This window comes from Pseudomonas sp. AP19, assembly GCF_001728855.1.
Taxonomy (GTDB): Bacteria; Pseudomonadota; Gammaproteobacteria; order Pseudomonadales; family Pseudomonadaceae; genus Aquipseudomonas; species Aquipseudomonas fluorescens.
This window is the reverse complement of the sequence record NZ_LXJP01000014.1, coordinates 57,672-114,025: the sequence shown is the minus strand read 5'-3', so window position 1 is coordinate 114,025 and position 56,354 is coordinate 57,672. Positions and strand designations below refer to the sequence as shown.

Here is a 56,354-nt window from a genome sequence, read left to right as displayed (position 1 = left end):
AGTTACGACCTGTCTACCAATTCAATTTCATACTTTGTTTACACGCCATACGGCTATCGCCCTCATACCATCGATCAGCGCTCGTGGGTTGGGTTTAACGGCCACCCCATGGACAGCGTTACCGGTAATTATCCTCTGGGGAACGGAGCGAGAGTCTACAATCCCGCGAAACAAAGCTTTGACGCTCCTGACCCTATCAGTCCGTTTGGTGCAGGTGGATCAAATCGATATCGGTATTGCAGCAACGACCCGGTCAATAAAAGTGACCCCTCTGGGTTCGCGGAGGTCTTGAACCAATACTCTGTCATTACCCACGCGCCAGCGATCGAAAACCCGGTTGTAGCCGCTGTGGGGATCGGCGTAATCGGTATCGCACTGGCACCCTTTACCGGCGGTGCTTCAATAGGGTGGACGGTAGCAGCGGTAGGTTTAGCTACTGTGTCCGCGGGCTTTGGTATCGCCTCTGCGGCACTACGAGAAAGTGACCCTGACCTCTCAGAAGCATTAGGTTGGGCTGCACTCGGGACCGGTCTGCTCGAAGCAGGCGCAGGCGCCGGGCTAGCTTTGCGCGCTGCAAGAGCAGGGGCAAAGGGGGCAGCCAGGGAAACCAGTCTCGCGTATCAACACAGCAGCATAGCCAAAGGCCAGATGGGCGTTGAAACGCTGACCGTTAAGACACGGAGTCTTGGTTTTCACAATGGACCCGCTTCATATGAGCTTTACAGCGGAGGTCCGAACGCTACTAAAGCGTATATTTACAGCCACGGAGCGTCGCGTGCCGAGAAGTTCCGATTCGCTCTTCCATCAGGAGTGGACCTTCATTTTTTAGCACCTAAAGGCGCGTCAATTGCGACAGATGATAGCCGATTGCTACAGCATCTTTCGGGAAGGCTGAATGGAAACTATATAAGCAAAGCACACAATTCACTTAACCCCAAATTAGCACCCGACTATATCTTGACCGAGTTCAAGCCTAAAGACATGGTAACCAACAATATTCTCAAAACGCCGCAAGACCTGGACAAAGTAATGAAACAATTAGCAGCGGCCCATAATATCGATATTATTCGCCCAAAGGGTCAGATACCGCTCAGCGAATTGATCACGTCACTTCAAGCGCAGAACTACAAAAAAATATACGGCTCGTTTTGCCGGGGTCCTATTCGGGATTTCGTTGGCGTCGCAGAAATCAAAAGAATAAGACATTCAAAATGGCGCATGTTCGTACTGGACATGGACGCCTCATTGGCTAATCGAGTTTAACCAAGGAACATCTCCTACTCACGATGGAGATCTCGCTAACACCGCGCTCCCGATGCACTCGGGAGCCGGCATCGGCCTGATACACGCCGCCACCAAGTTGAAAGTGCACCCCCTAAGGAAGGTCTGAAGTACCCACCGTTTTTTGATCCCCTCTTTGCGTGAGGTTCAAAAAGCGCTGATTCGGTCGAATCATTAGACCTTTCCACTTCTTAATTCATGATTTTCCTCTAAGTCGCGCTGTTTCAGGGCGATTAGCCCGCATTACAGGCGCACCTCTCCAGTATTCAACAATCGTTTTCGCACCATCCACAAGTTCGACAAGGCGAACAACGTCGTCTGCTGAGCACTGCTTTTCGTCAGACCACGAAAGCGCACTTTCGTATAGCCAAACTGGCGCTTGATCACCCGAAACGGATGCTCAACCTTGGCTCTGACTTGCGCTTTCGCATACTCAAACCCGCGTAGCACACTGCCGATCACTATGTCTTTGCCATGCTCTTTGTACGAGCTTGGCCGTGCAGCAAGTGGACGGCAAGCTGTCCAACTCGGCGTTTTTGGACAATGCGCCGGCTGAAGTGATCGAGAAGGAACCCGCCAAGTTGGCCGAGGCTGAGCGGGCGTTGGGTAAGCTGGCCGAGCACATGTGTGGATCTCCAGTCTGTAAGCTGGAAACCATGTAAAAAAGAGACCTTCTCAGGTCTCTTTTTTATGGGCGCTTTTTGATCAATATGGCAACTATCAACTTGCCACGAGCGAGCAGCAGGTTGAGGGCGGGCTTATTGCGATACAGGCGGAACATTTACCTGGCCCGTACCCGGATCACCCACTTTCCCATTCGTCCTGACCCCCTTAGAAACCCATTTGCCCGAAGTAACAGTAAACTGGACATTTGATCCCGCTGGAAGATTCAGCGGAGAAGAAAGGGTCGTATTCTGGACGCTAATATTAGTCGCCTTTGAACCATTATTTTCAATAAAGAGGTTTTTACCTTCTCTGAGTGAAGCCCCAGCCACTCCAATAGTGAGCGGATCGGCAAAGTCGCCATCACTGACCCGAAACGCAGACGCGCCTGCTGACTCTACAATAATAGTCCCGGCGGCTTTACCATTCATCGTATTCTCCGAAGGAGACTCCTCAGCCGCCCACGCATTCATCGCCAGCAAGATCGACCCAACTAAAATGACAGAAAAGTGCTTATTCATTGTGTATTACCTTAAGTAGATTGAGACACAACCTGTGTTTTTCAATAAAAAATTAACACACTGAAAAATCAATAATCTACTGTCAGAAATAACAGGTCAGCTAACCATTAAAGAATAACTCTTCACGTTATAATTCCGTTTTTACGCGCATTCTGGTTACTCTCCCAAAGCTAGATATTCCTGTTTTCAGTCAGGAATGTGTGACAATACCCACCACTTTGAGCCCACACCAGAATCAACATGACCGCCCCCAGCACACCCAAACCACCGCGCAAGAAGCCTAAAACCGCAGCCCCGGCCAAGCCCGTCGCGCCGCGCAAAGAGGCTACCTTGCACCCGCGCAACCGCCACACAGGCCGTTACGACTTCCCGGCGCTGATCAAGACCACGCCGGAACTGGCGAAATTCGTAATCATCAACCCTTATGGCAAAGAGAGTATCGACTTCGCCAGCCCGGACGCGGTGCGGGTGTTTAACCGGGCACTGCTTAAATCGTTCTATGGCATCCAGCATTGGGATATCCCGCAGGATTACCTCTGCCCGCCAGTGCCGGGGCGGGCCGACTATGTGCACTTCCTCGCCGACCTGCTGGCCAGCGTTAACGACGGCAAGATTCCACGCGGCTCTATCGTCAAGGTGCTGGACATCGGCATGGGCGCCAACTGCGTCTACCCGCTGATTGGCTATATGGAATATCGCTGGAATTTCCTCGGTTCCGAGGTCGATCCTATCGCTGTGGCCGCCGCCAAGGCTATCGTGCAGTCCAATGACCTGAGCAAGGTCATCCAACTGCGCCAGCAACCCAACCCCAAGCAGATCCTGCTGGGCTTGCTGGAGCCGGGTGAGCGCTTTGACCTGACCATGTGCAACCCGCCCTTCCACGCGTCCATGGACGAAGCCACCAAGGGCAGCGAGCGTAAATGGCGCGCCCTGGGTAAAGCTGATCCCAAGCGCAAGCTGCCGGTGCTGAACTTCGGCGGGCAATCGGCGGAGTTGTGGTGTGAAGGCGGCGAAGCGCGTTTTGTCACGCAACTGATCGCTGAGAGCGCGCATTTTGCCCACAAGGTGTTGTGGTTCAGCACACTGGTGTCAAAAGCGTCGAATTTGCCCGCGATTGAGACAGCGCTCAAAAAAGCCGGCGTGCTGGAAAGCCAGGTGGTGGAAATGTCCCAGGGCCAAAAGCAAAGCCGTTTCGTGGCCTGGACTTTCCAGACCAAGAACGAGCAGCAGATCTGGCGCCAACGCTGGGTTCGCGACTGACCCACGGTTAAACCGCAGGCAACAAAAAACCGTGCCCGGATCGCTCCGAAGCACGGTTTTTTTTGCTGCGTCTTACTTGTTAACAGCGTCGGTCAGGCCTTTGGCCACAACCAGCTTGATAACTTTCTTGGCAGCGATTTCGATGGCGGCGCCAGTCGAAGGGTTACGGCCAGTACGGGCTGGACGCTCGGTCACTTTCAGTTTGCCAACGCCTGGCAGAGTGATTTCGCCGCCGTTTTCCAGCTGATCAGCAACAACTTGGCTCAGTTGGTCCAGCAGAGCGCGCACGGTAGTTTTCGGTGCGTCTACTGCTTCAGCCAGGTCAGCGATCAGTTGGTCTTTAGTAATAGCCATTGTGGTGTTCCTTCCCTATCAAATTCATATGGATTGCAGAGTGCAGTGTCAGCCGTCGAGCCCGACCGTCATGGTCTGGCACCCCCGGCTATAACCACGGAGATCGGGGTTATAGATGCTTGAAACGGGGATTGGTTCGACCTGACAGATGCTGAATGCACGCTTAACGCCGAGACTTGGCGTAAGACGGGGCAAAACTAGCACAGAGACGGGGAAATATCCGCCTCAACATACCCATTTGGTCAGCTTTATCGCTCTAAACCGTGAAAAAAAGGCATATAGCCCGTCGGAGAGCGACCAAAGCACCCTTGGACACGTGTCTTGGCCAATGGGTGCGGTACACTGGGCGACTTTTCGGGGAGGCCAACCGCTCCCCTTCAACCAGCCGAGAAGCCTATGCCGATCCGTCATTGCATTGTTCACCTGATCGACAAAAAACCCGACGGCACACCCGCAGTTCTGCATGCCCGCGATTCGGAGTTGTCCGAATCCGCCGCCATCGAGAACATGCTTGCCGACCTCAACGAGAGCTACAACGCCAAACAAGGCAAGGCCTGGGGCTTCTTCCATGCCGAGTCCGGCGCGCACCCGTTCAGCGGCTGGTTGAAGGAGTATTTCGACGGCGGCCAGGACTTCACCACCTTCAGCCGCACGGCGGTCGAGCACCTGCAAAAGCTGATGGAGGAGTCCAACCTTTCCACCGGCGGCCACGTGCTGTTTGCCCACTATCAACAAGGCATGACCGACTACCTGGCCATCGCCCTGCTGCACCACAGCGAAGGCGTGGCGGTGACTGACGAGCTGGACGTGACCCCGTCGCGCCACCTGGACCTGGGCCAATTGCACCTGGCAGCGCGGATCAACGTGTCCGAGTGGCAAAACAACAAGCAGTCCAAGCAATACATCTCCTTTATCAAGGGCAAGAACGGCAAGAAGGTCTCGGAGTATTTCCGCGACTTTATCGGTTGCCAGGAAGGCGTCGACGGCCCGGGCGAAACCCGCACCCTGCTCAAGGCGTTCAGCGACTTCGTCGAAAGCGAAGACCTGCCGGATGAATCGGCCCGTGAGAAAACCAAGACCCTGGTGGACTACGCCAGCAGCCAGGCCAAGCTTGGCGAACCGATGGGCCTGGAAGAGCTGTCGGGTTTGATCGATGAAGATCGGCCCAAGGCGTTCTACGACCATATCCGCAACAAGGACTACGGCCTGTCGCCGGAGATCCCGGCCGACAAACGCACTCTCAACCAGTTCCGTCGTTTCACCGGGCGTGCCGAGGGGCTGTCGATCAGCTTTGAAGCGCACCTGCTGGGCGACAAGATCGAATACGACGAGGCCGCCGGCACCCTGATCATCAAGGGTCTGCCGACCCAATTGACCGACCAGCTCAAGCGCCGTAACTGATGCTTGGCGGGGTTTTCAAGAAAGTCCTGCTGGTATTGCTGGTCGTGGTGTTCTTCCAGAACTGGGGCAAGGTCGAGCGGCTGTTCAACCCCTCGCAGGTGGTGTCCGAGCAGGTGCGCGCCTCAGCGCGCGTGGTGCTCTACGCCACCGAGTGGTGTGGCTACTGCAAGCAGACCCGGCGCTTTCTGGATCAGAAAGGCATTCCGTACCAGGCGCTGGATATCGAGAAGGACGCCCAGGCGCGCAAGGCCTATGAGGCCTTGGGCGGCGGCGGTATCCCATTTGTGGACGTGAATGGCACGCTGATTCGCGACTACAACCCGGATGCGATTATGGCCGCGCTGAAGTCACCCAATTTGTAAAACACTGCAGATCAAATGTGGGCGCGAGCTGCTCGCGAAGGCGGTGGATCAGTCAATAGATGTGGCGACTGACACTCCGCTTTCGCGAGCAAGCCCGCTCCCACATTCAGCTCAACGCCAGCTTGAATTAGAAGTTGGCTTCCAGCGACACCATCGCCGTGCGCTCCTCACCCACGTTGTAATACGCCGTGCTCGGCGCCAGGCCGTTTACCGGTGCCGAGTTGAACGACACGGTGCGCGCCGAGCTCAAGTATTCCTTGTCGAACACGTTAAGCATCGAGAAGCGCAGGGCCGCGGACTTGATGACTTTCTTGTCGACCGGCAAGTAGATACCGGCGTTGAGGTCAAACACGGTACGGCCGGAGATTTTTTCGTCGTTGGTCAAATCGCCGTAGAAACTGCCGACGTATTTGCCCGCAACGTTGCCGTAAAAACGCGAGTCGTCATAGCCGAACACCAGGTTGAACATGTTTTCCGGCACGTTGGCCAGTTGCTTGCCCGCTGTCGGCAGCAACACATTCTTGCTGAGCAGATTGTCTTTCTGCTCAGACTGGGTGTAGGTGTAGGAGGCGTAGTAGTTGAAGTTGTGCGGCAACAGGCCGCTCCATTCCAACTCCAGGCCTTTGTTGTCGACCTTGCCGACGTTGATCACCGCGTAGTCACCGTTCAAGTCGGTGGTCGACAACTGGCGATCCTTGAAGCTGATGTAGAACAAGGTCGCGCTCAGCGCCAGGGTGTCTTCGGTGTAGCGCCAGCCCAGTTCCTGGTTCCAGCTCAACTCAGGCTTCAGGCTGACCGAGTCGCCCTTGTTGTACAGCACATAGTTTGGCGGCGTGCGCATGTTGCGGGTGACGTTGTAGAACGCCTGGTTGCTTTCGTCGACCTGGTACTTGGCGCTGAAGTTCGGCAGGAACTGGTGGTAGCGGGTGTTACGTTTTTCCGGCGTGTCGTACAGGCTGCCCAGATTGTTGCCGTCGCGCTCGACGTACTGGTAGGCGACGCCACCGACAAAACTCAGGTCCGGCGTGGCTTGCCAGCTGTCCTGAACCCAGAGCTTCTGAGCCGGGGTGATGGTGTAGTAATGACGCCCCTGTACGGTTGCGCCGTTCTTGTCGACCACCTGGCCGCCGCTGTTGTAGTCACCCCACACATCATCGGGTGCACCTTCGCCATTGATCCCGATAAAGGGCTGGGTCTGGCGCTGACGAGCACGTTCATACCAATAGCCGTAGTCCAGGCTGTGTGCTTCGTTGATGTCCCATTTCATTTTGGCGGTGACGCCAGGGCGCCAGGTTTCGGTCCACGAAGGGCGATAGTAGTTGAGCGATTTCAGGTTGCTCAGGTCGTAGTTGCCCGCCTTGTCGGACTTGGGCCCCAGGTTCGACGCGGTCTGGCCGCTGAAACTGCCGCCGTTGGCCCAGTAATAATAAGGCGTGACCGTCAACGACAGGTTGTCCTGCAGCTGCCAGCGCTGAGTGAGCGTGGCGTTGACGCTTTCGAACGGGTTGCGGTTGAGCTTGTAGGACGACGACAGCAGACCCGACTTGTAAACCGGGGTTTCCGAGTAGTCCTTGCGGCGCCCTTCTGTCTCGAATTGCGACTTGCTCAGGGTGTTGTAGTTGTAGTTTTCCTGGTTGTTGTACTTGATCGTGGCCAGTGTGGAGTTGCCGCTGCCGTCTTCAAACAGGCTGCTCCACTCGACCTTGTCGCTGCGCAGCGTGCCTTTGCCGCGCCACTTGTCACCTTCCAGGTGAGACGCCGAGACCCAGGTCTTGAGGCCACCAAAATCGCCGGTATTGACCCGCACGAATGTCTTGCGCAAATCGTTGGCGCCGACGATCTGTTTGGCGAACACCCCGGACTCCTTGGTCGGCCGCAGAGTGATCATGCCGATGTTGCCGCCGCTGGAGCCGATGTGCGGGCCGTCCGCTTCCGAAGAGCCTTGGGTGGCGAATACTTCGGCGAGGTTTTCCGGGTCGCCCAACTGGTTTGAATAGACGCTGTAGTTGCCCGAGTCGTTGATCGGCACGCCATCGACGGAAACCCCGATCTGGTCGGAGTTCATGCCCCGCATGGTGAAGTTGGTGCCGCTGGTGCCGCTGGCGTCATCACTGGAAACGTTGATGCCCGGCGTGTATTTGAGTTTGTCGATGGCGTTGGCGGTCCCCGACATTTCGTCCATGGCTTCCTTGGTCACCGTCGACCGCGCCTTGGCACTTTCTTCGCGAATCATGTGGCCGTTGCCCAGGCTCTGTTTACCGGCGACGTCCACCGAACCGACATCCTGCGTGGTGTCTGCCAGAACCAGTGGCGCAAAACTTCCTAGGCCCGAAGCGAACAGCAGGGCAGAGAGTGTGTTGATCTTCACGAGTAGATCCCTTACGTGCATCTATCTGTTGTTATGGAGGGAGGTGCTGGCGGTCAAAACCGGGTGAACGGCGACGCCAATCTTCCTGACCACCTGCTCAGGAATCCGGGGATCATCCTTGCCGCGTGTAACGGTTTGGTGACAGGTTTGGGCCATTGCGATGAAGGTTAAATGAAAGGTCTGCAGGCAGCGTGGTACCTGGCCTATAGCTGCCTGGAAGAAATTTTAGCGGGGCGTTTTTTTGTAAATGGCGGTGGTGAACCCACCGATCGTGTCTAGCGCAACACGATCATGCGCCCTAAAACAGTGTGTTGTTCAAAGCCCAGAACCGCCTGCAAGGCACTCAAAACCGCCACCGGGTCCTTGCTCGGAAAACTGCCGCTGATACGCTTGGCGGCCATCTCATCGTTGAGCAGAAGGATTCGCCCAGGGTAGTAACGGCGAAGGTCCTGAACCACGTCGGCCAACGGTGCTTTGTAGTAATTGAGCCAACCGTCACGCCAGGCCAGACGCGATTCGCTGTCGACCGCGTGCAGCACATCGGCCACACCCTCGACGTAGGCCACCTGCTGGCCGGCCGTCAGGATTTGCTGCTGAGCTTGCCTGGACGGCGTTACGCCGACCCGGCCGGACAGCACCGTCACCTCGGCCCCGGCCGGTTGCAGGCGCACTTCGAACTGCGTGCCCAAGACCCGCGCCTCGCCGCTGCCTGCCTCGACCACAAAAGGCTGACCCGTGTGAGTCACGCTGAAAAAACCCGCGCCACGGCGCAACCGGATGTGCCGCTCGCCATGGCTGAAGTCCACGGCAATGGCGCTGTCGGCATCCAGGGTCACTCGGGTTTGATCGGCCAGGGTCACGGTCTTGACCTCGCCTGGCGCGGTCACGTAGTCGGCGCCGAAGTCATCAACCCAGCGCGATGGCTGCCAACCCGCGCCCAGGGACAGCATCACCAGCAAACACGCGGCCATGGCCAAGGCACCGGCGCCGCGCACAACACGCACGCGTTTTGAGCGGTTCATTGAATGGAGGTAGCCCTGCAACGCCACGGCATCTTCGTCCGCGAGTGCGCGCGCGGGCACCTCGCTCAACTCCCACAGCACCTGGGCCCGGGCATAGGCGTGGATGTGGGCGGGATCGGCCCGCAACCAGCGGCTGAACGTGGCCTGGTCGCCACTGCTGGGCTCGTCGTGCAACAGGCTCAGCCAGTCGAGTGCGGCCTGCTCCTGGGCGGGCGTAGGGGTAACGTTCACGGTGCTTTCCCTGGCGTGCGTGGCTGCGGTGGTTCGCGAAGGCTAGCCTTGCAGGCTTCGAGGGCACGCATCATATGTTTTTCCACGGCGCTTTGGGACAGCCCCATGGCCTTGGCAATTTCCGAGTATTTGCGGCCGTGGATGCGGTTAAGCAGGAAAATCTGCCGGGTGCGCTCCGGCAAGCTGCGCAAGGCAGCTTCGACGTGGCGCAGGTCATTGCCCGCTTCGAGGGCTGCCTGGGGTTCGCAGCCCTGGTTGCCCTGTTGTTCCGGCAACCAGCCTTCGCTGCTGCGCACGCGCGCGCCCTCACTGCGCAAATGGTCGATGGCGATGTTGCCCGCGCAGCGCAACAGGTAGGTGCTGAGCTCTTCGACCTGCACCAGCGGTCGACGCCAAAAGCGCAGGAACAGGTCTTGCACCAGGTCGGCCGCCGTGGCACGGCAACCCACGCGTCGGCTGACCAGCGCCTCCATTTGCGAGCGCTGGGATAAAAACACCTGCAGGAAATGCGCCCGCCCACCGGCCGCATCGGTAGGCGGGCGGTCCTGGGATTCGGGTGGCGTGCTGATCATCATGGCAGGCTCAGCACAGGGCGAAGGCAGCAACCGGGCTGGCCAGCAGGCCGACACCCGCCAGGCTCAAGGCCAGCCTTGGTCGATACGGCAACAGCAACACCAGCAACAGTGCGCTGAGCATCAACACGGCGCACCACTCCACTAAACCTTGAGCCCAACCCGAGGTGGCCACCGCCGGCCACGTCGACAGCACCAGCAGCAACCCACCGCCCATACGTAACGTCAGGCGTCGCGGTCGCGAAGGCTTGCTGTGCAGCAGTTCGCCATGATGCCGATCGGTGGACAGGCACAGCGCGGCAAACCCGGCGTAGCACATCAGCAATGCGAGCAGCATTCAGTTCGCCTCCTGCGTGAGCGTCAATCCGCGTGCCCGTTCGACCTTGAGCTGCGGCGCGCTGCGGTGGTGCATCTTCCAGGCGGCCCACGCGAGGAACACGCCGCTGCCCAGGCAGGTCAGGTCGAAGCCGGCCATGGCCCAGTCGCCGCTGGCCAGTGACACGCCCAAGTGCTGCGCGGTGGTCAGTGCGTTCAGCAGTGGAACCGCCGCTAACAGCAGCGCGCCGAGACTCAATTGCTCAACCCAAGCCTGGCGGCCTCGACGCAGCACGGCGTGCAACAGGCTCAGGCCCCAGGCAATAAAGAAGCTATTTATTTCCCAATCGGAGCGCTCGGCGAAGCTCACCGGCAACAAGCGGTTGGCCCAGAAAAACCCTGCGACAGCGAGCACCAGCCCGGACATGCTGGCGATATTCAGCACCTCCACCAGCCGCAGTTCAAACGGCATCACCGCGCTTTTAGCGTGCTTGAGCTGACGCTTGCCGAGCCATATGACCAAGCCGGTGCCGATCATCGCCGTGCCCGCCAGGCCGCAGATGAAGTACAGCCAGCGCAGCACCGGGCCAGCGAAATGGCCCATGTGCAGGCCATAGAAACTGCCGCTGATTGCCGCCGGCAGGGACTGCTCGCCACTCACCCGCAACAGCTGGCCAGTGGTGCCATTGAAAGACAGGGTGCTGCCGAAATCCTGCACCACACTGTCGGTACCAGCGCGGACCACATTGACCGAGGCATTCACATCACTCGGGTTATTCACCACCAAACGACCGACATGGCCGCCCGCCCATTGCGTGCGGGCCTGCTCATACATCGGCCACAACGGCAGCAATTTGCCCGGCTGGCCAAGCGCTGGCGCATTGTTGATCGCGGGGAACACTTCATTGAAAAACCCGCGACTGTCGCTGCCGTAGAAGGCAGTGATAGGCGCTGGCATCACCATGTTCATAAATATCACCAGGCTGCTGTAGGTGATCATCAAGTGAAACGGCAACACCAGCACGCCTACCGCGTTATGCCCGTCCAGCCACGAACGCTGGCCTTTGCGTGGGCGGAAGGTGAAGAAGTCCTTGAAGATTTTCTTGTGGGTGATGATGCCGGTGATCAACGCGACGAACATCACCATCGCGGCAATGGTCGACAGCCAACGCCCCCACGGGTAAGGCATTTGCAGTTGGAAGTGGAATCGATAGAAGAAGTCGCCGCCCATGCTTTCGCGGGCCTGGACGGGTTGGCCGGTGACAGGGTCGAGGACCTTGCGGATAAAGTTGCCGCGCTTGCCGGGGTCGAGTGTGTCTTGCCACATCACCGACAGACCCGGATCGCGGCTGTCCGGCAAGGTGATAAACCAGCGTGCGGCAGTCGGCGCATGTTGCTGCAAATAGGTGTGTGCGGCAGCGAGACTGCGCGCATCGTCCAGCGGGTGGGCGTGCACTTCGGGCTGCATCCAGTGGGTAATTTCGTCCTTGAAATAGGACAAGGTGCCGGTCAGGAAAATCGCAAACAGCAGCCAGCCAAAAATCAATCCCGCCCATGTGTGCAACCAGGCCATGGCCTGGCGAAAGCCCTCTTTCATGTGCGCGCCATCCACACACCCACGCCTGCCAGGGTGGCAAACAGTGCACTGGGAAGCATCACCCCACACCAGGCGCGCCACGCCGTACGGCAGGCGAAACACCAGAGCACCGCCAGCAGGTAAAACACAAACGAACTCATCATCCCGGTGATTACGGCGTCGGCACGCGACGTTGGCATCCACAGCGCCAGGCAGATGCTGGCCAGGGACGCCAGCAAATAGCCGCCCACCACCGCTGCCAGCACGCGCGAGGTGACAGCCAGTCGGTAGGTAACAGGAAGTGAGCGTTTGCTTTTCATGCCGGAGGCGCCAAGTTCATCAGTGCGCAATATTAATGATAAATATTCTCATAAGCAAAAGAGAACGGATGATTGATCTGCGCTGGCCGATTGCCGAACCTTGTCATGCGCCCTACAATGCGAACAATTCTTGTTCTCTAAAGCATGCCCATGCTTGTGGAGTGATTGCGTTGCAGCCGTCCAATACCGTCGAAGTTTTGTACAACGACCATCACCACTGGCTCACCGGCTGGTTGCGACGCAAGCTCGGCTGCCCGGAAAGCGCAGCCGACCTGGCGCAGGACACGTTCATCCGCGTGCTCAGCGCACGGGAAACCCCAACGCTGATCGAACCTCGTGCCTTCCTCACCACCGTTGCCAAGCGCGTGTTGTTCAGCTTCTACCGCCGCCAGGACCTGGAACGCGCCTACCTTGAGGCATTGGCGCAGAGCCCTGAACACGTGGCGCCCTCGGAAGAAGAACGCGCCATCATCCTGCAAACCCTGCTGGAGCTGGACCAATTGCTCGACGGCCTGCCTACCCTGGTCAAACGTGCGTTCCTGCTGGCCCAGCTCGACGGCTTGAGCTACGCACAAATCGGCGCCGAGCTGGGCATTTCCATCGCCACGGTCAAACGCCACCTGAATAAAGCGGCGATGCGCTGCTACTTCGCCCTATGAACTTTTCGACTCAGGTCGCCGAGCAGGCGGTGCATTGGTTGCTGGAAATGCAGCAAGGCGCGCTCAACCCGCGCCAGCAAGCGGCCTGGCAACAATGGCTGAACGCCCACAGCGAACATCAACGCGCGTGGGAGCATATTCAGCGCGTCAACCAGCGCCTGCGCGGCATGCCCTCGCCGCTGGCGCATGCCGCGTTGAGCGCGCCCCAATCCCGCAGCCGGCGCCAGGCCCTCAAGCTGCTGCTGGTCCTCGGTGCCGGCTCGGCCACCGCCTGGGGCCTGCGCCAGCAGCATATTTTGCCGCCATTGACCGCTGACTACCGCAGCCCCGTCGGCCAGCGGCGCAACGTGCAATTGGCCGATGGCAGCCGGTTGCAGCTCAACACCGGCAGCGCGGTGGATGTGCATTTTGATCGCAGCCAACGCTTGATCCGCCTGCTTGAGGGCGAAATGCTGCTGACAGCCCGCGCCGGCAATACGCCGCTGCATGTACTCACCGGTCAGGGCTTGCTCAGCAGCCAGGCCGCACGGCTGAATGTGCGCCAGTTCAACGATCATACCCAACTGACGGTTTTTGACGGCACTGTCGACATAATGCCTAGCAGTTATCGCGGCCTGCCTTTAAGCGTCGAGACCGCGCGCCAGGTCAATTTCACTCGCAAAGGCTGGGACACCCCGCTTGCGGCCGATACCAACAGCGGCGCCTGGGCCGACGGCGTGCTGGTGGCCGCACACATGCGCCTGGAAGACTTTCTTGCCGAGCTGGGTCGCTATCGTCGCGGCCAGCTTAATTGCGACCCGCAAGTGGCCAACCTGCTGCTGTCCGGCAGTTACCCGCTGGACGACAGCGAGCGCATCCTCGACCTGCTGGAAGTCAGCCTGCCGGTCAAAGTGCGGCGCTTTACCCGCTACTGGGTGACCGTAGAAGCACGCGCCTGAGATTATTTCAGCACTTTTTTACCCGCAAGTGAGCCGATTTCCACACCTCGCGTGACAGAGAAGGAAAGCCACCTTGATCTTTCCTTCTCAGGACCGCTCTTCATGCCCCAGCAAACGACGCTTCTCGCCCGCACCTTGCGCCAACTCCTACTGGGCGCCAGCCTGAGCCTTACCGTGCTGCCGCAGGTGATGGCTGCCGATGCCAAGCCGTATCACATCGCCCCGGCGACCCTGGAAGCAGCGCTGAATCAATTTGGGCGTGAGGCTGGCGTGTTGATTTCTTTCGGTTCCGAGGTCACCGCCGGCATGCACAGCGGTGGGTTATCGGGCAATTACAGCGCTGCCGAAGGCCTGCACAAACTGCTGGAGGGCACCGGCCTGCAAGCCCGTGCCGAAGGTGATAACGCCTACAGCCTGCAACCGGCCAACGGCCCCGCAACCCTCGAACTGCAAACCTCAAGCGTGGTCGGCGACTGGCTCGGCGACGCGGCGCAAACCAACGTGTTCGAACACCCCGGTGCGCGTGATGTGATCCGCCGTGAGGAATTCGAGCGCCAGGGCGCAACCCAGGCCCGTGACGTGCTCAACCGCATCCCCGGCGTCAACGCCCCGGAAAACAATGGCACCGGCAGCCACGACATGGCGCTGAACTTCGGCATTCGCGGCCTCAACCCGCGCCTGGCCTCGCGCTCCACCGTGCTGATGGACGGCATCCCGGTGCCCTTCGCACCGTATGGCCAACCGCAGCTGTCCTTCGCGCCGATCAGCATGGGCAACATGGACGCAGTCGACGTGGTACGCGGCGGCGGTGCGGTGCGCTACGGCCCGCAAAACGTCGGCGGCATCGTCAACTTCGTGACCCGCGCGATCCCGGATGCGCCGACGGTCAAAGGCGGCTTGCAGACCGAGACCAGCCCATCCTCCAGCCACGATGGTTTCAAAACCACCGGCAACCTGCTGGCCGGCGGCACCGCCGACAATGGCCTGGGCGGCGCGATCCTGTACTCCGGCACCCGTGGCGGTGACTGGCGCGAAAACAGCAACACGCGCATCGACGACCTGATCCTCAAGGGCAAATACCAACTGGACGACGCCAACAGCTTCAACGCCATGGCGCAGTACTACGAGGGCCAGGCCGATATGCCCGGTGGCTTGAACGTCAAGGACTACAAGGCTGATCCGTATCAGTCCACGCGCCCCTACGACACATTCTGGGGCCGCCGTACGATGTTCAACGCCGGTTACCGCTACCAGCAAGACCGCCGCGAATTCACCGCCAACACCTTCTTTACCACCACGCTGCGTAACGGCTACCTGGACCAGGGCAACTTCCTCTCACTGTCACCCCGCGAGTATTGGGTGCGCGGCCTGGAAACCCGCTTCGCCCAAGGCTTCGACATCGGCCCGAGCAGCCATGAAGTGGGCGTCGGTTACCGCTACATCAACGAAGCCGGCCACGAATTGCGCTACCGCACGCCGATCAGCGCCAACCAGCAGTTGCCGACCACCAACAGCCGCAATGACCGCGACACGCGAGGTGCCACCGAGGCCAACGCGTTTTTCGTCGACGACCGCATTGATATCGGCAAGTGGACCATCACCCCGGGCGTGCGCTACGAGATGATCGAGTCTCAGCAGACCAACAACCTGACGAACGTGAAGTACAAGGGCGATTACAACACCGCACTGCCGGCGCTGAATGTGCTTTACCACCTCACCGAAGACTGGAACCTCTACGCCAACACCGAAGGCTCATTCGGCAGCGTGCAGTACAGCCAAATGCCGAACCGGGTGACCAGCGGCGAAGTGAAACCGGAAAAAGCCCGTACCTGGGAGCTCGGCACGCGCTATGACAACGGCACCTTGCGTGCGGAAATCGGTGCGTTCCTGATTAACTTCGACAACCAGTACGACAGCAACCAGACCACGATTCGGTGATCGCCCGCGGTGAAACGCGTCATCAGGGCATCGAGTCGAGCATCAACTACGCGCTCGACGGTTTGAGCCCGGTGCTCGCAGGGTTTGATGTGTACGCCACCTATGCCTATGTGGACGCGACCATCCGTGAAAACGGCCCGAACAAAGGCAACCGCGTCCCCTTTTCGTCCAAGCACAAAGGCACGCTCGGCGTGGGTTACACCGAAGGCCGCTGGAAACTCAACCTCGACAGCAGCTACCAGAGCAGCCAGTTCGCCGACAACGCCAATACCCAGGCTGAGACCGCCGACGGCGCCAACGGACGCATCCCCGGCTACATGCTGTTCAGCAGCCGCGCGGCGTATGACTTTGGCCCACAACTGTCGGACTTGAACGTGGCCGTCGGGGTGAAAAACATCTTCAACAAGCAGTATTTCACCCGCTCGTTCGACGACAACAACAAGGGCAAATACGTGGGCGAGCCGCGCACCGTCTACGTGCAAACCTCCATCGCGTTCTAACTGCCCGCCAGGCAACTGGGGGTCGCCGCGACCAGGGCGTCGATGGCGCAGCGCGTCTTGGCCGGCATGTGCGTGGCCGTGGGCCAAATCACATGGATCGGCGCAGGCTGGTCGCGGTAGCTGGGCAGTACCGCTTCCAGTTGGCCACGCAGCACATAGTGCGCAATCAACCAACTCGGCAACCAGGCCAGGCCCACGCCAGCGATGGCGGCATCGGCCACGGCCTGGAGGTCGTCCAGCACCAAAGGCGAGGTCACACCGGTGCGATGCGAATGAGCGCAACGGTAGGCAATGCCTCGGTGACCGGCGAGGTCCTCGATACGCTCTATCGGCCCGACACGCTGCAGGTAGGCCGGCGAAGCGGCCAGGCCCACGGACTGTTCACCCAGGCGGCGTGCACTCAGGCGGTCGGTATCCGGGAGCGGGCCGATACGCACGGCAACGTCGAAACCTTCCTGGGCCAGATCTGTCAGCCGATCAGAAAAAGAAATCTCGATCTCCAATTGCGGGTATCGGTCCATCAACCCCCACAAAGCAGGCGCCGCATAGTGGTGACCAAAGGCCAGCGGCAAGCTTGCCCTTAGCCGTCCACGCGGTTGCTGGCGGCCACTCTCGAGCACCGATTCGGCGGCCTCCAACTCTGCCAGTGCACGCAGGCAATGCTCATAGTAGGCCTGCCCGTCCTCGGTCAGACGCTGGCGGCGGGTGGAGCGCTGCAACAGGCAGGTGCCCAAACGGGCTTCCAACCGCGCCAAACCCTTGCCCACCGCAGAACGGGTGAGGTTCAGGCGTTCGGCAGCTTCAGTCAGGTTGCCGCTCTCGACAATTTGCAGGAAGAGTTCAACGCCATCAAAACGCGGGGTGGCCATGAGTCTATTGTCGCCCTTGATTCCCTTATTGACGGAAAAGTTATCACAAATAAAGAACCCTGTTCCCGCGAGAATAGCGCTCTCACCCAATCGAAAGGAACCACCCATGCCGCCCGCCACCGCTGTATCGGTCGTCAGCGCCCCGCGCACGGCCAGAGATGGCCTCGCCCTCACCGCCGTCTGCCTCGTAGCCCTGATGTTCGGTCTGGAAATCTCCAGCGTGCCGGTCATCCTGCCGACCCTGGAGCAGCAGCTGGGTACCGGCTTTCATGACGCGCAATGGATCATGAATGCCTACACCCTGGCCTGCACCAGCGTGTTGATGGCGGCGGGGACATTGGCCGATCGCTTTGGGCGCCGACGCATGCTGGTGCTGTGCTTGTGGCTGTTTGGGTTGGCCTCGTTGACGTGTGGGCTGGCGAACGACGCGTCCATGCTGATCACCGCACGTTTTGTCCAGGGCGTGGGTGCCGGGGCGATGATGATTTGTCAGTTCGCGATTCTTTCGCACCAGTTTCGTGAACCGGCGGCACGGGCGCGGGCCTTCGCAATATGGGGGGTGATCGCGGGCGTGGGCCTGGGCTTCGGCCCGATGGTGGGCGCGTTGATCTTGGCGGCGCTGGGTGTTCCTCGTGCATGGGCCGCTCACCGTGCTGACCTTGGTGTTATTGCGCATCAGCGTCGAGGAATCCCGCGACCCGGCTGGCCATCGTCTCGACATTGCTGGCATGCTGACCCTGACGCTGTCGGTGTTTGCGCTGGTGTACTTCATCACCCAAGGCAGCGAGAACGGCTTCGGCGCACCGGCCATGCTCGGTTGGGCAGGCTTGTCACTGGGCGGGCTGCTGCTATTTATCCTGATTGAACGGCGTAGTACTCACCCGATGTTCGACTTCTCGGTGTTCCGCATCCAGCGCTTCAACGGCGCGCTGATGGGCTCGATCGGCATGAATTTCAGCTTCTGGCCATTCATGATCTACCTGCCGCTCTACTTCCAGGCCGGCCTGGGCTACGACACGATGACCACTGGCGGCGCGCTGCTCGCCTACACCCTGCCCACGTTGCTGGTGCCACCGTTGGCCGAACGTCTGGCCTTGAGCTACGGCGCAGACCGCATCATTCCCTTGGGCCTGGGCTTGATGGGCGCAGGATTTATCAGCATGGCGGCGGCCAATGGTGCCGAGCATCCGAGCATTGCCTGGGTGCTTGTCAGCTGCGCGATGGCCGGCGTCGGGTTGGCGCTGACCAACTCGCCCACCACCAACACCACCACCGGCTCAGTGTCAGCCGACCGCGCGGGCATGGCCTCAGGCATCGACCTCAGTGCCCGGTTGATAACCCTGGCACTCAATATCGCACTGATGGGGTTGGTGCTGTTGCTGGGAATCAGCCATCACCTCGCAAGCCTGCTGCCCCACACCACGGCAATGGAGTGGCCAGAAATCAGCCAGCATCTTGCAGCGGGCAAGCTGGACGTGTTGGCGCTGGCCCGCCCCGATGCGCAGGCTGCGCTGCGCCACGGCGTCGGTTGGGCGATGCTCTTTGCGGGTTTGGGCGCTTGCGGGTTGGCGATGTTGAGCGGGTATTTTTTCCGACGCGCCCAATAAACGAAAACGGGCCTGCAACTGCAGGCCCGTTTTCGTGGGGATGAAAGAACCGTCAGCTATCAGCTGTTAAAGACCGCACGTTCTTTTTCCAGAAACTCCTGTTCAAGCTCGTCTTCATTCACTTTGGTGGTCGGCTGGCTTTTCCCGGCAGCGCGTGGCTTGCCTTGCAGTTTGCCGAACAGATGTTCCAGCGCATGCTCCAGCTTGACGGCTGCGCCGTCGATTGCCTGTTCCAGAGTATCGGCCTTATGAGCGACCGACAGCGGTTGATGGCCCTTTGGCCGTGCTTCCAGACGGCAGCTTAAATCATGAGGACCGGGCTTATCGCCGTTCTCATCGCGCAGGTAGACTTCGACGCGGGTCAGGTGTTCTTCATAATGTTCGAGCGTGCTCTCAATGGTCGTACGTACCCACTCCTCCAGTCGGATGCTGCTTTCAATATGGTTATCGCTATTGACTTGGATTTGCATAGTTCTTCCCTTATTTCAGCTAGCTCGCGAGAGGTCACAAACTGCAACACCGGGGTGGTGAAACCATGACCTCTTGATTACACAATTGAGCAGTCAGGAGAACATTTCAACCCCTTTGCAAAGATAAATCCCACATTACAAATTAAGTCTGACTACGAGCAAAAACGCTGTTAGGGTGGGGAGTTAGTTACATCTTCTTACGCCCAGCGAACCTTACAATTGCCCCTCCCCCAATGGGTGCAATCCGCGAAAAATCCCCGCTTCCTCCACCAGCCAGTCATGCACCGCGCGCACGCCCGGATGGCTTAATGCGCCCGGCGCGTAAAGCAAAACGTAGCGTTTATGGTTGGGCACCGCCAGGCCAAACGGCACGATCAAGGTGCCGCGCTCCAGCTCATCGTTGAGCAACGTGCGTCGCGCGATGGCCACGCCCATGCCGGCGATGGCAGCCTCGATGGTCAGGTGGTTGCGGTTGAAGGTGTGCCCGCGCCGCACGTCGGCTTGGTGGTAGCCAATGGCGTTCAGGTAAAACTCCCACTCGGCGTATTCATAACTGCCACGCCAGGCGGTGATGTCGTGCAACAGCGGGAAATGCACCAGGTCAGCCGGGCCATGCAAGGGCGGACGGCCGCGCAACAGGCTGGGCGCGCACACCGGGAAAATCTGCTCATCGAGCAGGGCTGTGGATAACAGGCCAGGGTAGCTGCCGTCGTTCAAATCGATGGCCAGGTCGAAGTCGCCCTCGTGCAGCGCGATGCTGCTGTCTTCGGCGACCATGCGCAGCTGGATATCCGGAAACCGTTGCTGCAGGCGTGGCAAGCGTGGAGTCAGCCACTTGCCGAGAAACGAGGGAATAGAACGCAAGCGCAAGGTGCCGCTGATCATCCCTGCGTCCAAGCGCTGCAATTCAGCATCGATGCTGCCGTAGGCCTCCCCCACCGTCGCCGCCAACCGCTGCCCTTCGGCACTCAGTTCCACCCCGCGCGCGCGCCGATGGAACAACCGAAAGCCCAGACGCTCCTCCAACTGGCGAATTTGTTGGCTCACCGCCCCCGGCGTGATGTGCAGTTCTTCGGCGCAGCGGGTGAACGACAGATGCCGCGCAGCACAGGAAAACACGTGCAGCCAGACATACGTCTGGCCATGAAGGGGCCGGGCCATAGGGTTTAGTCCTGCTAAAGGGTGTCTTAGGATAATTCGTTGGTCAGTGCCGATCCAGAGGCCCAGTATCGCGCCAATTCCGCTCGTCCTACAAAACATGGCAGCGATTTCTACTCCATTGCTTGTAAGGCTTTAGCATGGCTATCAGTGTTTTCGATCTATTCAAGGTGGGCATCGGCCCTTCCAGCTCGCATACCGTCGGCCCTATGCGCGCGGCGGCGACCTTCGCCCAAGCCCTTACCGACCAACATTTGCTGAACGACACACGCCGTGTCGAAGTGCGTCTGTACGGCTCGCTGTCCGCCACTGGCATCGGCCATGCCACCGACCGCGCCTGCGTGATGGGCCTGATGGGCGAATGGCCAGACAAGGTCGACCCGACCTCGATCAACACGCGTATCCAGCAAGTGCGCGAGTCCGGCCGTTTATTGCTCGCGGGCAAACAGGACATTGCCTTTAATTGGCACACAGATCTGCTACTGCTGGACGAAAGCCTGCCCTACCACCCCAATGCCATGTCCCTGCATGCCCACGGCGACAGCGGCCTGCTGAGCGAACAAACCTATTACTCGGTAGGTGGCGGTTTCATCATCGAAGCGGCTGAAGCGGCCTCGGGCATTGCGCCGACCAGCGATGTGGAATTGCCTTACGACTTTTCCAGTGCCGTCGAACTGCTGGCCCTGTGCAACAAGCACGGCCTGCGGGTGTCGGAATTGATGATGGCCAACGAGCGCGCATGGCGCAGCGATGCAGACATCCGCAGCGGGCTGCTGCACATCTGGTCAGTGATGCGCGAATGCGTGGAGCAAGGCCTGCGCGATGAAGGCATCTTGCCAGGCGGCCTGGATGTGCCGCGCCGTGCGGCGAAATTGCACCGCAGCCTGTTGGAAATCGGCAAACCCAATGTCATCACCTCGACCTTGTCGGCCATGGAATGGGTCAACCTGTTTGCCCTCGCCGTCAACGAAGAAAATGCGGCCGGCGGGCGGATGGTCACTGCGCCGACCAATGGCGCGGCGGGGATCATTCCGGCCGTGCTGCATTACTACATGAAGTTCAACGCGGACGCGTCTGACGATGATGTCGTCAATTTCTTCCTCGCTGCGGCCGCCGTCGGCATCCTGTGCAAGAAGAACGCCTCGATCTCCGGCGCCGAAGTCGGTTGCCAGGGCGAGGTGGGTTCCGCCTGCGCCATGGCCGCCGCCGGCCTGGCTGACATCCTCGGCGCCACCCCGGAACAACTGGAAAACGCCGCCGAAATCGGTCTGGAACACAACCTCGGCCTGACCTGCGACCCGGTCGGTGGGCTGGTGCAAGTGCCATGCATCGAGCGCAACGCCATCGCGGCCGTCAAAGCCATCAACGCCACACAAATGGCCCTGCGCGGTGACGGCAAACACTTCATTTCCCTCGACCGGGTGATCCGCACCATGCGCGATACCGGTGCCGACATGCATGACAAGTACAAAGAAACTTCACGGGGCGGCCTGGCGGTCAGCTGGGTGGAGTGCTGATCGGAGCACTTTTACCCGCCCCATACGTGAGCCCGCGCAAAAATAATAACGAGGCAATACCGATGACCGATGTACGTACACCTGCTGCTGAACAGCCTGTTTCACAGACCACCGCAACAACCGGCTGGACCAAACACGACACCACCTGGATGCTGGGCCTGTACGGCACCGCCATCGGCGCAGGCACCTTGTTCCTGCCAATCAATGCCGGCGTCGGCGGCTTCTGGCCGCTGATCGTGCTGGCGTTGCTGGCCTTTCCGATGACCTTCTTTGCTCATCGTGGGCTGACGCGTTTTGTATTGTCAGGCAAATCCGGCGACATCACCGACGTGGTCGAAGAACACTTCGGCGTCGGCGCCGGCAAGCTGATCACCCTGCTCTACTTCTTCGCCATCTTCCCGATCCTGCTGGTGTACAGCGTGGCGCTGACCAACACCCTGAGCAGTGTCATGGAACACCAGCTGCACATGGCCCCACCGCCCCGGGCGATCCTGTCGCTGGTGTTGATCCTCGGTCTGATGGCCATCGTGCGCTGCGGCCAGGGCGTGATCGTCAAGGCCATGAGCGTGCTGGTGTACCCGTTCGTCGCCGCCCTGCTATTGCTGGCCGTGAGCCTGATCCCCAACTGGAACGGTGCATTCTTCGCCTCGGCCAGCGAGGGCATGCCGTGGCCGCTGTTCTTCAAAACCCTGTGGCTGGCGATCCCGGTGATGGTGTTTTCCTTCAACCACTCACCGATCATCTCCGCGTTCGCGGTGGACCAGAAGCGCGTGTATGGCGCCCAGGCCGAGCGCAAAAGCAGCGGCATCCTCGCCACTGCCCACGGCATGATGGTGTTGACCGTGATGTTCTTCTGCTTCAGTTGCGTGCTGGCCCTGTCGCCAGCTGACTTGGCTGCCGCCAAGGCGCAGAACATTTCGATCCTGTCGTACCTGGCCAACCACTTCCAGACGCCGGTAATCGCCTACGCCGCGCCGTTGATCGCGCTGGTGGCCATTACCAAATCCTTCCTTGGCCACTACATCGGCGCCAGCGAAGGCTTCCAGGGGCTGATCGTCAAATCCTTGCGCGGGCGTAATCGCTCGATGTCGCCCAAAGGGCTGGAACGCTGCACCGCACTGTTCATGGTGCTGACCTGCTGGGCCGTGGCGACCTTCAACCCAAGCATCCTGGGGATGATCGAGACCATGGGCGGGCCGATCATCGCGTGCCTGCTGTTCCTGATGCCGATGTACGCGATTCGCCGCGTGCCATCGCTGCGCCAGTACTCGGGCCAAGTGTCGAATGTGTTTGTGGTGGTGATCGGGCTGATTGCGCTGTCTGCGATCGTTTTTTCGGTATTGCCCTGAAATAGCCCACCGACCTGAAGAACGACTCAATACAAATGTGGGAGGGGGCTTGCTCCCGATGGCGGTCCTTCAGCCGAGCATTTATTGGCTGATACTCCGCTATCGGGAGCAAGCCCCCTCCCACATTGGCAGGTCACTGGGGATCGATTGCTTTACGGCACGCGCCTTGCTGTAGAGCTCATGAGGCAAACGGACTTTGTGAAACCTCAGCGACGGAGTGGCCGATGGTCAGGCAACGCGAACTAATCCTGACACCGGTCGTCAATGACTGCATGTTCTTATCAGGCGGTAACGCACCATGGACAATCCTTTTCAGATCATCACCGACACCTTCACCCCCAACTACCGCGTCAACCTGAGCATCCAACGGCTGGATGGCAGCATCATGCTGACCCTCTCGAATGAGGACGGCGTGGTGGCCAAACGCATGATCAGCGCCGAACAACGTAACGACCCGCAGCGGCTCAAACGGCTGGTACAAAGTATTCAGTTCGGCATCGCCATCGAGCAGGGCCACAGCGCCATGGAAATCCTCACGGTGATGACGGACGGCGACAGCCACAAACTCCTGCAGCGCCCGCCCGCCCGCACCTTGCCCTTCAGCGTCGGGCTTTAAAGCTCGCCCTTCTCGGTTTCCAGGCTCGCTTCGCCCTTGCGGCGCGGGCCTTCAACCTTCACCGACGGAAATGCCGACGACGCGTAGCGCACCACCAGAATCGAAAACGCCAACAGCAGAATGCCGCCACACAGGTAGATGATGCCGATGTCAGGCGGGTTGTGGTGCGACACATTGGAGATCAGCAGGCGCGTCAGCGCAGTGATCGCCACGTAGATCAGGAAGCGCACCGGCATGTGGTTGGTCTTGAAGTAAATCCCGACCATCGCGCCCAATTCCAGGTAGATGAACAGCAGCAAGATGTCATCGATCTTGATGTGCCCGGTCTCCAGCATCCCCAGAAACTCCATCACCGCTGCCCAGGCGGTCACCGCACCAATGGCGAACAGCGCCAGGTAATGGAACGTCTCGACGAACAGATTGCCCAGCGACTCGGCCAGCCCATGGACTTGCTGACGCAGCTTTTCGGCCCAGTTGATTTTCACGATGATACTTCCTTAGGTCGGCTCGACCGGATAGTGCGGGTTGGACGTGACGGTTGTTCTGCATGCAGAAAAAAGGCCAGAGGCACGTATAAGATGATGGCGGCGTGACATGAGGCACGCCAAACCTGTATTTACGGGCTACATTAAAAAACTGCTACCCAAACCTCAGGGTTTGGCTTACTCTTTTAGCTGTATATAAATACAGTAGTCGCAAAAGACAACTATCGTGAAGGCATGTGAGGTGGTGAATGGCCGTCGAAGTGGTATACCGCAGCAGCCGAGATCTGGAGCGTTTGTTCATGGATAAAGCCGAAGCTGACCGTCATGACAAGATGCTTGAACTCGCTGAGTTGCTGGCAGAAGTGTTGCAAAAAGCCGTGCCGTCCCTGAGCGAGCAGCAGGTGGAAGAAGCCGGGATCTACATGGCGAAGAACCGCGATGTATTTGCCAAGGCGTTCAAGAGCCAACCGGACGCTTTGTCCGAGTTGCTGAACCCGACGGCGGAATAAAGCCCGAATTGAACAGGCCCTGAATCAATGATTCAGGGCCTTTTTAATGCCTGGCCTATTTGTACAGCAGGCGCTCGGCCAACTCATCCGCCACCCGTGCGGGGGAGCGTTTTTCGGCCTGGGCGTGGGCGAAGATTTCGGTGAGGCGCGTACCGATGTTCGACAAGTGCGCGGTAATGTCCGCCAGCTCGGCACCGCCGTGTTTGAGGGCAACGTAGATCAGGCCGCCTGAGTTGATCACGTAGTCCGGGGCGTAGAGGATGCCGCGCCCTTCCAACTGGTCGGCGACGTCCAGGGTGGTCAGTTGCGCGCTGGCAGAACCGGCCACGGCGGCGCACCGCAATTGGCCGACGCTGTGCCGATTGAACACCGCACCGAGGCCACAAGGGGCGAGGATGTCGCAGGGCGTGCTGAGTAAGGCGTCGTTGGCGATTGGGTGCGCGCCGAGTTGCTCCATGGCGAGTTGCACTTTGCCGTGGTCAATGTCGCTCACCAGCAATTCGGCTCCCGCGGCATGCAGTTGTTCGGCCAGCGCGTAACCGACATTGCCCAGGCCTTGCACCGCGACGCGCAAGCCTTCGAGGTTGTCGCTGCCCAGGCGGGCCATGGCCGCGGCGCGGATGCCGGTGAACACGCCCATGGCCGCATGGGGCGCGGGGTCGCCGGCGGCGGTGGTGCTGGTGACGAAGCGTGTGTGCTGGGCGATGCAGTCCATGTCGGCCACTGACGTGCCGCTGTCGATCGAAGTAATGAAGCGGCCATCGAGTTTTTCAATGCAACGGCCAAATGCTTCAAACAAGGCGGCGCGGCTTTCCACGTGCACGGGACGGATGATCACCGCCGTCCCGCCGCCCACCTGCAGGCCGGCCAGGGCGGCTTTGTAGCTCATGCCTTGGGCCAGACGCGCGGCATCCGCCACGGCACTTTCATCGTCGGGGTACGCGAGATAACGGCAACCGCCCAAGGCCGGCCCCAAGCGGCTGTTGTGAATGGCGATGACCGCCTTCAGCCCGGTGACCGCGTCGACACTCAGGTGCAGCGACTCAAGGCGGGTGCTGTGCATAAGCGCAAACATCGTCGAGCTCCCGAATCACTTCTGGTAGAGGCCCAAGTATAGGCTTGCGGTAGAAAACTGCCGAAGTGCGCTGGAATAAGCCGCCGGATTTCGTGGGATCTGCGACATAAGCAGGTGGGTTATTGCTTAAGTCACTGGACGAAAATTCTCAGCAAGGCTAAAACGGGGCATCCGCCGGAGAACGCAATGAATCCCCGCACAGCCTTTTTCGCCTGCCTGGACCGTTCACCCCCTGCGCTGTTTGAAGCGGCGCTGTGGATTGCTGCCGAACACGACTGCGCCGTGCAGCCCGTGCTGATCCTGCAAGACCTCATCGTGTTGCAGCAACAGGTCAGCGTTGGCATGCCCATGTTGCCGGCGGATGAACTCGGCCAGCCGCTGCTACGGCGCATGAATGACTTGGGCTTCGCTCAGGATGACTTTACCCCGCTGCGCCCGGCGGCCGCCCTGCTCGACAAGGTATTGCAACGCAAACGCGGACAACCCCTGGCCATGGGCCTGATCGCACTTGAGTTGGCGCGGCGCCTGAATATCCCCATGGTGGGCGTGAACTTCCCAGGCCACTTTCTGCTGCGGGTGCCCGGCGCCGATCACCTGCTGGACCCCTGCGGCGGGCGGCGCCTGTACCCGAATGACTGCCGTGAATTGCTGCATCGCCAGTACGGGCCAAACCTCAAGTTGCAGGCCGACCACCTGCACACCGCCGAGCCGCGTTCGATCCTGCAACGGTTGTCACGCAACCTGCGCCAACTGCACCTCTCCAATGACAACCCGCTGGCCGCGCTGGTCGACGCCGAACGCGTGCTGGAACTGGGCAATGCCAGCGCCGCCGACTACCTGGCGCGGGCCAGTTTGTACCAGCGTCTGGACTGCCCGAGTGCCGAACGTTTTGACCTGGAACACGCCCTGCTGCTCAGCGAGGACCCGATCCAGCGCCTGCGCCTGACGGAGCGGCTGGGGCACCTGCCGCCCAACTCAGTGGTGCATTGACTCACCGCGTCAATCGGCCGATCAGTGATTGGCCGGGGCTTTGAGAATGTCACTGTGCAGGGGGCTCTTTGGCTTCGCAGCGCCCGGCGAGCGCACTTGAATGATCAACAGCGCCGCAATCACCGCTGGAATCGCACAGAAGAAGAAAATCTGCTGCACCGGAATATGCATCGCCAGCAACATGCTGCCAAACAGCGGCCCCAGGATTGACCCGAATCGCCCCACGCCCAACGCCCAGCCAGTGCCGGTGGCGCGCACGTGCGCCGGGTAGAAGTTACTGGCGAAGGCATTGAGGGTCAGTTGCCCACCGATGATGCAAAACCCGGCGGCGAACACACAGGCCACCAGATAGCGCGGATTGTCGTGGTTCAGGCCCAGCAACAGGGTGCATACCGCCGCCGCTGCCAACACGCCGGACAGCAGCCGTACCTTGCTTTTCAGGCGGTCGGCGAACCAGGCCATGCCGATGGCGCCCAAGGTGCCGGCGAACAGGAACATCGAGGTCACCAGGTTGGCTTCGTTCAGCGCCAGGCCACTTTCCAGTAACAACGACGGCAGCCAGCTGATCATGAAATACAGCAGGATCAGGCTGACGAAAAAGGTCGCCCAGAGCAACACCGTCGGGCGCGCGTAACCCTTTCGGAACAACTCGACCACCGTGAGTTTGCTGCCCTGCTCCTGAAGGTTTTCGGCGTCGCTCGCCAACGGCGGTTGCCAGTCGGGCAGCATGCGTGCCGTGACTTTGCGCAAGCGCACATACGGCGGCGCATCCCGCAGCAGGCGCGGCAGGGATTCCGGCAACCGCCACATCAGAAAAGGAAACAGCAGCAATGGCGTCACACCGCCCGCCAGGAATACCGCCTGCCAACCGAAGCCATCGATAAACCCTGCAGCCACGAAACCACCCGCCGCGCCGCCGAACGAGAAACCGCACGCGGCCAGGGTCACCATCAAGGTGCGCATCCGCGGCGGCGAATATTCCGACATCAACGCCATGGCACTCGGCATTGCGCCGCCCATGCCAATACCGCAGATAAACCGTGCGGCCATCAGCGTGGTCAGGGAGTTGGCAAACACCATCAACACCGTGAGGCTGGCGTAGATCAGTACACAGCCGAGCAGGATGCGCCGCACGCCAAAGCGGTCAGCCAGTGGCGTGACCAGCAACGAGCCCAGGGTCAGGCCCAGCAGGTTGGCACTGAATACCGGGCCGAATGCCGCTTTTTCCAGGCCCCAATCCTTGGCCAATGCGGGTACCACATAGCCCAGCACCTGCGCGTCGTAGCCATCGGTTACCAGCAGCAACGCCAGCAACAGGAGAATCAACCACTGATAGCGCGACACCGGACGGGCGTCGAGTGCCGCGCGAAAGCTGGCAATCTGATTGTGCATCGCAAGGTACCTGTTATTTTTATGAGGATGTCGCCGATCAAAATGTGGCAGCGGGCTTGCTCGCGAAAGCGATGTGTCAGCGACAAATGTTTCGACTGATCCGACGCATTCGCGAGCTAGCGCCTACATTGATTCAGGATGCTTCTGGGGTATCCGGTTGATTAGCCGGATGCGCCTGCACAAACGCCGGATGCTGCGCCGCCAACGCCGCCACACGCCCAATGCGCGGGTACGCCGCCAACGGCACCTTGAAGCGTTCGGCCGCATACAGCTGCGGAATCAGAAACGCATCCGCCATCCCCGGCTGCTCGCCAAAGCAAAAGCCGCTATCACCGATCAACTGCTCGACTGCACCCAGGCCCTGGCTGATCCAGTGGCCGATCCACGCCAGCAATTGCGCCTCGTCATGCCCCCACTGGCGCAGCAGGTTCTGGGTGCTGGAGTTGTGCAACGGGTGAATATCGCAGCCGATGATCGACGCCACCGCGCGCTCATGGGCACGGGTCGCGAGGTCTTTTGATAGCAGTGGCACCTGTGGATAACGTTCGTCCAGGTACTCGATGATCGCGGGCGACTGAATCAACAGCTCGCCCTCGTCGGTACGCAACGCCGGCACTCGGCCTTGCGGGTTGATCGCCAGGTACGCCGGTTGGCGATTGGCGCCGCCGGCCGGCACCAGCAGGTTGACCGGCACGGCGCTGTAGTCCAACCCCTTGAGTGCCAAGGCAATACGCACCCGGTACGACGACGTAGAGCGGTAGTAGGTATAGAGTTCCATCGCCCTGCCCTCTTAGCGCGCCGCGACCACCGTGCCACGGCACTCGCCGAAGCCGATGGAGGCAAACCCTTCACGGCTGCAACGGGCGCGCAGGATGATTTCGTCACCGTCCTCGAGGAATTTACGCACCTCGCCCGACGCCAGTTCAATCGGCTTTTTGCCGCCTTCGGTGATTTCCAGCAGGCTGCCGAACTGCCCCGGCTGCGGGCCGGACAAGGTGCCCGAGCCGAACAGGTCACCGGCCTGCAACTGGCAGCCGTTGACGCTGTGGTGTGCAACCATTTGCGCCACGGTCCAGTACATGTGCTGGGTGTTACTCAGCGTCAGGCGATGGGCCGGCAGGTGTTGCTCGCGCATTGAGGCGGTGGTCAGCAGCACCTCCAGCTCGATGTCAAAGCCGCCTGCCGCCTGGTCACGCGTGTCCAGCAGGTACGGCAGCGGTTGCGGGTCGCCGTGGGGGCGTGCCGGTTGGGCTTTGCGGAACGGCGCCAGCGCTTCGGCCGTCACCACCCACGGCGAGATGCTGGTGATAAAGCTCTTGGACAGGAACGGGCCCAGTGGCTGGTATTCCCAGGCCTGGATATCGCGCGCCGACCAGTCGTTGAGCAGGCAGAAACCGGCGATATGTTCGGCGGCGTCACCAATTGCAATCGAGTCGCCCATGGCATTGCCCTGGCCGATCCAGATGCCCAGCTCCAATTCGTAATCCAGGCGTGCGCAGGGGCCGAAGGTTGGCTCGGTCTGGCCGGCGGGCAGCGTCTGGCCTTTAGGCCGGCGTACCTCCGTGCCTGAGGGGCGAATGGTCGAGGCACGGCCGTGATAACCGATTGGCACGTACTTGTAGTTCGGCAGCAATGGGTTGTCGGGACGGAACAGTTTGCCGACGTTTTGCGCGTGTTCGATACCCACGTAGAAGTCGGTGTAATCGTTGATTTTCGCCGGCAGGTGCATCTGGCAGTCTGCTGCGCGGTGCAGCACCTGCGCTTCACGGGTTTGCAGCTTGCTGCCTTGCGCGAGCAGCGCCAGCAGTTGCTCGCGCAAGGCCACGCGCGGGCCACGGCCCAGCTCGAAAAAGGCGTTCAACTGGCCGCCGGCGGTGGCTTCAACGGCACGGCGGGCTTCGCCGTCGAACGCGTCCAAAGCAGCGTGCAGGTCAAGAATCGAATCGCCAATCGCCACACCGCTACGCGGTGCCGAACCGTTGATGCTGAACACGCCCAACGGCAGGTTTTGCAACGGGAAATCACGGTGACCGTTGGCGGAGTCCACCCAGCTGCGGGTTAGCGTTGGTTGCGTCATGGGTTATCTCCGGTTCGGGTTGAAGGTGGCGGGCAGCGAGGCCCAGCACGCGTCGTAAGTGTTTTGCAGTTGCGGGCATTCCAGGGCGAACTGCGTGGGGCGCAGCACTTGGCTGGTCTCGAACATAAACGCCATGGTGTTATCAATCTTGTGCGGCGCCAGTTCCACGTTGATGGCCTTGGTGCACGTCTCGCCGTCCGGACCATGGGCGCTCATGCAACTGTGCAACGACGCACCCCCGGGCAGGAAGCCTTCGGCCTTGGCGTCGTAGGCGCCCTGGATCAGGCCCATGTATTCGTTCATCAGGTTGCGGTGGAACCACGGCGGCCGGAAGGTGTTCTCGGCGACCATCCAGCGCGGCGGGAATATCACGAAGTCGAGGTTGGCCAGGCCATGCACGCTGGTGGGCGAGGTCAACACGGTGAAGATCGACGGGTCCGGGTGATCGAAACTGACGGTGCCAAGGGTATTGAAGCGGCGCAGGTCGTATTTGTACGGCACGTTATTGCCGTGCCAGGCGACCACGTTCAGCGGCGAATGGTCCAGCTCACAGGCCCACAACTCGCCGAGGAACTTCTGTACCAGCGTGGTCGGCTTTTTGAGGTCTTCGTAGTGCGCGACCGGCGTCAGGAAATCACGCGGGTTGGCCAGGCCGTTGCTGCCGATAGGCCCCAGGTCCGGCAGGCGCAGCGGCGCGCCGTGGTTTTCGGCAACGTAGCCGCGCGCTTGGGCGTCCAGCAGTTCGACACGGAATTTAAGGCCGCGCGGCAGCACGACGATGTCCAGTGGCTCGACGTCCAGCACGCCCAGTTCGGTGGCGATGCGCAGCCGGCCCTGCTCGGGGACGATCAACAGTTCGCCGTCGGCGTTGAAGAACACCCGCTCCATGGAACGGTTGGCGCAGTAGTTGTAGATGCTGATGCCTGAGGGGCTTTCAGCCCCTGAGTTGGCCACCATGCCGACGAGGCCGTCGATAAAGTCCGTCGGCTCGTCGGGCCTGTCCAACGGGTTCCAACGCAGACGATTCGGCGTCACGGCGCCCAACGGCCCACCGGCCAGTTGCCGTTCAAGCTTCACGAAGGCCGGGTGATTGGCCGATGGCTGAATGCGGTACAACCACGTGCGTCGGGCTTCGCTGCGCACCATGGTGAAGGCGGTCCCGGAAAACAGTTCGGTGTACAGGCCGTAGGGGGCTTTTTGCGGGGAATTCTGGCCGACGGGCAACGCGCCAGGCAGGGCTTCGCTGGCGAATTCATTGCCGAAGCCCGACAGGTATTCGAGGTTCATGGAGCATCCTCAGTACGGAAGTTGTTTTTATCGTAATCAAGTTACGCATAACGTAATTTGATCACTATCGACCGTCAAGCTATAAAGACGCCCATTCATCTCTCGGATTCTCGCTGCCCCATGGAAAAGCCCCGCGACACCGGTAAACAGAAAGTCCGCTCGGCCGAAGTGGGCACCGATATTCTCAAGGCCCTCGCTGAACTGTCCCCGGCCACCTCGCTGTCGCGCCTGGCCGAGCACGTGCAGATGCCGGCGAGCAAGGTCCACCGCTATTTGCAGGCACTGATCGCCTCGGGGTTTGCCGAACAAAACACCGCCACCAACCACTATGGGCTGGGCCGCGAAGCATTGCGCGTGGGCCTGGCGGCGCTAGGCAGCATGGATGTGTTGAAAGTCGGCGCCCTGCCTCTGGCGGAGCTGCGGGATGAACTGAATGAAACCTGCTTTCTGGCCGTGTGGGGCAACCAGGGCGCGACCGTGGTGCACATCGAGCCGGCGGTGCGCGCGATCACGGTGGTGACGCAGTTGGGTTCGGTGTTGCCGTTGCTCAGCTCGTCCACCGGGTTGGTGTTCAGCGCTTATTTACCTTCGCGGGAGACCGTCGAATTGCGCGAACGTGAGATTCAGGCCGGTAGCGCCCACGCCCTGGCGGATGACCAGGCCTACGCCACCGCGTGTGAACAGATCCGCAACCGTGGCCTGCACTTTGTGCACGGTTTGCTGATGCCCGGGGTCGATGCATTGTCGGCGCCGGTGTTCAACGCGGTCGGCCACGTGGCAGCGGTGATGACCGTGGTCGGCCCCACCTCGCTGTTCCACGCCGATGAAGACGGCCCGGCGGCGCAGCACTTGCTGGCGGCGACCCGGGCGGTGAGTTGGCGGATGGGTTATCAGCCCTGAATCAATCGTCCCAACGTGACAGGGCCAGCGCCACGCGGTTCTCCAGGCCCTTCACCTGCGCGCCGGCCACCACGTAGTTATTGGTCAGCATCGAGAACACCAACTGGCGCCCGTGGGCATCGGTGATGTAACCGCTCAATGACGACACGCCGCCCATGGAGCCGGTCTTGGCGTGCAGATTGTTTTCAGCGCTTGTGCCGCGCAGGCGATAACTCAGGCTGCCACCGGTCATGCGCTCGGTATTGCCGGCAATCGGCAGCGCGTTGTACCAGGCGTTGAACCACGGCTGTTTGCTCGCAGCCAGCAGCAGGTCGGTGAGGGTTTGCGACGACACCAGGTTACGCCGTGACAGGCCGGAGCCGTCGACCTGGCTCAGCGTCGCCGTGTCCAGCCCCTGGCGCTTGAGAAACCCGGCCACCGCCACCACACCCGCCGCCGCCGTGCCGCTATTGGCGGTCTTGCGGCCCATGGCCTTGAGCAGGGCTTCGGACATGTTGTTGTTCGAGAGTTTGAGCAGCGGCGTGATCAGTGCCTGCAACGGCGCCGATTGGTGCTCGGCCAACACTGTCGCCGTGGCCGGGCTGGCAGCGCCCATCACACGACGCCCCAGCACCGTAATGCCCTGCTGCGCCAACGCCTGTTCAAACAGATTGGCCACCAGTTGCGTCGGCTCCCACACACTGACCAATTGTTCGCTCTGCCGCCCCGCCGCTACGGCGCCACTGAGCTGCAACAGGTTGGTGCCATGGCGACGGTTGATGCCATAGGTGTTGCCGGGCCCGCTGACCGCGCGGTTACTCAGTTGCAGGTAGTCGGTCGGCGGGAAGATCTCGACATTCACCGGCTGCCCTACGCGCACCGGCGCTTTGGCCGTGACCAGTACGCTGCCGGCATCAAAATCCGCGTTGGGTGACACGGTCAGCGCGGAAATCTGCGCGCCGTAGTAGGTGGTTTCATCATCGTGGGACCAGTCGACACCCAGCCGCTCGGCGTCAAACCAGGTGTCGTCGAACACCAGGTCACCCTGCACCTGGCGTACGCCCTGGCTGGCCAGTTGCGCCGCGAGGGCCTGGTAATCGGCGAATTGAATGGTGGGGTCACCCAGACCGCGCAGGTACAGGTTGCCGGTCAGGCGATCGCCCTGGCGGATGCCATTGCTCAACAATTGCGTAGAAAACCGGTACTGCGGCCCCAACACATCCATCGCCGCCGCGGTGGTCAGCAGCTTGAGGTTGGAGGCGGGCACCAGCCGTGTGCGCGGGTTGTGCTGATACAGCGTGGCGCCACTGCGGGCATCACGCACCAGCAGCGACACCGAGGCGCCGTGCAGCGCCGGGTCGGCCAGCAACTGGTCGAGGCTGTGCCCGGTGGCCGTCTTTGACGGTGTGGCGCAACCACTGAGTAACAGGCCAAAGACCAGCGCCGTTGCGCTGGTGTGTATCCATCGTGCCAACCGCATAAACCTGGCTTTCCTGAATCGGCGAAAGTGCGCAGCTTGGTTAATTCAGCGCGTTCAATCAAGTGCCAGGGTGGTGATCGAGAACGTTCCGACCTGAAATAGCGGGCCAGGCGTGGCCTCGGCTTTACTCGGCGCGGGTTGCAAAACGATCAACATCGGCGCCTCACCGCGACAGGTCACCCACTGCCGCAGGCGCCCAACCTCCTCGGCAAGCGCGCTGGGCGTGGAGCACTTGGCAAATCAGCTGGGATGATAACCCGGCGTATTTTCTCATCAGAAGGTCAAGGTACTGGAGACCGATACCTGCCGCGCATCGCCGATGGACACAAACTGCGTGTTCACCGACGAGGTGTAGTAGGTGCGATCGAACAGGTTCTTCACATTGAGCTGGAACTTGACCTTCTGCCCGTCGATCTTGGTGTCATAGCTGGCGAACGCATCGGCCACGGTGTAGCTCGGCAGTTCGAAGCTGTTAGCCGCGTCCCCTGCCCGCTCGCCCACATAGCGAGCCCCGGCGCCGACGCGTAGCTGGTCACCGCCCAGAATGCTGCCGAAGTCATACACGGCCGACAACGACGCGGTGTTCTTCGCCACGTTTTGCAGGTCGTTACCCTTGTATTTGCTGTCCTCAACCACCACCGCATCGGTGTAGGCATAGCTGCCGATCAGGCTCCAGTTGTCGGTCAATTGCCCACTGGCGTCCAGCTCCAGGCCACGCGAGCGCACCTTGCCGGCCACGCTGTACACCGAAGTCAGCCCATCCCCCACTTGCACCAGCACATTGCGCTTTTCGATGTTGAACAAGGCCGCGCTCGCGGTGATACGCCCAGGCATGTCGAACTTGGTGCCCAGCTCCCACGCTTTGGACTGCTCCGGCTCCAGGCTGCCATCCAGCACCGTTTTGTTGGCCAGCGGCGCAATGGTGGAGTTGGGTTTGAACGACTCGGTGTAGCTGCCATAGAACGACAACGCGTCGGTGTAGCGGTACACCAGGCCCGCACGCGGCACCCACTTCTGGCCGTTGCCATCGGTGTTGGCGGTGAACGGTACGCCTTTGCCAGCGTACTGGTCGTACATCTGATAGCGCGCACCGCCGACCAGAATCCACTGGTCATTCAGGTGGATCGCGTCCTGGAAGAACAACGAATCACTGCGCAACAGGTCGGTCTGGTTGCTGTCCGCGGCGCTGACGGTGCTCCCTGCGACTTCGTTGCCGTACACCGGGTTGTTGTAGTTGAAGACACCGCGCGGCGCTTGGCGAATCAGGTCGGCCCGGTAGATCTTGCGGTACTCATCGTCGAGGCCGAACACCAGGTCGTGCTGCATCCCGGCGACATCGACCTTGCCTTCCAGGCTGGCAGTCGCGAAGCGGTCGGTGGTCAGCGCGCCTTGGGTGCCGTCCATGCTGCGGGTCAGGGTGCCGTTGGGGTTGACCTTGACCACGCGCACTTGGCTGGCGTCGTAGGTTTCGCGGTTCCAGCTGTAGCCGAAGTGGGCTTTCCAGTCGTCGTTGAGGTCGTGGTCGACTTGCAGGCGATACAAGTCGGAGCGGCCTTCCATATTGTTGAACGGCTCATCCAGGCGACGGGTCGCGGGGATGTTCAACGGGTGGTTGGTCTTGGGGTCGATGGCCGTGCCGCGGTCGAACGGCGAGAGGAATTCGCGGTGCTCATACGCGAAGACCACCTGGGTGGTGTCGCCGTACCAGGCCAGGGACGGTGCCACCAGCGTCTCGCGGTGGGTGCCGTAGTTGCGCCAGTAATCTTCGTCTTCATGGTCGACGATCAGCCGATAAGCCAGGCCGCTGTCACCAATCGGCCCGGTGGTATCGAGGCTGCCGCCGCTGCCGTTCTTGCCGTCACCGAAAGTCGAGCCGCGTGCGGTCAATGAGGTGGACTGCACCAGCTCGGGCTTTTTGCTGACGATATTGACCACACCACCCGGGTCCTGGATGCCGTACAACAACGACGATGGCCCCTTGAGCACCTCAACGCGTTCAGCCGTGGCGCTCAAGGCGCGGCCCTGCACGACGGGCATGCCGTCTTGCATGATCGAGCCATTACGGTTGTCGCCAAAGCCACGCAGCATCACCGCGTCCTGGGTGCTGCCGAGGGTGTTGGCCTGGGTGATGCCGCTGATGTTGCCCAGGGCGTCATCCAGGTTGCGCGGTTGTTGGTCGCGCAGCACTTGGGCGGGCACCACATTGACGGTTTGCGGCGTTTCCAGCAGCAGGCCACGGGATCGCATCACCGAACTGGTGGGCGGCGGCTGGTAGCTGGTGCTGTCCTGTACGGGGTTGGCACCTCTGATGGTGGTGGCGCCAAGCGTCAACGCGCCGCCGGTGGGCAGCGGCTCCAGGGCCAAGGTGCGCGCATCGATCTGGCGGAAGGTGAACCCGGTGTTGGTCAGCAGGCGCTGCAGTGCCTGGGTTGCGCTCATCTGCCCATTGATCGCCGGGGCGTTGAGGCCGTAGGGCGCTTCATCGGTGTAGATCACGCTGAGACCCGTGACCCGGCTGAAGTCGTTCAGGGCCTGGGGCAACGGCTTGGCCGCCAGCGCAAAGTTGAACTGGGCGCTTTGCTGCTCTTGCGCCTGGGCGACGCAAAGCGGCAGCAATGCCAACCCCGACACCGTCAATACCGAGGCTCCCAGCCACTGTTTTACCCAACCGCCCGCCGTCGACTTCATGCTGTGAGAACCCGTGTAGAAAAGCTGTTAATGCGAATACATCGCAGTTTCAAGCACTACACGGATGGGCGGTGGATTTACCTCACCTTATTTTGAAAAAAATTTTGCTTAGTGCGCCTGAATGCAGAAGCCCATGCGTGGGAAGTGCACATGCACAACGCCGGCGCGTTCGTCGGTACGGCGCAGGATCAGCTGTTCGCGCCCGGCAAACAGCAGTTCTCCAGCGACGGGGTCGGTGCCGTAGTCAGTGGCGGCAATCGTCACTGGCTGGCCGGGCTTGAAACCGTTCAAGTCTTCGAACGGCTCATCTGGCAAGGCGGCAGGCGCCGCGTTACGCGCCACGTCCAGGGCTTGCTCGGCACTCATCTCACTGGCGGTGCCATGGCCAAAGCTCAGCACCCGGTCCAGCCAGGCGGCGATCGCCGGGTAAGCGTCAACCAGCGGCGCCGTCACCGACGAGCCTTTAAGGAACCACAACGGATGGGCCAGCGAGAAGTCGGCAATCGACGGTTCGCCGAACAGGAAGTCGCCCGGCTGATGCTGCAATTGCTGGTCGATGCGGCTGACAATCGCCGGCCATTGGTGCCTGGCCTGCTCCAGTTGCACGCGAGCGGCTGTTCCGCCGCTGAACAGCTTGGCGCGGTCAGCCACCAGCACCTGGATCATTTCCGGCGGCACCTTGGCGAACTTGACGGCCAGGGATTCCGGCTGGAACACCAGCGCCACCGCTTGGGCAAACACCACCGAATCCGCCCACGCCGCGAAGCTTTGAGTGACCAGCTCCAGGCCCAGCGGAAACAGCGCCGGCGTGGTTTTTTCCTGCTCCAGGCGGCGAGCGATCAACGCGGTATCGCAGTAAATATCAGCGCCGACCTGCAACACCGGCGTCTTGCGATAGCCGCCGGTCAGGGCCGTCAAATCCGGTTTGGGCATCACCGGCGCAATGCGCACCGAACGCCAGGACAACCCCTTGAAGCCCAATAACAGGCGGGCTTTTTCAGCGAAGGGTGATTGCGGGTAGTGGTGAAGGATCAACTCAGACATGCCAGGCTCCGCCCAATAAGTGAACCGCTAGCTTAGCCTGCCAAATCGCGCAGGGGGATGATGGGGCCTTATCAGTCAGATTGATGGGCCATGCGCTGCCAGGCATTCCTTGGCGCTCTTCTTTAATTTCTTGATCAGCCGTTCCTGGCGCAGCGCTTCGCCTTTGGAAGCACACTGTTCGGTGTACACCAGCGCGACCGCTGGACTTGAGAGAAAGAACCGCGCGCCCTTGCCGCTTTGGTGGGCGGCAAACCGACGCACCGGGTCATTGCTGATGCCGCAATACAGCGAGCCATTGGCGGCGCGCACCAGGTAGACAAACCAGGGTTTGGGTTCAGGAAGATCAGTCACAGGTCGTGTCGGCAAACCAGAGGAGCGCCAATCTTATCAACGACCCGCCTGAAATGCCTTCAAGCCTTTGAGCGCCTGGGCGCGCACCGCATTTTTCAGCGCCGGCGACCAGCCCAGCAGCAGCCCCTTGAGACCCAACGCCTGGCGCGACCAGCGCCACAGGTCGAAATGGTCGTGGTGCCCACAAATCTTGCCGTCGCGAAATATGAACCGCGCGCCGATGTCGTTGACCACCGTGTTGCCGGTGGCGCTGAACAGGTACGTCGCCACCCAATGTGCACTGCCCGTCGTTTCATCGCTGCGCACCGTGTCGAACGTCAGCGAAAAGGCCTTGGCGCGCGTGGTGAGCATGCGCCACATATCGCCGGCATCGCGCCCGCGCAGCTCACCAAACGCAGGGTCGCTGAACACCACATCATCGGTGTAGCACGCCACCATGGCTTCGGCATCCAGGCGTTGAAAGGCGCTGTAGAACTCGGTAATCAGGGCGTTGTGGGCATCACTCATGGGCAGGCTTCGCACGATGGTCAGGAGTGCTGAAAGATAGTCTGCACAGCAGAGGAAAGCCATGCCATTCGCCACGGGAATGAGTGATGCACGGTAGGGTTAGAGGTAATTGACTTCCACAGTGGCGCTACCGTCCATTGGGGTTTCTTCGGTCACTGGCAGATTTCTTCTTTCCGTGAGGGTGGTGAACACCACCACGTCTGCGGTGAAGGCCATCACCGGTAAAGGCGTCATCTCGGCGCTACTGGAGTCTCTGACGGTGCGCATCCAGCCTGGCTGCCAAATCGTATTTGCATTGGCATCGAACCAGGGGCCCGTCACATTCACGGCCTCGATCAAAGCACCCGGCGCACCATCAGCAGTAGCATTGACCAGCTTCAGCTCATACCAACCGATCATTTTATCGCCACTGGTCAAGCCCAAGCCAAAGCGGCTCAGTGAGGATGACGGATCGGTCGGATAAGCTGGAATCGCAGTCCCTACGCGGTTATCGATGGCCTTGACCGCCATCAGCATCGGCGCATTACAGGTCACCTCCAACTGAACCGTTGCCTGTGGAAGGGCTTTATAGCCATAGGCGGGGAAATCCTGCAGCGCGATTTTCCCATGGTCCACTATCCCGCCATTGGACAAAGTGGGCGTACAGGCCGACGGGATGATTTTACCGACCACACTGAGGTCCACGTTTGATGCGGCCATTACAGTCGAAACAGCAGAAACACCGGCCAACAAAAATGCGCCGGCGATCATGACACGAGAAGGGTGCATATCAATGCTCACGTTCGGTCGATTAGTAACAGATTGAACAGCGCACAGAGCGATGTAAACAACCTGAAAGTTCGACTCAATTAATAAAGTTTAAAGGTAACGCCGCCACTGCACTAAGTGCAGAAGAACCCTGCCAAGTTATCGAAAACCTTGCTCACACTAAATACAAGTAATACGAATCCCTGCCCTGGCGTTACTTATTAAACCACCGGCATAAACAGGGGTTTTCTACGGCACCATTCCGGCTGAGCGCGCATACGCGAACAAGTCCACATCCGTAGAAATACACAGCCGGCTCATGGCGGTACTTTTCTGTTTGCTGATCGTGGAAATACTGCGATTGACCCGTGCCGCAATCTGGCTGACGGTCATGCCGCTGGCGAGCATGCGCACCACTTCCCGTTCCTTGCCGGACAACTGCGGCGTTTGCGACAAGTCGCCTGTGCCGGCCTCGCTCAACTGCGCACGCAAACATTCGCTGGCGAACGTCTGGCCTTTGGTCACCGCCTGGATGGCCGAGGGCAACTCCTTGGCCGAGGCGTTCTTGGCGACAATGGCGCGCGCGCCTTGGGCAAAGGAAGCGCGCAGGGTGGCGATATTCGCGAACATGGTCACCAGAATCACCGGCATCAAGGGGTATTGGCGCTGTAACAGGCTCAGCAACGCATAGCCGTCAGCCTGACGCCCGCCCGGCATGGCGAAATCGGTCACCAGCACGTCACAGGGCGTGGTGCTCAACAGCACCAGCAAATCATCAGGGCCGCTGGCTTCGCCGACGACTTTGCACTTACCGCTCGCCTCAATCACCACCTTTTGCCCAATGCGCACAATGGGATGATCGTCGGCAATTATTACTCGAAGCATAAATACTCACGGATGATGGCAATATGATCGCGGCAAAATACCCCCGTCAGCGATCTTCAACAACCGCCCGGCAAACGCACTTTTCTGCCGCGCCCAATGCCCGGTAGAGGGTGAACTTAAACCTACAAAACAAAAGGAAAACACCCACATACAAAAGCTACATATCAGAAGAATAAATTCCTACAAATCCACTCGCCCGCTGAATGTTCACAGCGCGCTCAGGTACGCGAAGTAGCGTTCGATGTCTGCCTCAAACGCTTCCAGCCTATCCCGGTTCACCCCTGCTCCGTGGGCGCGGACCTGCTGGATCAATAAACCGCCCTGCGCCTCCAGGTCATCACAGCCTAAAAACGCCAGGCTTCCCAACAGACGGTGCAGCAGTTCCAGCGTGACCTGGGTGTGGCCGGTGATCCGCGCGTGGGCCAGCCCTGCGCAATCCTTGCGGGCTTCAAGCAAAAGCCTGCCCAACATCTGCTCCACCACCTCTGCGCTGCCGAAGGTGCGGATCATGTCCGCTCGCGTGGGCAAGGCCGTTGAAGCGCCAGGCGTGGCAGGTGAAACTTCATCCGGTGGCCCCGCGAGCCAGTACACAAGCACATCGCGTAGCTGCTCAAACGTCAGCGGCTTGAGCAACCAGGCATCCATCCCGGCATCGCGACAGCGCTGGGCATCGTAGGGCAACAGGGTGGCCGTGAGCGCGATGATCGGCACCCGCCGGTGGCCGTTCTGCTGCTCGTGCAGACGGATGGCACGGGCCAGCGCATAGCCATCCATAAAGGGCATATGACAATCGCTGATCACCAGGTCGAAGCGCCGACGCGCAATGGCCGCCAAGCCTTCGCCACCGTGACCGACCAACTCGTGGCCGACCCCGAGCTTTTCCAGGAACCAACCCAGCAGCGCCCGATAGGCCGAATGGTCTTCCGCCACCAAAACCGCTCTGTGCCGCCAGTGATCCGGGGGGGAGAAATGCGAAGAGACATCGCTCGAAAGCACTCTCGCTCACCTTGTCGTTGTCGATGGTGCAGCGGCCCTGGCTCAGGAGCAAAGCCTGGGACTGAGTGAGGAGCGCTGACGCGACAGTCAAACAAAGGCAAGGCACCCTTGCAGTGCCAGAAAGAGCCCAAAGTGACCGCCATCGCAAAGCCAACCTAGCTTCTTTGCCACCCGCCTGGCGATACAACAACTACGAAACTGATAACTTGCCTACATTTTCCAGTTAACTATTCCGACACAAACGATAGCTTTTTCTCTGCTCGGCACCATTGTCGTAATTGTTGTATTTCCCCGCCGCCGCCCCCTCGCTAAATTGCTGCCCACTCTTATCAGGGTCAGCCTGCACCCCTCTCGGGCCGCCCTGAAAACATGAAAAACCGCCTTGCACTCGTCGACAACGTCAGCGAGTGCCGCCATGGCATCACTCGACAATCTGGCCCGTACTGGAACTATTGAAATGAACAAGTCTTCCGCTCTGATAAGCACCGCCCTGTTGCTGATGAGTGTCTCAACCGTTTTTGCCGCGAGCAGCGTGGACCTCACCGTCAAGGGCCTGATTACGCCCAGCGCCTGCACCCCCAGCCTTTCAAGCGGCGGGGTCGTCGATCACGGAAAACTCGCCGCCAGGGATTTGAGCCCGACCGGCTGGACGATCATTGGCAATCACTTCCTGCAACTGGCGATCACCTGCGATGCACCCACCCTGCTGGCCCTGAAGGGCACGGACAACCAAGGCAACGCCCATGACCCGGCGAACACCTACGGCCTGGGTTTGGTGGGCGACAAAAAACTCGGGGATTTCTCCTTGACGCTCGCCAACGCGATGGCCGACGGCGCGACGATTTCCGCCATTCAATCCAGTGATCAGGGCCTCACCTGGGGGCGACTTGATTCGGACGAGGTTTGGCCCGTCGCTAACTTCGCCTCGTTTGGCGATCGCTCGACGGGCAGTTGGGCACCCATCGCCATCCAGCAAGTGACGGCAGACCTTCACGTGCAAAGCATGATCGCCCCCACGGCGGGGATGGACCTGACTGAAGAAGTCCCCCTCAACGGCTCCGCCACGGTTGAAGTGAAGTACTTGTAAACACCCCCCACTCACAGGATGTGACCCAATGTCTCGACCCCTCATCACCCTCGCCGCGACACTGTTGATTACCGGCGCCAGCCCCGTCCTGGCCGCCAGTAGTACGGACTTGAGCGTCAGCGGGATCATCACCCCGGCCTCTTGCACGCCGAGCTTGTCCGGTGGCGGCGTCGTCGACCATGGCAAATTGACGGCCAAGGACCTGAACCCGCAGAAACCCACCAGCCTGCAAGCCGCCGAGATGCTCCTGGAGGTGCAGTGTGAAGGGCCGACGTTTTTCACCCTGACCACCGTGGACAACCGCGCCGGCAGCTCGGCGATCAACCCCGCGCTGCATGGGCTGGGCATGGTCAACGATGACCAGCGGCTCGGCAGCGTGGCGTTCGGCCTGTTCGACCCGATCGCCGACAACACGCCGGTAGACGCCATCCTCTCCAATGACGGCGGCGCCACCTGGCGCCCCTCTGCGTACCTCGGCCACACCGGCATGACCTCGTTCGCTGCGCCCGGCGATGCCTATACGCCGATTGCCGTGCAAACCCTGAGCGCGCGGTTGCGGGCGTTCACCATGATCGCGCCCGCCAGCGACTTGACCTTACTTGACGAGGTGCCAATCGACGGCCTGGCCACCCTTCAACTCAAGTACTGGTAAGCCTTTTCTCTTACTCCACTCAGGAACAACATCATGAACATCGCCTTCAAATCACTTGCCACCACCGCGCTGCTGATTGCCAGTGCCCACACGTTCGCCGCCTCCAGCGTCGACCTGACCGTCAAAGGCCTGATTACCCCAAGCGCCTGTACCCCGGCGCTGTCCGGCGGTGGGACCGTGGACTATGGCAAGATTTCGGCCAAGGATCTGAAAGCCGACCAACAGACCTTTCTACCCACTCAAATAGTGCAATTCTCCGTCACCTGTGACGCTGCCACCCTGATGGCGATGGAGGCCAAGGACAACCGTGAAGGCTCCGACGCCAATAACGACTTCATGGAATTTGGTCTGGGCCTGATCAACGGCACGCAAAAACTTGGCGGCATGAGCTTACGGCTGTTGAGCTCAGTCGCCGATGGGGTGCCAGTCAGGACCGTTGGTTCCTACGACAACGGCGTCACTTGGGATTCCGAGAGCTACCTGATGCGCGGCAACCTCATCGCGCCGGCACCCACCGGTATCGATTTGCCGACCCCAGTCCAACAGTGGGCTGCAGACCTGAGGGTCATGCCTTTTATCGCCAAAACCAGCGGCCTTGACCTTACCAACGAAGCCCCCATCGACGGCTCGGTAACCCTCACCGTGCGCTACTTGTAACGGCAACCGACTCAAGCAACGGCAGGCCTTCGCGCCTGCCCTTGTCACGTCCACACACGATGAACAAGGCAGCCGGTCTCTCCCCATGAAGCACACCTTTTCACGCTTGCTTGGCCTGCTTTACCTGCTCGGCACCAGCGCGCTGGTAATGGCGGCGCCCAGCACCGAGTTGAACGTCACCGGCCTGATCACCCCCAATGCCTGTACGCCGACGTTGTCCGCCAATGGCATCGTCGACCACGGCAGGGTGCCAGCACGCAGTCTCAACCAGTACGAATTCACCACGCTGCCCACCCAGGCACTGGACCTGAATGTGAGCTGTAACCAGCCGGTGCTGTTCGTGCTGGTGGGCGTGGACAATCGCGCCGATTCCTCTGTGGGCCCGGGATTTTATTACGGGCTGGGCCACAACATGCATGTCCCCAGCGAACGGCTGGGCAGTGTTTCCCTGGCCCTTCGTGACGCGACGGGGGACGGCGAACGCGTACTGGTGCTGGCGTCCAGCAACCAGGGTGAAACCTGGTTCCCAGAATCCAATGCCTTCCCGAACAACTACATGGGCTTTGCCCGGCCAGGCACGCTGGTGCCCGAACCCCATCGCCTGCTGAACGCTACGTTGCACGTCAATACGTCCATCAACGCTGCCGCCTATTTGACCCTCGACCAGGAAGTGCCGATGGACGGCTCCATCGTGCTAGACCTGAGGTATTTGTAGCCATGACTGCCCTGCCCTTTTTCACCCGCGCGTTCATCCTTGCTCGCCTCACAGGTCTGTACCTCGGTGCGCTGACCTTGGCGGGCGGTGGCCCTGGCGTCGCACTGGCCGACGGCATGGTGCCTGACACCTCGGTGGTGATCGTCAACGAAGCCGAGGGTGAAGCCTCGGTCACCGTGACCAACACCGATGACAAGTTGGCCCTGCTGCATGTCACCCTTGAAGACATTCCCGAAGACACCGCGACGCTGCTGTTTGTCACCCCGCCGCTGGCGAGGGTCGAGCCCGGCAAAAGCCAACTCATCCGCTTCATCCTGCAATCACCCGAGCCGCTGACCACCCAACGCCTGAAGCGGGTGATCTTCGAAGGCATGCCCCAGGGCCGCTCGACAGCCCAGGCCGGGCACGCGCAGGTGGGGGTGACGGTGCGCCAGAATCTGCCGGTAATTGTGCACCCCAAAGGCCTGGCCCCCAATCGCACGCCCTGGACCGGGCTGGAGTGGCGCATCACGCGCGACCAATTGAGCGTGCACAACCCGAGCCCTTACGTGGTGCGCCTGTCCCAGGAGCTGCGGCTGCTGCCCGGCAGTGGTTCGGCGTTGCTGCCACGCACCTATGTACTACCGGGGGAAACCCTCACCGTGACGGCCTCCGGCTCCGGCGCCACCCGCGTACAGCTGCAACCGGCCACCGTGTACGGCTTTGCCGTAGCGCCTTACGAAGCACCGATCACCCTATAAAAAAGAGTGGCTTGCCAAGGCCACCCAATACTTGAGTACGACCTTGTGAGCACAGCAATGACTGAACGCGACGGCAACGCCATGCCTGGCGTTTTGCCCCCCCGCGCACGCCGGATCCTGACGAGTATGGCGCTGACCCTGAGCGGCGTACTACCGGCCGAGGCCGTGCTGGCGAATGACCTGATCGCCGGCGCGTTCGACCCCCAGACCCTGTCCCGGCGTGGCATCGACCCAGAGCTCGCCAACCTGCTGTTGCAGGCTCCGCGTTTCGCCGCGGGCCGGCATGCCGTCAACGTGACGGTCAACGGCCAGCGCCGAGGCCGAGTGGACGTGGAATTCGACCACCAGGGCGGCTTGTGTTTCAGCCGTGCCTTACTCGATACCGGCAACCTGATGGTGCCCGATGACGATGGGACGACCACCTGCCATCGTTTTATCGAACGCTACCCGCAAACGGTGATCGAGCAAGACCCGGCCACCCTGAACCTGGCCCTGGTGGTGCCCACCGATGCCCTGCGCCCGGCCCAGCAAGATATCTCCGGCTACCAGACCGGCGGCCAGGCCCTGCTGCTCAACTACGATTTGACCGGCCTGTACAACGAGTTCGGCGACAACAACAGCCGCTTCGGCTCGGCCAACACCGAGGTCGGCTTTAACGCCGGTGACTGGATCGTGCGCAGCCGGCAGGTCAAGACCTGGCAGGACAGCCGGTCGCGCACCACCCACCTGGACGCCTACGCCCAACGCACCTTTGCCGAACAGCAGGCGGTGCTGCAGGCCGGGCAAATCAGCCTCTACAACCCGGTGCTGGCCGGTACGCAGATTACCGGCGCCCAGGTACTGACCGAAACCGCGCTGCAAGACCAGAACCAGGGCGCAACCATCACCGGTATCGCCAACAGCCCGGCCCAGGTCGAGATCCGCCAAAACGGCGCGTTGATTCACTCCACCGTGGTGCCGGCCGGGCCGTTTTCCCTGAGCGATGTACGCCGCTTGAACAGCCGCTCCGATGTGGAAGTCACGGTCAAGGAAACCACGGGCGAAGAACGTCGTTTCAGCGTGCCCGCCGCGATGCTCGGCCTGGGCCTGCCGGCACCCGGCTATTCAGTGGCGGCCGGGCGCGTGCGGCAGATCGGCGACAGCGACGCCCGCGAGCCCTGGGTGGTCAGCGCGGGCTGGAGCGGCCCGCTGCACCCGCAACTCAGCCTCAGCGCCGGCGGGCTGATGGCAGACGCCTATCACTCGGCGGGTGCAAGCCTGGGCTGGTTGCCCTGGCCGGACAGCCAATTGCAGTTTTCCGCACAGGCAGCGCAGGCCAGCCCCAAACAACAGGGGACCGAACGCGGCGTGCAGAGCGACCTGTCCTGGTCTCAGCGCTTGAGCGACAGCTGGGCGGTGAGCAGCGCAGGCTCCTGGCGCTCGCAGGGTTACCGCGACCTCGAAGATTCAACCTATGTCGGCAACAACAAGGACCAACAGCGTTCACGCTACCGCGACCAGCAGAGCCTGACCGCCTCCTGGGCGCATCCGGCGCTGGGTACATTCAGCGCCGGCGTCTCGCGCACGGCCTCATACAACGGTGAAAGCAGCAGCCGGGCATTGGCCTCCTGGGGCACCAGCGTTGGCCGCGTGTCGCTATCGGCCAGTGCCGAATGGCAAGTCGGCGGGCGCCAGCAGAACGACAACAGCATTTACCTGAATATCAGTGTGCCGCTGGGTGAAACCCGCCGTGGGCGTGCCTGGGTGCGTAACACCGGAGGCGAGCACCGCCTCGGCATGGGGGTGAATGAACAACTCAACGATCAATTGAGCTATCGGGTGGGCGTGGAACGCGACAGCCGTGACCGTGAAGTGGAGTCATCCATCGGCGTATCGGCGCTGCCGTGGTACAGCCAGCTGGACTTCAACTACACCCGCAGCAACGACGAACGCGCCAGCTATCAAGGTGGCGCCCGCGGCGGCGTGGTGTTGCATGAGGACGGCCTGACCTTCTCGCCCTACCCGGTGCGCGACACGTTTGCGGTGGTGTCGGTGGGCGAGATGGCCGGGATCAAGGTCACAACCCCAAGCGGCCCGGTGTGGACCGACTGGCAAGGCCAGGCCGTGGCCTCGCAACTCAGCCCCTACAGCCGCAGCCCGGTCGAGGTACAAACGCGTTCGCTGCCGCGCAATGCCGAGATCCACAACGGCCTTGCCGTGCTTGCCGCCGGACGCGGTGCGGTCGACAAGGTGCAATTCGGCGTGGCGCTGACCCGTCGAGCGCTGCTCAACGTGACCACCGATACCGGCCAGCCATTGCCACGCGGTGCAACGGTGAGCAACGCCGAGGGCGAGTTCATCACCTTGGTGCAGGAAGGCAGCCGGGTGTTCCTGCCTGACGCGCTGCAACAGCGCACGTTATGGGTCAAACCCGCCGGGCAACCGCGTTGCCGACTGGACTTTGAGCTGCCGAAAAACGCCGACCCCGAGGTGTATTTCGAAACCGCCTCGGCCCAGTGCCGCCAGCCATGAGGACGTTCACCATGAGCGCTAAACACCTGTTGTACGCCCTGAGCCTGGTGCTGCTGAGCAGTGCTGCCTGGGGCGCCGAAGAATGCCAGCTCAACCTGAGCCAGGCGCAGTTGGACTTCGGCCTGATGAACCGCTCCGTGCCCTTCACCCTCGCACCCGAACGGTTGCTGGGCGAGCGGCGTTTAAGCCTCACGCTGAACTGCCCCCAGCCTACTGATATGAGCGTGTTTTATCGCGGGTTGGGCGCGGGGCCGGAGCGCTTTCGCTTTACCGAGCATGGCAGCTACCGGCTGCGTGTCAGCGACGCAGTGCTGGACGGTCAGGCGGTAGAGCTGGGCTTGATTGCAGGCCAGGGTCAGCCCCCTTCCACGATCAGCACTCAGTTGGCCTGGCAAGCAAGCCACGGGATTGTGCCGATGCGCGCAGGCATCGTTGTGACCGGGCGCAACCTGTCGCTGCAAATCGACGCCACCGCCTGGGCCAACGAGGACGCCGCGCGCGTGCGCGATGCGGTGACCTGGGACACCACCGGGCTGTTCGATGCGCTCGCCGCCGGACGCTCACGGGAGTTACGCCTGCAAGCGCACTTTGCGCCAGCGGCGTGTACACCCACGCTGTCCAACGGCGGCCATGTGGAGCTGGGCAAGCTGTCGGTGGGCGACCTGAATCTTGACCAGGAAACCGCCCTGGCCGCGCGGCCCTTGTCGCTCAGCGTGACCTGTGATGGGCCGACGGCCTTTGCCGTGCGCATGCAGGACAACCGCGAGGGCTCGGCCACCGGCACAGTTAGCGACAGCACTTACGGGCTGGGCCTGGACGCCCGCCAGCAGAAAATCGGCCGCTATCGGTTGCTGTTCGACCCCGCGCACATCACCGCCGACAGCTTCGCGCAAGTGTTCACAACCGACTCCGCCACCGGCGGGCTGCCCTGGAGCAGCGCCAGCACGGCCATCGCTGCCGTCGGCGCCAACCACTACCTGGGGTTCAGCACGGCATCCGGCAATACCAGCGGCCCCAGTGCCATTCAGAACCTCAACGCCACACTGAGCCTGGAAGCGGTCATCGCGCCACTCGGTTCGCTGGATTTGAGCAATGAGGTGCGGCTGGATGGCTCGGGCACCCTCGAAATCCACTACCTCTAGGAGCACACCATGAACGCCCTGCTGTTGCCTGCCCTCACGCTGACCTGGCTGGCCAGCCTGCCCGCCGCCCACGCCGCCTCCACCGTCGAACTGACGGTCGGCGGGCTGATCACGCCCATGGCCTGCACCCCGGTGCTGTCTGGCGGCGGCTTGATCGACTTCGGCAAAATCGCCCAGAAGGACCTCAACCAAGCCACGGGCACGCGCTTACCGCTCAAGTCGCTGACCTTGACCGTCAGTTGCAACGCCCCCGGCCGTTTCGCCCTGCGCATGCGCGATAACCGTGACGGCACTGCCCACGTCAACAGCGAGATCTATTACGGGCTGGGGCTGGATAGCGCAGGCAACAAACTCGGCGTGTATTCGGTGAGCTTTGACCCCAAACAGACGGTGGCCGATGCCTTGCCGGTGACCTATGGCACCGAATCCACCACCGGCGGCCTGGCCTGGCGGACCTCCAACAACAACCCTATCGATATCGGCTCCAGGAGTTTGCTCGGGTTCACCGAGGTACAGGGCAGCACCGCCGGGCCCTCGGCGATTCAGCACCTGACCAGCACCTTGACCCTTGAAGCGGTGATCAACGCCAAGCAGAACCTGGACTTGAGTGTGGAGACGCCGATGGACGGCTCGGCCACGCTTGAAGTGATTTACCTGTAACCCTGCCCCTTGAAAACACGAGTACTCGATGAACACGTTTATCAACATGTCGATCGCCACGGTGATACTGACCGGTGCCAACCTCGCGGTGGCCGCGTCCAGCGTCGACCTGGCCGTCACCGGCCTGATTACCCCCAGTGCCTGCGCGCCCAGCCTGTCCAACGGTGGCCTGTCTGACCTGGGCAAGATTGCCGCCAAGGACCTCAACATTGACCAGCCGACCCAGCTGCCGGTACACAACCTGCAACTGGCGATCAGCTGCGAAGCGCCAACGCTGGTGGCACTGGAGCCCAAGGACAACCGCCTCGGTTCCGCTTACGGTGACAGCCTGGGAACGCGATTCGGCCTGGGGTTGGTCAACGACAAAAAGCTCGGTTATACGAGTCTGAACCTGGCGTCGATCCTGGCCGATGGTGTGCCAATGTTTCCCATCGGTTCGACCGAGGCTTCGACCTGGGCCCCCACGAGCCTGTTGTCGTACGCGTTCCTCACTTCGTTCACCGCCACGCGTGCGCTGCCGACCGTCCCGACACCGATCCAACAACTGAGCGCAGACGTGTTGATCACCCCGACCATCGCCCCGAGTAACACGCTGCCGTTGACTGAAGAAATCCCCATTGATGGCGCTGTGACCCTGACCCTGAAGTACCTGTGACGCTAGACCTTCTCACTGTTGACGCCCACATACAGCGCACGGCCGGCGCCTAACCCGGCGAGGATGGCGCCCACCCCGATCACCGCGAAGATCCAGCCCAGCGCCGTCCAGCCGCCGGTCCAGTCATGCACCAGGCCAACCGCCAACGGCCCGAGGGACGCCAACGTGTAGCCAACGCCCTGGGCCATGCTCGACAGGTTGGCGGCCACATGGGCATCGCGCGAGCGCAGCACGATCAAGGTCAGTGCCAGGCTGAAGGTGCCGCCCTGGCCAAGGCCGAGCAGGATCGCCCAGCCCCACAGGCCATCGAGTGGCGCATACAGGCAACCGAACAGGCCGCCCAGGGTCAGCAGCATCACCACCACGATCGCCAGGCGCTGGTCTTTGCCGCGGGTGGCCAGCCACGGCGCGGCAAGTGAGCTGGCCAGTTGCACGATGACCGAGCCGGACAGCACCAGCCCCGCCTGGGTCGCCGTAAGGCCACGGCCTATCAGTATCGACGGCAACCACCCGAACACGATGTACGCCAGGGATGATTGCAGGCCCATGTACACCGTCACCTGCCAGGCCAGTGGGTCACGCAGTAACCCCTTCACCCGATAAGCCACGTGATGGGCGCCATGCTTGTGCCTGACTTGCGGCAACCAGAACAGCGCCGCCACCAATGCTGGCAAAATCCAGAAGCCCAGGCCGATGTTCCAGCTGTCACCAAAGTAGCGACTCAACGGCACCGTGGCACCCGCCGCCAACGCCGCCCCCAGGCACAGCGCCATGGTGTATACGCCGGTCATAGCGCCCGCCTGTTTGGCGAAGTCGCGCTTGACGATACCCGGCAGCAACACGCCGATGATGCCAATGCTCGCACCGGCAATCAGGCTGCCGGCGAACAGGCCGACTTCACCCAAAGCGCTGCGCAGAATGATCCCGGCAGCCAACGTCAGCAGAATCCCCAACACCACTCGCTCGGCACCGAAGCGCCGCGCCAGGATCGGCGCCATCGGTGCGAACAGGCCCAGGCACAGCACCGGCAAGGTGGTCAGCAAACCGGCTTTGGCGGCGGACAGCCCCAGGCTTTGTGAGACTTCAGCCAGCAACGGCGACAGGCTCGACAACGCCGGGCGCAGGTTCAGCGCTACCAGGATCAGGCCCAGCAACAACAGCCACGGCCGCGCAACAACCGGCGCGGTGTGCTGTACCACATCGTCGTCGGCTTCTGCGTCGATCAGCAGTTCTTCGAGTTCGGTCGGGCGCTTGGCTTCAAGGTTCATTGATCAACTGCCGGCAAAGGGATTTGGCGCGTTCCGGGTCTTGTTGTTCCACGGCATCGAGCAAGGCGATATGCAGGTCGAACACGGCCTGGCGACGCGGTGAGATGTTCAGGGTCTGGCGCAACTGGGCGCCGACCACGGCGGAAAAATACTGGTACAGCTCACTCAATGAAGGGTTGTGGGCGGCATCGACCAAGTGTTTGTGGAACACCAGGTCGGCGCTGATATATGCCTCCAGATCACCGTGGTACAGCTCGGCGCTGGCCTTGAGTGCTGCGCGCAAAACGCGAAGGTCGGCCTCGGTACGCCGCAGCGCCGCCAGCCCAATGGCCTCCACTTCCAGAATCTGCCGAGTCTCCTGCGCCTGTTCCAGGGTGCAGTGGGACAGCGCGCGCATCGCCCCCAACGGGTCGGTCATCGAGCGCAAGTAACTGCCGTCGCCCTGGCGGATGTCGATCAAGCCGGAAAACGCCAATACACGCATGGCTTCGCGCACGGTGTTGCGGCTGATACCCAACTCGGCGGACAACTCGGGCTCGGTGGGCAGGCGCTCGCCGATGGCCCATCGGCCTTCGGTGATGCGCCGGCGCAACTGTTCCAGGGCTTGGTCAACCAGCGAGCGTTTGATCAACGGAGCGATGTCTGTCATGGGATTTACGCTTTCGTCCAATCATAGGATGAATTTTCCTACAGCCTATTCGCAGTTACCTACGAAGGCAACGCACTAGGGCGCTCGGCAGGCAACCTGCTAACGCCGGTGATGAGTTGCTCCACGCCGCTCGACGGAGGGTCGGCGCCGAATTGAAGCGTATACGGCGCCCGCTGCACATGACGCAAAAAGAAACCGTGGCACTGCTGCCCGGTGGCGGGCACAACGCGTTTTCACGCTACGAGCGCGGCGAGATAGCGCCACCCAAGTCGCTGATGGTGCTGATGCGCCTGCTGGATCGCGATCCCATCTACTCGCGGACGCCAAGGCCTTGTCCGAAGGCGCAGACCTGCGCAACGCCTTCACCTGCACCATCAATAACCAAACACAAGAAGCGCTCAAAGCCTCCTGGACAGGCAAAAATAAACCCGGCACCAGGCCGGGTTTATCGTTTCAAACATCGATCAATGCAAAATCTGGCTCAAGAACAACTTGGTCCGATCATTCTGCGGGTTGTCGAAGAAGTCATTCGGCGCCGCCTGTTCGACGATTTCGCCTTTGTCCATGAAGATCACGCGGTTGGCCACGGTGCGGGCGAAGCCCATTTCGTGGGTCACGCACAACATGGTCATGCCGTCTTCGGCAAGGCCGATCATGGTGTCGAGTACCTCTTTCACCATTTCCGGGTCCAGCGCTGAAGTCGGTTCGTCGAACAGCATGATTTTCGGCTTCATGCACAGGGCGCGGGCAATCGCCACACGCTGTTGCTGGCCACCGGACAGTTGCCCCGGAAACTTGTGGGCCTGCTCCGGAATGCGCACACGCTCCAGGTAGTGCATGGCAATTTCTTCGGCCTTGCGCTTGGGCATTTTGCGCACCCACATCGGCGCCAGCGTGCAGTTCTGCAGGATAGTCAGGTGCGGAAACAGGTTGAAGTGCTGGAACACCATGCCAACTTCGCGGCGGATCGCTTCGATCTGCTTGAGGTCGTTGGTCAGTTCCACGCCGTCGACCACGATGCGCCCCTGCTGGTGCTCTTCCAGACGGTTGAGGCAGCGGATGGTGGTGGACTTGCCCGAACCCGACGGGCCGCACAGCACGATACGCTCGCCCTGCTTGACGTTGAGGTTGATGTCTTTCAACACGTGGAACTGGCCGTACCACTTGTTGACGCCCTGCATCTGGATAATGCCTTCAGGGCTCACAGGCTGTTTGATCGCTTCGCTCATAACAACAACTCCTAACGCTTGTGGCCAGTGTCGAGCTTGTGTTCCAAATGAATGGAATAGCGCGACATACCAAAACAGAAAATCCAGAACACCAGGGCGGCAAACACATAGCCTTCAGTGGCCATGCCCAACCATTTAGGGTCGGCGGCGGCTTGCTTGACGCTGTTGAGCAGGTCGAACAGGCCGATGATGATCACAAGGCTGGTGTCTTTGAACAACGCAATGAACGTGTTGACGATGCCCGGAATCACCAGTTTCAGGGCTTGCGGCAGAATCACCAGGCCCATGCTGCGCCAGTAACCCAGGCCCATCGCCGCGGCCGCTTCGTACTGACCTTTGGGTATCGCCTGCAAGCCACCGCGCACCACTTCTGCCACGTAGGCCGACTGGAACAGGATCACGCCGATCAGCGCCCGCAACAACTTGTCGATGCCCATGCCTTCAGGCAGGAACAACGGCAGCATCACCGAAGACATGAACAGCACCGTGATCAACGGTACGCCGCGCCAGAATTCGATGAAGGTCACGCAGACCACACGAATCGCCGGCATGTTCGAACGTCGCCCCAGCGCCAGCATAATGCCCAGCGGCAAGGCGCCGGCGATGCCGACCGTGGCAATCACCAGGGTCAGCATCAGGCCGCCCCATTGGCTGGTCGCCACGTTGGTCAGGCCGAAGATCCCGCCGTGCAACAGGAAGTAGGCAATGATCGGGTACAGCACCAGAAAGCTCAGCCCGTAGACCGCCTTGCGCGCAAAGCGCGAGATGAACAACGGCGCCACGCCAATGATTGCCAGCCACACGGTCAGGTCCACGCGCCAGCGCAGGTCGCCGGGGTAGTAGCCGTACATGAACTGCCCGAAGCGCTGTTGGATAAACACCCAGCAGGCGCCCTCTTTAGTGCAATCGGCGCGCGTGGTGCCGACCCAGTTGGCATCGAGGATGGCCCAATGCAGGATCGGCGGCACCACCAGGTAGATCAGGTAAAACGCCAACAGCGTCAGCAGGGTGTTGAGCCAACTGGAAAACAGGTTGGCGCGCATCCAGGCCATCGGTCCGAAGACTTTGTTCGGCGGCGGCATATCAGGTTTGAAAGTATGCGAACTCATGTGCGTTTCCTCACCGCTCGATCAGCGCAATGCGCTTGTTGTACCAGTTCATCAGCAAGGAAATGCTGATGCTGATCGCCAGGTACACGCTCATGGTGATGGCAATAACTTCGATGGCCTGGCCGGTCTGGTTGAGCACCGTGCCGGCAAACAGCGAAACCATTTCCGGGTAACCGATACCGGCAGCCAGTGACGAGTTCTTCGCCAGGTTCAGGTATTGGCTGGTCAGCGGCGGAATGATCACCCGCAGGGCTTGCGGGATGATGACCTTGCGCAGCGTCGGCCCGGGGCGCAGGCCCAGGGAGCGCGCGGCTTCGGTCTGGCCGTGGCTGACGGACTTGATGCCCGAACGCACGATCTCGGCAATAAACGCGGCCGTGTAGACGGTAAGCGCCAGGGTCAACGCGAGCAGTTCGGGGATCAATACCCAGCCGCCAACGAAGTTGAAGCCCTGCAACTTGGGCATTTCCCAGTGCAATGGCGCGCCGAAGATCAAGGCACACAACGCCGGGATCACGATGAACAGCGCCAGGCCCGCCCAGAATTTATGGAAGGGTACGCCGGTCGCTTCAAAGCGCTTGTTGGCCCAGCGGGCCATCAGCACGATTGCCACGATTGCCACGACAACACTGACCACAAACGGCCAGAACCCATCGGCGGCAATCGCCGCCGGCATGTTCAGGCCACGGCTGCTGACAAAGAAGGTGTCGCCGAAGTTATGGCTGTTGCGCGGCCCCGGCATGGTCAGGAACACCGCGAAGTACCAGAACAGGATCTGCAGCAGCGGCGGGATGTTGCGGAACACTTCCACATACACAGTGGCCAGCTTGTTGATCATCCAGTTCGGCGACAGGCGCGCCACGCCGATGATGAAACCGAGCAGCGTCGCCAGGACCACACCAATCACGGTCACCAGCAAGGTGTTGAGCAAGCCGATGACAAAGACGCGGGCATAGCTGTCCGATTCGGTGTAATCGATCAAATGCTGCGCGATGCCGAAGCCGGCACTGCGCTCAAGAAAGTCGAAACCCGAGGTAATGCCCCGGTGTTGAAGGTTGGTCTGGGTATTGTTGAAGAGGTACCAGCCCAGCGAGACCACCGCCACAATCGTGATGATCTGGAAGAGCCACGCACGCACTTTGGGATCGCTGAAGCTGAGCTTCTGCTTTGGTGCGCCGATTTGATTTTGCATGAAGTGCCCCGGAAAGAATGGAACAGAACATCACCCGGCAGTTGGCCCACCGGGTGACAGAACCATCAGCTATCAGCGCACAGGGGGTGCGTATTGAATGCCGCCGTTGTTCCACAGCGCGTTCAGGCCACGGTCGATTTCCAGCGGGGTGCTCTTGCCCAGGTTGCGCTCGAACACTTCACCGTAGTTACCGACTTGCTTGACGATCTGTACGACCCAGTCTTTCTTCACTTTCAGGTCTTTGCCATATTCGCCGTCAGCACCGAGCAGACGAGCAACGTCCGGGTTCTTGGTGGACTTGGCTTCAGCTTCAACGTTTTTGGAGGTGATACCGGCTTCTTCAGCGTTGAGCATGGCGTAGCCCACCCAGCGCACGATGGCCAGCCACTCGTCATCGCCGTTACGCACGACCGGGCCCAGCGGTTCCTTGGAAATGGTTTCCGGCAGAACCACGTAGTCCTTCGGCGAGGCCAACTTGCTGCGCTGGGCGAACAGTTGGGACTTGTCGGAGGTCAGCACGTCGCAACGACCGGATTCCAGCGACTTGGCGCTTTCATCGGAGGTGTCGAAGGTGATCGGGGTGTACTTGAGGTTGTTGCCACGGAAGTAGTCGGAAACGTTCAGCTCGGTGGTGGTACCGGCCTGGATGCAGATGGTTGCACCGTCGAGTTCCTTGGCACTTTTGACGCCCAGCTTGTTGTTAACCAGGAAGCCGATGCCGTCGTAATAAGTGATGAAGCCCGGGAATTTCAGACCCATGCCCGCATCGCGGGAGCTGGTCATGGTGGTGTTACGCGACAGGATGTCGACTTCGCCGGACTGAAGCGCG

52 protein-coding genes and 5 pseudogenes (2 of these 57 cut by a window edge) are annotated in these 56,354 nt (G+C 60.9%); 25 read left to right on the top strand and 32 right to left on the bottom strand.

What is annotated here, in order from left to right; genetic code table 11:
- Positions 1–1,263, top strand: partial view of an RHS repeat-associated core domain-containing protein gene (locus A7D21_RS12880; protein WP_141718220.1) — the 3' end only. 3,312 nt of this gene lie to the left of the window's left edge; 1,263 of the gene's 4,575 nt are visible here — the last part of the coding sequence; its start codon lies off the left edge, out of view; it ends in the stop codon at positions 1,261–1,263.
- 261 nt (positions 1,264–1,524) lie between these two features.
- Here the strand turns inward: A7D21_RS12880 and A7D21_RS12875 are convergent.
- Positions 1,525–1,788 (bottom strand): annotated as a pseudogene (locus A7D21_RS12875) (transposase); the annotation flags it as partial.
- Here A7D21_RS12875 and A7D21_RS34320 point away from each other — a divergent pair.
- Positions 1,779–1,927 (top strand): annotated as a pseudogene (locus tag A7D21_RS34320) (hypothetical protein); the annotation flags it as partial. The pseudogenes A7D21_RS12875 and A7D21_RS34320 sit on opposite strands and share 10 nt — an antisense overlap.
- A 112-nt stretch (positions 1,928–2,039) precedes the next feature.
- On the opposite strand, the gene A7D21_RS12870 reads toward A7D21_RS34320, so the two are convergent.
- The gene (locus A7D21_RS12870; protein ID WP_069551851.1) at positions 2,040–2,465 is read right to left on the bottom strand and encodes a hypothetical protein; all 426 of its coding nucleotides are present in this window, start codon (positions 2,463–2,465) and stop codon (positions 2,040–2,042) included.
- A 240-nt stretch (positions 2,466–2,705) separates the two neighbouring features.
- Here A7D21_RS12870 and rlmF point away from each other — a divergent pair, with 240 nt between their 5' ends.
- On the top strand, positions 2,706–3,725 hold the full coding sequence (gene rlmF / locus A7D21_RS12865) for a 23S rRNA (adenine(1618)-N(6))-methyltransferase RlmF (protein ID WP_069551850.1): 1,020 nt from the start codon (positions 2,706–2,708) through the stop codon (positions 3,723–3,725).
- A 72-nt stretch (positions 3,726–3,797) separates the two neighbouring features.
- On the opposite strand, the gene A7D21_RS12860 is transcribed toward rlmF, so the two are convergent.
- Positions 3,798–4,079 carry an HU family DNA-binding protein gene (locus A7D21_RS12860; RefSeq protein WP_003188840.1) on the bottom strand — a complete coding sequence of 94 codons (282 nt, stop codon included), beginning with the start codon at positions 4,077–4,079 and terminating at the stop codon, positions 3,798–3,800.
- Positions 4,080–4,475: 396 nt separating this feature from the next.
- Between A7D21_RS12860 and yejK the strand changes: the two genes are divergently transcribed.
- On the top strand, positions 4,476–5,480 hold the full coding sequence (yejK, locus tag A7D21_RS12855) for a nucleoid-associated protein YejK (RefSeq protein WP_003171997.1): 1,005 nt from the start codon (positions 4,476–4,478) through the stop codon (positions 5,478–5,480).
- Positions 5,480–5,842, top strand: coding sequence for a glutaredoxin family protein (locus A7D21_RS12850; protein ID WP_069551849.1), 363 nt, complete (start codon positions 5,480–5,482; stop codon positions 5,840–5,842). Before yejK ends, A7D21_RS12850 begins: the two co-directional genes overlap by 1 nt.
- Positions 5,843–5,969: 127 nt before the next feature.
- Here the strand turns inward: A7D21_RS12850 and A7D21_RS12845 are convergent, their stop codons facing one another.
- From A7D21_RS12845 to A7D21_RS12820, 6 genes are all read right to left on the bottom strand, one after another.
- Positions 5,970–8,210, bottom strand: coding sequence for a TonB-dependent receptor (locus A7D21_RS12845; RefSeq protein WP_053254562.1), 2,241 nt, complete (start codon positions 8,208–8,210; stop codon positions 5,970–5,972).
- A gap of 275 nt (positions 8,211–8,485) precedes the next feature.
- Positions 8,486–9,463: a FecR family protein gene (locus A7D21_RS12840; protein WP_069551848.1), complete on the bottom strand. Its 978-nt coding sequence runs from the start codon at positions 9,461–9,463 to the stop codon at positions 8,486–8,488.
- Positions 9,460–10,038 carry an RNA polymerase sigma factor gene (locus A7D21_RS12835; protein ID WP_053254560.1) on the bottom strand — a complete coding sequence of 193 codons (579 nt, stop codon included), beginning with the start codon at positions 10,036–10,038 and terminating at the stop codon, positions 9,460–9,462. The genes A7D21_RS12840 and A7D21_RS12835 overlap by 4 nt, the downstream gene beginning before the upstream one ends.
- Before the next feature lie 7 nt (positions 10,039–10,045).
- Positions 10,046–10,372: a DUF3325 domain-containing protein gene (locus A7D21_RS12830; protein WP_069551847.1), complete on the bottom strand. Its 327-nt coding sequence runs from the start codon at positions 10,370–10,372 to the stop codon at positions 10,046–10,048.
- Positions 10,373–11,947: a PepSY domain-containing protein gene (locus A7D21_RS12825; protein ID WP_069551846.1), complete on the bottom strand. Its 1,575-nt coding sequence runs from the start codon at positions 11,945–11,947 to the stop codon at positions 10,373–10,375.
- Positions 11,944–12,246 carry a DUF3649 domain-containing protein gene (locus A7D21_RS12820; RefSeq protein WP_053254557.1) on the bottom strand — a complete coding sequence of 101 codons (303 nt, stop codon included), beginning with the start codon at positions 12,244–12,246 and terminating at the stop codon, positions 11,944–11,946. Before A7D21_RS12820 ends, A7D21_RS12825 begins: the two co-directional genes overlap by 4 nt.
- A 170-nt stretch (positions 12,247–12,416) precedes the next feature.
- Between A7D21_RS12820 and A7D21_RS12815 the strand changes: the two genes are divergently transcribed.
- The 3 genes and pseudogenes from A7D21_RS12815 (at position 12,417) to fecA (ending at position 16,281) form a co-directional block, all read left to right on the top strand.
- Positions 12,417–12,905, top strand: a complete 489-nt coding sequence (locus tag A7D21_RS12815; RefSeq protein ID WP_069551857.1) for a sigma-70 family RNA polymerase sigma factor — start codon at positions 12,417–12,419, stop codon at positions 12,903–12,905.
- Positions 12,902–13,843: a FecR domain-containing protein gene (locus A7D21_RS12810; RefSeq protein ID WP_053254556.1), complete on the top strand. Its 942-nt coding sequence runs from the start codon at positions 12,902–12,904 to the stop codon at positions 13,841–13,843. The genes A7D21_RS12815 and A7D21_RS12810 overlap by 4 nt, the downstream gene beginning before the upstream one ends.
- A gap of 102 nt (positions 13,844–13,945) precedes the next feature.
- Positions 13,946–16,281 (top strand): annotated as a pseudogene (gene fecA, locus A7D21_RS12805) (TonB-dependent Fe(3+) dicitrate receptor FecA).
- On the opposite strand, the gene A7D21_RS12800 reads toward fecA, so the two are convergent.
- On the bottom strand, positions 16,278–17,150 hold the full coding sequence (locus tag A7D21_RS12800) for a LysR family transcriptional regulator (RefSeq protein ID WP_053254554.1): 873 nt from the start codon (positions 17,148–17,150) through the stop codon (positions 16,278–16,280). The pseudogene fecA and the gene A7D21_RS12800 overlap by 4 nt on opposite strands.
- 106 nt (positions 17,151–17,256) lie before the next feature.
- Here A7D21_RS12800 and A7D21_RS12795 point away from each other — a divergent pair.
- Positions 17,257–18,757: pseudogene (locus tag A7D21_RS12795) on the top strand (MFS transporter).
- Between the two features lie 59 nt (positions 18,758–18,816).
- On the opposite strand, the gene A7D21_RS12790 reads toward A7D21_RS12795, so the two are convergent.
- On the bottom strand, positions 18,817–19,227 hold the full coding sequence (locus A7D21_RS12790) for an HPF/RaiA family ribosome-associated protein (protein ID WP_053254552.1): 411 nt from the start codon (positions 19,225–19,227) through the stop codon (positions 18,817–18,819).
- A 213-nt stretch (positions 19,228–19,440) separates the two neighbouring features.
- Positions 19,441–20,388 (bottom strand): LysR substrate-binding domain-containing protein, encoded by a 948-nt coding sequence (locus tag A7D21_RS12785; protein WP_053254551.1) that lies wholly within the window; start codon positions 20,386–20,388, stop codon positions 19,441–19,443.
- A 137-nt stretch (positions 20,389–20,525) separates the two neighbouring features.
- On the opposite strand from A7D21_RS12785, the gene A7D21_RS12780 reads away from it, so the two are divergent.
- The 3 genes from A7D21_RS12780 to A7D21_RS12770 all read left to right on the top strand — a co-directional run bounded on the left by A7D21_RS12780 (position 20,526) and on the right by A7D21_RS12770 (position 23,867).
- On the top strand, positions 20,526–21,902 hold the full coding sequence (locus tag A7D21_RS12780; protein ID WP_053254550.1) for an L-serine ammonia-lyase: 1,377 nt from the start codon (positions 20,526–20,528) through the stop codon (positions 21,900–21,902).
- A gap of 62 nt (positions 21,903–21,964) precedes the next feature.
- Positions 21,965–23,251 (top strand): serine/threonine transporter, encoded by a 1,287-nt coding sequence (locus A7D21_RS12775; RefSeq protein WP_053254549.1) that lies wholly within the window; start codon positions 21,965–21,967, stop codon positions 23,249–23,251.
- 298 nt (positions 23,252–23,549) lie between these two features.
- Positions 23,550–23,867 (top strand): DUF3509 domain-containing protein, encoded by a 318-nt coding sequence (locus A7D21_RS12770; RefSeq protein ID WP_053254548.1) that lies wholly within the window; start codon positions 23,550–23,552, stop codon positions 23,865–23,867.
- Here A7D21_RS12770 and A7D21_RS12765 read toward each other — a convergent pair.
- Positions 23,864–24,352: a phosphate-starvation-inducible protein PsiE gene (locus tag A7D21_RS12765; protein WP_017135172.1), complete on the bottom strand. Its 489-nt coding sequence runs from the start codon at positions 24,350–24,352 to the stop codon at positions 23,864–23,866. The two genes, A7D21_RS12770 and A7D21_RS12765, sit on opposite strands and share 4 nt — an antisense overlap.
- 248 nt (positions 24,353–24,600) lie before the next feature.
- Here A7D21_RS12765 and A7D21_RS12760 point away from each other — a divergent pair, with 248 nt between their 5' ends.
- Positions 24,601–24,861: a YebG family protein gene (locus A7D21_RS12760; RefSeq protein ID WP_016974596.1), complete on the top strand. Its 261-nt coding sequence runs from the start codon at positions 24,601–24,603 to the stop codon at positions 24,859–24,861.
- Positions 24,862–24,916: 55 nt separating this feature from the next.
- Here the strand turns inward: A7D21_RS12760 and A7D21_RS12755 are convergent, their stop codons facing one another.
- Complete coding sequence (locus A7D21_RS12755) at positions 24,917–25,936, bottom strand: Glu/Leu/Phe/Val dehydrogenase dimerization domain-containing protein (RefSeq protein ID WP_053254547.1); 1,020 nt, start codon at positions 25,934–25,936, stop codon at positions 24,917–24,919.
- A gap of 186 nt (positions 25,937–26,122) precedes the next feature.
- Here A7D21_RS12755 and A7D21_RS12750 point away from each other — a divergent pair, with 186 nt between their 5' ends.
- Positions 26,123–26,926, top strand: coding sequence for a SirB1 family protein (locus tag A7D21_RS12750; protein WP_069551845.1), 804 nt, complete (start codon positions 26,123–26,125; stop codon positions 26,924–26,926).
- A 21-nt stretch (positions 26,927–26,947) separates the two neighbouring features.
- Here A7D21_RS12750 and A7D21_RS12745 read toward each other — a convergent pair whose 3' ends face one another.
- The 4 genes from A7D21_RS12745 to hmgA all read right to left on the bottom strand — a co-directional run bounded on the left by A7D21_RS12745 (position 26,948) and on the right by hmgA (position 31,682).
- Positions 26,948–28,318, bottom strand: a complete 1,371-nt coding sequence (locus A7D21_RS12745; protein WP_053254545.1) for an aromatic acid/H+ symport family MFS transporter — start codon at positions 28,316–28,318, stop codon at positions 26,948–26,950.
- Between the two features lie 133 nt (positions 28,319–28,451).
- Positions 28,452–29,096, bottom strand: a complete 645-nt coding sequence (gene maiA, locus A7D21_RS12740) for a maleylacetoacetate isomerase (RefSeq protein WP_069551844.1) — start codon at positions 29,094–29,096, stop codon at positions 28,452–28,454.
- A 12-nt stretch (positions 29,097–29,108) separates the two neighbouring features.
- Positions 29,109–30,395: a fumarylacetoacetase gene (gene fahA, locus A7D21_RS12735; RefSeq protein ID WP_069551843.1), complete on the bottom strand. Its 1,287-nt coding sequence runs from the start codon at positions 30,393–30,395 to the stop codon at positions 29,109–29,111.
- 3 nt (positions 30,396–30,398) lie between these two features.
- Positions 30,399–31,682, bottom strand: a complete 1,284-nt coding sequence (gene hmgA / locus A7D21_RS12730; RefSeq protein ID WP_053254542.1) for a homogentisate 1,2-dioxygenase — start codon at positions 31,680–31,682, stop codon at positions 30,399–30,401.
- A gap of 120 nt (positions 31,683–31,802) precedes the next feature.
- Between hmgA and A7D21_RS12725 the strand changes: the two genes are divergently transcribed.
- Positions 31,803–32,582, top strand: coding sequence for an IclR family transcriptional regulator (locus A7D21_RS12725; RefSeq protein WP_053254541.1), 780 nt, complete (start codon positions 31,803–31,805; stop codon positions 32,580–32,582).
- 1 nt (position 32,583) lies between these two features.
- On the opposite strand, the gene dacB is transcribed toward A7D21_RS12725, so the two are convergent.
- The 8 genes from dacB to A7D21_RS12685 all read right to left on the bottom strand — a co-directional run bounded on the left by dacB (position 32,584) and on the right by A7D21_RS12685 (position 41,193).
- The gene (dacB, locus tag A7D21_RS12720; RefSeq protein WP_053254540.1) at positions 32,584–34,041 is read right to left on the bottom strand and encodes a D-alanyl-D-alanine carboxypeptidase/D-alanyl-D-alanine-endopeptidase; all 1,458 of its coding nucleotides are present in this window, start codon (positions 34,039–34,041) and stop codon (positions 32,584–32,586) included.
- A gap of 273 nt (positions 34,042–34,314) precedes the next feature.
- A complete protein-coding gene (locus A7D21_RS12715; RefSeq protein ID WP_069551842.1) occupies positions 34,315–36,729 on the bottom strand; it encodes a TonB-dependent receptor in 2,415 nt (804 codons plus the stop codon).
- A gap of 108 nt (positions 36,730–36,837) precedes the next feature.
- Positions 36,838–37,773 carry a glutathione S-transferase family protein gene (locus A7D21_RS12710; protein ID WP_069551841.1) on the bottom strand — a complete coding sequence of 312 codons (936 nt, stop codon included), beginning with the start codon at positions 37,771–37,773 and terminating at the stop codon, positions 36,838–36,840.
- Between the two features lie 75 nt (positions 37,774–37,848).
- The gene (locus A7D21_RS12705) at positions 37,849–38,124 is read right to left on the bottom strand and encodes a GIY-YIG nuclease family protein (RefSeq protein WP_053254537.1); all 276 of its coding nucleotides are present in this window, start codon (positions 38,122–38,124) and stop codon (positions 37,849–37,851) included.
- Positions 38,125–38,160: 36 nt separating this feature from the next.
- Positions 38,161–38,631, bottom strand: a complete 471-nt coding sequence (locus A7D21_RS12700; RefSeq protein WP_069551856.1) for a nuclear transport factor 2 family protein — start codon at positions 38,629–38,631, stop codon at positions 38,161–38,163.
- A 99-nt stretch (positions 38,632–38,730) separates the two neighbouring features.
- On the bottom strand, positions 38,731–39,411 hold the full coding sequence (locus A7D21_RS12695; RefSeq protein ID WP_256556138.1) for a DUF1120 domain-containing protein: 681 nt from the start codon (positions 39,409–39,411) through the stop codon (positions 38,731–38,733).
- Between the two features lie 216 nt (positions 39,412–39,627).
- Complete coding sequence (locus A7D21_RS12690) at positions 39,628–40,263, bottom strand: response regulator transcription factor (RefSeq protein WP_053254534.1); 636 nt, start codon at positions 40,261–40,263, stop codon at positions 39,628–39,630.
- 207 nt (positions 40,264–40,470) lie between these two features.
- Positions 40,471–41,193: a response regulator gene (locus A7D21_RS12685; protein ID WP_232005372.1), complete on the bottom strand. Its 723-nt coding sequence runs from the start codon at positions 41,191–41,193 to the stop codon at positions 40,471–40,473.
- A gap of 523 nt (positions 41,194–41,716) precedes the next feature.
- Between A7D21_RS12685 and A7D21_RS12680 the strand changes: the two genes are divergently transcribed.
- The 9 genes from A7D21_RS12680 (at position 41,717) to A7D21_RS12640 (ending at position 50,078) form a co-directional block, all read left to right on the top strand.
- Positions 41,717–42,346, top strand: coding sequence for a DUF1120 domain-containing protein (locus tag A7D21_RS12680; RefSeq protein ID WP_053254532.1), 630 nt, complete (start codon positions 41,717–41,719; stop codon positions 42,344–42,346).
- A 28-nt stretch (positions 42,347–42,374) separates the two neighbouring features.
- The gene (locus A7D21_RS12675) at positions 42,375–42,998 is read left to right on the top strand and encodes a DUF1120 domain-containing protein (RefSeq protein WP_053254531.1); all 624 of its coding nucleotides are present in this window, start codon (positions 42,375–42,377) and stop codon (positions 42,996–42,998) included.
- Between the two features lie 33 nt (positions 42,999–43,031).
- Complete coding sequence (locus A7D21_RS12670) at positions 43,032–43,655, top strand: DUF1120 domain-containing protein (protein WP_053254530.1); 624 nt, start codon at positions 43,032–43,034, stop codon at positions 43,653–43,655.
- A gap of 85 nt (positions 43,656–43,740) precedes the next feature.
- Positions 43,741–44,370 (top strand): DUF1120 domain-containing protein, encoded by a 630-nt coding sequence (locus tag A7D21_RS12665; RefSeq protein ID WP_053254529.1) that lies wholly within the window; start codon positions 43,741–43,743, stop codon positions 44,368–44,370.
- A 2-nt stretch (positions 44,371–44,372) separates the two neighbouring features.
- On the top strand, positions 44,373–45,110 hold the full coding sequence (locus tag A7D21_RS12660; protein WP_078827776.1) for a fimbria/pilus chaperone family protein: 738 nt from the start codon (positions 44,373–44,375) through the stop codon (positions 45,108–45,110).
- Between the two features lie 57 nt (positions 45,111–45,167).
- Positions 45,168–47,621 carry a fimbria/pilus outer membrane usher protein gene (locus A7D21_RS12655; RefSeq protein WP_081006331.1) on the top strand — a complete coding sequence of 818 codons (2,454 nt, stop codon included), beginning with the start codon at positions 45,168–45,170 and terminating at the stop codon, positions 47,619–47,621.
- An 11-nt stretch (positions 47,622–47,632) separates the two neighbouring features.
- Positions 47,633–48,763 carry a DUF1120 domain-containing protein gene (locus A7D21_RS12650; protein ID WP_053254527.1) on the top strand — a complete coding sequence of 377 codons (1,131 nt, stop codon included), beginning with the start codon at positions 47,633–47,635 and terminating at the stop codon, positions 48,761–48,763.
- A 9-nt stretch (positions 48,764–48,772) separates the two neighbouring features.
- Positions 48,773–49,423: a DUF1120 domain-containing protein gene (locus A7D21_RS12645; RefSeq protein ID WP_053254526.1), complete on the top strand. Its 651-nt coding sequence runs from the start codon at positions 48,773–48,775 to the stop codon at positions 49,421–49,423.
- Between the two features lie 28 nt (positions 49,424–49,451).
- Positions 49,452–50,078: a DUF1120 domain-containing protein gene (locus tag A7D21_RS12640; protein WP_069551839.1), complete on the top strand. Its 627-nt coding sequence runs from the start codon at positions 49,452–49,454 to the stop codon at positions 50,076–50,078.
- A gap of 2 nt (positions 50,079–50,080) precedes the next feature.
- On the opposite strand, the gene A7D21_RS12635 is transcribed toward A7D21_RS12640, so the two are convergent.
- Positions 50,081–51,346 carry a CynX/NimT family MFS transporter gene (locus A7D21_RS12635; RefSeq protein ID WP_053254524.1) on the bottom strand — a complete coding sequence of 422 codons (1,266 nt, stop codon included), beginning with the start codon at positions 51,344–51,346 and terminating at the stop codon, positions 50,081–50,083.
- Positions 51,336–51,995 carry a FadR/GntR family transcriptional regulator gene (locus A7D21_RS12630; RefSeq protein WP_069551838.1) on the bottom strand — a complete coding sequence of 220 codons (660 nt, stop codon included), beginning with the start codon at positions 51,993–51,995 and terminating at the stop codon, positions 51,336–51,338. The genes A7D21_RS12635 and A7D21_RS12630 overlap by 11 nt, the downstream gene beginning before the upstream one ends.
- A 101-nt stretch (positions 51,996–52,096) precedes the next feature.
- Here A7D21_RS12630 and A7D21_RS36200 point away from each other — a divergent pair.
- Positions 52,097–52,404 (top strand): annotated as a pseudogene (locus A7D21_RS36200) (type II TA system antitoxin MqsA family protein); the annotation flags it as partial.
- A 55-nt stretch (positions 52,405–52,459) separates the two neighbouring features.
- On the opposite strand, the gene A7D21_RS12625 reads toward A7D21_RS36200, so the two are convergent.
- The 4 genes from A7D21_RS12625 to A7D21_RS12610 form a co-directional block, all read right to left on the bottom strand.
- The gene (locus A7D21_RS12625) at positions 52,460–53,224 is read right to left on the bottom strand and encodes an amino acid ABC transporter ATP-binding protein (RefSeq protein ID WP_003171943.1); all 765 of its coding nucleotides are present in this window, start codon (positions 53,222–53,224) and stop codon (positions 52,460–52,462) included.
- An 11-nt stretch (positions 53,225–53,235) separates the two neighbouring features.
- The gene (locus tag A7D21_RS12620; protein WP_053254522.1) at positions 53,236–54,333 is read right to left on the bottom strand and encodes an amino acid ABC transporter permease; all 1,098 of its coding nucleotides are present in this window, start codon (positions 54,331–54,333) and stop codon (positions 53,236–53,238) included.
- A gap of 10 nt (positions 54,334–54,343) precedes the next feature.
- Positions 54,344–55,525 (bottom strand): amino acid ABC transporter permease, encoded by a 1,182-nt coding sequence (locus tag A7D21_RS12615; protein WP_053254521.1) that lies wholly within the window; start codon positions 55,523–55,525, stop codon positions 54,344–54,346.
- A gap of 72 nt (positions 55,526–55,597) precedes the next feature.
- On the bottom strand, positions 55,598–56,354 hold the 3' portion of the coding sequence (locus A7D21_RS12610) for an amino acid ABC transporter substrate-binding protein (RefSeq protein ID WP_053254520.1). 275 nt of this gene lie beyond the right edge of the window; only the last 757 of its 1,032 coding nucleotides appear in the window; its start codon lies off the right edge, out of view; the stop codon is at positions 55,598–55,600.

What these genes read in the sequence shown, in the direction of transcription:
- A7D21_RS12870 (WP_069551851.1), bottom strand. Translation starts at nt 2,465, where the DNA reads ATGAATAAGCACTTTTCTGTCATTTTAGTTGGGTCGATCTTGCTGGCG.
- rlmF (WP_069551850.1), top strand. Translation starts at nt 2,706, where the DNA reads ATGACCGCCCCCAGCACACCCAAACCACCGCGCAAGAAGCCTAAAACC.
- A7D21_RS12860 (WP_003188840.1), bottom strand. Translation starts at nt 4,079, where the DNA reads ATGGCTATTACTAAAGACCAACTGATCGCTGACCTGGCTGAAGCAGTA.
- yejK (WP_003171997.1), top strand. Translation starts at nt 4,476, where the DNA reads ATGCCGATCCGTCATTGCATTGTTCACCTGATCGACAAAAAACCCGAC.
- A7D21_RS12850 (WP_069551849.1), top strand. Translation starts at nt 5,480, where the DNA reads ATGCTTGGCGGGGTTTTCAAGAAAGTCCTGCTGGTATTGCTGGTCGTG.
- A7D21_RS12835 (WP_053254560.1), bottom strand. Translation starts at nt 10,038, where the DNA reads ATGATGATCAGCACGCCACCCGAATCCCAGGACCGCCCGCCTACCGAT.
- A7D21_RS12830 (WP_069551847.1), bottom strand. Translation starts at nt 10,372, where the DNA reads ATGCTGCTCGCATTGCTGATGTGCTACGCCGGGTTTGCCGCGCTGTGC.
- A7D21_RS12825 (WP_069551846.1), bottom strand. Translation starts at nt 11,947, where the DNA reads ATGAAAGAGGGCTTTCGCCAGGCCATGGCCTGGTTGCACACATGGGCG.
- A7D21_RS12820 (WP_053254557.1), bottom strand. Translation starts at nt 12,246, where the DNA reads ATGAAAAGCAAACGCTCACTTCCTGTTACCTACCGACTGGCTGTCACC.
- A7D21_RS12810 (WP_053254556.1), top strand. Translation starts at nt 12,902, where the DNA reads ATGAACTTTTCGACTCAGGTCGCCGAGCAGGCGGTGCATTGGTTGCTG.
- A7D21_RS12800 (WP_053254554.1), bottom strand. Translation starts at nt 17,150, where the DNA reads ATGGCCACCCCGCGTTTTGATGGCGTTGAACTCTTCCTGCAAATTGTC.
- A7D21_RS12790 (WP_053254552.1), bottom strand. Translation starts at nt 19,227, where the DNA reads ATGCAAATCCAAGTCAATAGCGATAACCATATTGAAAGCAGCATCCGA.
- A7D21_RS12785 (WP_053254551.1), bottom strand. Translation starts at nt 20,388, where the DNA reads ATGGCCCGGCCCCTTCATGGCCAGACGTATGTCTGGCTGCACGTGTTT.
- A7D21_RS12780 (WP_053254550.1), top strand. Translation starts at nt 20,526, where the DNA reads ATGGCTATCAGTGTTTTCGATCTATTCAAGGTGGGCATCGGCCCTTCC.
- A7D21_RS12775 (WP_053254549.1), top strand. Translation starts at nt 21,965, where the DNA reads ATGACCGATGTACGTACACCTGCTGCTGAACAGCCTGTTTCACAGACC.
- A7D21_RS12770 (WP_053254548.1), top strand. Translation starts at nt 23,550, where the DNA reads ATGGACAATCCTTTTCAGATCATCACCGACACCTTCACCCCCAACTAC.
- A7D21_RS12760 (WP_016974596.1), top strand. Translation starts at nt 24,601, where the DNA reads ATGGCCGTCGAAGTGGTATACCGCAGCAGCCGAGATCTGGAGCGTTTG.
- A7D21_RS12755 (WP_053254547.1), bottom strand. Translation starts at nt 25,936, where the DNA reads ATGTTTGCGCTTATGCACAGCACCCGCCTTGAGTCGCTGCACCTGAGT.
- A7D21_RS12750 (WP_069551845.1), top strand. Translation starts at nt 26,123, where the DNA reads ATGAATCCCCGCACAGCCTTTTTCGCCTGCCTGGACCGTTCACCCCCT.
- A7D21_RS12745 (WP_053254545.1), bottom strand. Translation starts at nt 28,318, where the DNA reads ATGCACAATCAGATTGCCAGCTTTCGCGCGGCACTCGACGCCCGTCCG.
- maiA (WP_069551844.1), bottom strand. Translation starts at nt 29,096, where the DNA reads ATGGAACTCTATACCTACTACCGCTCTACGTCGTCGTACCGGGTGCGT.
- fahA (WP_069551843.1), bottom strand. Translation starts at nt 30,395, where the DNA reads ATGACGCAACCAACGCTAACCCGCAGCTGGGTGGACTCCGCCAACGGT.
- hmgA (WP_053254542.1), bottom strand. Translation starts at nt 31,682, where the DNA reads ATGAACCTCGAATACCTGTCGGGCTTCGGCAATGAATTCGCCAGCGAA.
- A7D21_RS12725 (WP_053254541.1), top strand. Translation starts at nt 31,803, where the DNA reads ATGGAAAAGCCCCGCGACACCGGTAAACAGAAAGTCCGCTCGGCCGAA.
- dacB (WP_053254540.1), bottom strand. Translation starts at nt 34,041, where the DNA reads ATGCGGTTGGCACGATGGATACACACCAGCGCAACGGCGCTGGTCTTT.
- A7D21_RS12715 (WP_069551842.1), bottom strand. Translation starts at nt 36,729, where the DNA reads ATGAAGTCGACGGCGGGCGGTTGGGTAAAACAGTGGCTGGGAGCCTCG.
- A7D21_RS12710 (WP_069551841.1), bottom strand. Translation starts at nt 37,773, where the DNA reads ATGTCTGAGTTGATCCTTCACCACTACCCGCAATCACCCTTCGCTGAA.
- A7D21_RS12700 (WP_069551856.1), bottom strand. Translation starts at nt 38,631, where the DNA reads ATGAGTGATGCCCACAACGCCCTGATTACCGAGTTCTACAGCGCCTTT.
- A7D21_RS12690 (WP_053254534.1), bottom strand. Translation starts at nt 40,263, where the DNA reads ATGCTTCGAGTAATAATTGCCGACGATCATCCCATTGTGCGCATTGGG.
- A7D21_RS12680 (WP_053254532.1), top strand. Translation starts at nt 41,717, where the DNA reads ATGAACAAGTCTTCCGCTCTGATAAGCACCGCCCTGTTGCTGATGAGT.
- A7D21_RS12675 (WP_053254531.1), top strand. Translation starts at nt 42,375, where the DNA reads ATGTCTCGACCCCTCATCACCCTCGCCGCGACACTGTTGATTACCGGC.
- A7D21_RS12670 (WP_053254530.1), top strand. Translation starts at nt 43,032, where the DNA reads ATGAACATCGCCTTCAAATCACTTGCCACCACCGCGCTGCTGATTGCC.
- A7D21_RS12665 (WP_053254529.1), top strand. Translation starts at nt 43,741, where the DNA reads ATGAAGCACACCTTTTCACGCTTGCTTGGCCTGCTTTACCTGCTCGGC.
- A7D21_RS12660 (WP_078827776.1), top strand. Translation starts at nt 44,373, where the DNA reads ATGACTGCCCTGCCCTTTTTCACCCGCGCGTTCATCCTTGCTCGCCTC.
- A7D21_RS12655 (WP_081006331.1), top strand. Translation starts at nt 45,168, where the DNA reads ATGACTGAACGCGACGGCAACGCCATGCCTGGCGTTTTGCCCCCCCGC.
- A7D21_RS12650 (WP_053254527.1), top strand. Translation starts at nt 47,633, where the DNA reads ATGAGCGCTAAACACCTGTTGTACGCCCTGAGCCTGGTGCTGCTGAGC.
- A7D21_RS12645 (WP_053254526.1), top strand. Translation starts at nt 48,773, where the DNA reads ATGAACGCCCTGCTGTTGCCTGCCCTCACGCTGACCTGGCTGGCCAGC.
- A7D21_RS12640 (WP_069551839.1), top strand. Translation starts at nt 49,452, where the DNA reads ATGAACACGTTTATCAACATGTCGATCGCCACGGTGATACTGACCGGT.
- A7D21_RS12635 (WP_053254524.1), bottom strand. Translation starts at nt 51,346, where the DNA reads ATGAACCTTGAAGCCAAGCGCCCGACCGAACTCGAAGAACTGCTGATC.
- A7D21_RS12630 (WP_069551838.1), bottom strand. Translation starts at nt 51,995, where the DNA reads ATGACAGACATCGCTCCGTTGATCAAACGCTCGCTGGTTGACCAAGCC.
- A7D21_RS12625 (WP_003171943.1), bottom strand. Translation starts at nt 53,224, where the DNA reads ATGAGCGAAGCGATCAAACAGCCTGTGAGCCCTGAAGGCATTATCCAG.
- A7D21_RS12620 (WP_053254522.1), bottom strand. Translation starts at nt 54,333, where the DNA reads ATGAGTTCGCATACTTTCAAACCTGATATGCCGCCGCCGAACAAAGTC.
- A7D21_RS12615 (WP_053254521.1), bottom strand. Translation starts at nt 55,525, where the DNA reads ATGCAAAATCAAATCGGCGCACCAAAGCAGAAGCTCAGCTTCAGCGAT.